General features: G+C 61.9%; 55 protein-coding genes and 1 riboswitch (2 of these 56 running past the window's edge). Of the genes, 26 read left to right on the plus strand and 29 right to left on the minus strand.

From position 1 onward, the window contains the following. The 6 genes from ACVWVP_RS00760 to yccS form a co-directional block, all read left to right on the plus strand. Positions 1 to 122, plus strand: the final stretch of a protein-coding gene (locus ACVWVP_RS00760) for a TldD/PmbA family protein (protein WP_457404188.1). It extends 1,195 nt beyond the left edge of the window; 122 of the gene's 1,317 nt are visible here — the last part of the coding sequence; its start codon lies off the left edge, out of view; the stop codon is at positions 120 to 122. A gap of 301 nt (positions 123 to 423) precedes the next feature. Further along, entirely contained in the window at positions 424 to 1,314 is an 891-nt protein-coding gene (locus ACVWVP_RS00765; RefSeq protein ID WP_259172123.1) for an alpha/beta fold hydrolase, read from the plus strand. Between the two features lie 36 nt (positions 1,315 to 1,350). Beyond that, complete coding sequence (gene mdtD, locus ACVWVP_RS00770; protein ID WP_178919853.1) at positions 1,351 to 2,778, plus strand: multidrug transporter subunit MdtD; 1,428 nt, start codon at positions 1,351 to 1,353, stop codon at positions 2,776 to 2,778. Positions 2,779 to 2,908: 130 nt separating this feature from the next. After that, positions 2,909 to 4,246 carry an ATP-dependent RNA helicase DbpA gene (dbpA, locus tag ACVWVP_RS00775; RefSeq protein WP_256349848.1) on the plus strand — a complete coding sequence of 446 codons (1,338 nt, stop codon included), beginning with the start codon at positions 2,909 to 2,911 and terminating at the stop codon, positions 4,244 to 4,246. Positions 4,247 to 4,393: 147 nt separating this feature from the next. Continuing rightward, complete coding sequence (locus ACVWVP_RS00780) at positions 4,394 to 5,572, plus strand: NAD(P)/FAD-dependent oxidoreductase (protein ID WP_457404191.1); 1,179 nt, start codon at positions 4,394 to 4,396, stop codon at positions 5,570 to 5,572. Positions 5,573 to 5,803: 231 nt separating this feature from the next. Then, complete coding sequence (gene yccS / locus ACVWVP_RS00785; RefSeq protein WP_457404192.1) at positions 5,804 to 7,987, plus strand: YccS family putative transporter; 2,184 nt, start codon at positions 5,804 to 5,806, stop codon at positions 7,985 to 7,987. Positions 7,988 to 8,090: 103 nt separating this feature from the next. Here the strand turns inward: yccS and ACVWVP_RS00790 are convergent, their stop codons facing one another. Beyond that, a complete protein-coding gene (locus ACVWVP_RS00790; RefSeq protein WP_457404194.1) occupies positions 8,091 to 8,828 on the minus strand; it encodes a substrate-binding periplasmic protein in 738 nt (245 codons plus the stop codon). A 220-nt stretch (positions 8,829 to 9,048) separates the two neighbouring features. Here ACVWVP_RS00790 and ACVWVP_RS00795 point away from each other — a divergent pair, with 220 nt between their 5' ends. Continuing rightward, a complete protein-coding gene (locus ACVWVP_RS00795; protein WP_457404196.1) occupies positions 9,049 to 9,501 on the plus strand; it encodes a GNAT family N-acetyltransferase in 453 nt (150 codons plus the stop codon). Positions 9,502 to 9,648: 147 nt separating this feature from the next. On the opposite strand, the gene ACVWVP_RS00800 is transcribed toward ACVWVP_RS00795, so the two are convergent. The 3 genes from ACVWVP_RS00800 to ACVWVP_RS00810 are packed head-to-tail and all read right to left on the minus strand — an operon-like array spanning position 9,649 to position 12,612. Further along, positions 9,649 to 9,945, minus strand: coding sequence for a winged helix-turn-helix domain-containing protein (locus ACVWVP_RS00800; RefSeq protein ID WP_178920092.1), 297 nt, complete (start codon positions 9,943 to 9,945; stop codon positions 9,649 to 9,651). 18 nt (positions 9,946 to 9,963) lie between these two features. Further along, entirely contained in the window at positions 9,964 to 10,464 is a 501-nt protein-coding gene (locus tag ACVWVP_RS00805; RefSeq protein WP_176996707.1) for a M48 metallopeptidase family protein, read from the minus strand. 42 nt (positions 10,465 to 10,506) lie between these two features. Further along, positions 10,507 to 12,612, minus strand: a complete 2,106-nt coding sequence (locus ACVWVP_RS00810; protein WP_457404199.1) for a putative bifunctional diguanylate cyclase/phosphodiesterase — start codon at positions 12,610 to 12,612, stop codon at positions 10,507 to 10,509. A gap of 307 nt (positions 12,613 to 12,919) precedes the next feature. Between ACVWVP_RS00810 and ACVWVP_RS00815 the strand changes: the two genes are divergently transcribed. Beyond that, a complete protein-coding gene (locus ACVWVP_RS00815; protein WP_259172134.1) occupies positions 12,920 to 13,585 on the plus strand; it encodes a polysaccharide lyase family 7 protein in 666 nt (221 codons plus the stop codon). 161 nt (positions 13,586 to 13,746) lie between these two features. Here ACVWVP_RS00815 and fba read toward each other — a convergent pair whose 3' ends face one another. The 6 genes from fba to tkt all read right to left on the minus strand — a co-directional run bounded on the left by fba (position 13,747) and on the right by tkt (position 20,043). After that, positions 13,747 to 14,811: a class II fructose-bisphosphate aldolase gene (gene fba / locus ACVWVP_RS00820; RefSeq protein ID WP_003177554.1), complete on the minus strand. Its 1,065-nt coding sequence runs from the start codon at positions 14,809 to 14,811 to the stop codon at positions 13,747 to 13,749. A gap of 212 nt (positions 14,812 to 15,023) precedes the next feature. After that, entirely contained in the window at positions 15,024 to 15,359 is a 336-nt protein-coding gene (locus ACVWVP_RS00825) for an MliC family protein (protein ID WP_178920088.1), read from the minus strand. A 47-nt stretch (positions 15,360 to 15,406) separates the two neighbouring features. After that, entirely contained in the window at positions 15,407 to 15,637 is a 231-nt protein-coding gene (locus tag ACVWVP_RS00830) for a hypothetical protein (protein WP_176996715.1), read from the minus strand. A 29-nt stretch (positions 15,638 to 15,666) separates the two neighbouring features. Continuing rightward, a complete protein-coding gene (locus ACVWVP_RS00835) occupies positions 15,667 to 16,830 on the minus strand; it encodes a phosphoglycerate kinase (protein WP_178920087.1) in 1,164 nt (387 codons plus the stop codon). A 17-nt stretch (positions 16,831 to 16,847) separates the two neighbouring features. Beyond that, on the minus strand, positions 16,848 to 17,903 hold the full coding sequence (gene epd, locus ACVWVP_RS00840) for an erythrose-4-phosphate dehydrogenase (protein WP_016977753.1): 1,056 nt from the start codon (positions 17,901 to 17,903) through the stop codon (positions 16,848 to 16,850). Positions 17,904 to 18,045: 142 nt separating this feature from the next. Next, positions 18,046 to 20,043: a transketolase gene (gene tkt / locus ACVWVP_RS00845; protein ID WP_178920086.1), complete on the minus strand. Its 1,998-nt coding sequence runs from the start codon at positions 20,041 to 20,043 to the stop codon at positions 18,046 to 18,048. 259 nt (positions 20,044 to 20,302) lie between these two features. Between tkt and ACVWVP_RS00850 the strand changes: the two genes are divergently transcribed. From ACVWVP_RS00850 to ACVWVP_RS00870, 5 genes are all read left to right on the plus strand, one after another. Beyond that, a complete protein-coding gene (locus ACVWVP_RS00850) occupies positions 20,303 to 21,298 on the plus strand; it encodes an ArsR/SmtB family transcription factor (RefSeq protein WP_259172148.1) in 996 nt (331 codons plus the stop codon). 19 nt (positions 21,299 to 21,317) lie between these two features. Continuing rightward, a complete protein-coding gene (gene metK / locus ACVWVP_RS00855) occupies positions 21,318 to 22,508 on the plus strand; it encodes a methionine adenosyltransferase (protein ID WP_178920084.1) in 1,191 nt (396 codons plus the stop codon). 219 nt (positions 22,509 to 22,727) lie between these two features. Next, positions 22,728 to 23,069, plus strand: coding sequence for a hypothetical protein (locus ACVWVP_RS00860; protein WP_178920083.1), 342 nt, complete (start codon positions 22,728 to 22,730; stop codon positions 23,067 to 23,069). A gap of 95 nt (positions 23,070 to 23,164) precedes the next feature. Then, positions 23,165 to 24,823 carry an NAD-dependent DNA ligase LigB gene (ligB, locus tag ACVWVP_RS00865; protein WP_457404204.1) on the plus strand — a complete coding sequence of 553 codons (1,659 nt, stop codon included), beginning with the start codon at positions 23,165 to 23,167 and terminating at the stop codon, positions 24,821 to 24,823. Between the two features lie 71 nt (positions 24,824 to 24,894). Further along, complete coding sequence (locus ACVWVP_RS00870; RefSeq protein WP_259172154.1) at positions 24,895 to 25,290, plus strand: DUF1090 domain-containing protein; 396 nt, start codon at positions 24,895 to 24,897, stop codon at positions 25,288 to 25,290. Positions 25,291 to 25,296: 6 nt separating this feature from the next. On the opposite strand, the gene ACVWVP_RS00875 is transcribed toward ACVWVP_RS00870, so the two are convergent. Continuing rightward, positions 25,297 to 25,746, minus strand: coding sequence for a c-type cytochrome (locus tag ACVWVP_RS00875; protein WP_259172156.1), 450 nt, complete (start codon positions 25,744 to 25,746; stop codon positions 25,297 to 25,299). Positions 25,747 to 25,875: 129 nt separating this feature from the next. On the opposite strand from ACVWVP_RS00875, the gene mltA reads away from it, so the two are divergent. Further along, entirely contained in the window at positions 25,876 to 27,060 is a 1,185-nt protein-coding gene (gene mltA / locus ACVWVP_RS00880) for a murein transglycosylase A (protein ID WP_259172158.1), read from the plus strand. A gap of 126 nt (positions 27,061 to 27,186) precedes the next feature. Here the strand turns inward: mltA and ACVWVP_RS00885 are convergent, their stop codons facing one another. Then, positions 27,187 to 27,573: an MAPEG family protein gene (locus tag ACVWVP_RS00885; RefSeq protein WP_176996725.1), complete on the minus strand. Its 387-nt coding sequence runs from the start codon at positions 27,571 to 27,573 to the stop codon at positions 27,187 to 27,189. A 196-nt stretch (positions 27,574 to 27,769) separates the two neighbouring features. Here ACVWVP_RS00885 and ACVWVP_RS00890 point away from each other — a divergent pair, with 196 nt between their 5' ends. Beyond that, positions 27,770 to 29,029, plus strand: a complete 1,260-nt coding sequence (locus ACVWVP_RS00890; RefSeq protein ID WP_178920078.1) for a cation:proton antiporter — start codon at positions 27,770 to 27,772, stop codon at positions 29,027 to 29,029. On the opposite strand, the gene ACVWVP_RS00895 is transcribed toward ACVWVP_RS00890, so the two are convergent. Continuing rightward, positions 29,023 to 29,910: a formate/nitrite transporter family protein gene (locus tag ACVWVP_RS00895; RefSeq protein ID WP_178920077.1), complete on the minus strand. Its 888-nt coding sequence runs from the start codon at positions 29,908 to 29,910 to the stop codon at positions 29,023 to 29,025. The two genes, ACVWVP_RS00890 and ACVWVP_RS00895, sit on opposite strands and share 7 nt — an antisense overlap. 253 nt (positions 29,911 to 30,163) lie before the next feature. Beyond that, a complete protein-coding gene (locus tag ACVWVP_RS00900; protein WP_178920076.1) occupies positions 30,164 to 30,568 on the minus strand; it encodes an acyl-CoA thioesterase in 405 nt (134 codons plus the stop codon). Between the two features lie 199 nt (positions 30,569 to 30,767). Further along, positions 30,768 to 30,874, plus strand: a riboswitch (S-adenosyl-L-homocysteine riboswitch). A gap of 21 nt (positions 30,875 to 30,895) precedes the next feature. Between ACVWVP_RS00900 and ahcY the strand changes: the two genes are divergently transcribed. From ahcY to ACVWVP_RS00925, 5 genes are all read left to right on the plus strand, one after another. Continuing rightward, positions 30,896 to 32,305 carry an adenosylhomocysteinase gene (gene ahcY / locus ACVWVP_RS00905; protein ID WP_178920075.1) on the plus strand — a complete coding sequence of 470 codons (1,410 nt, stop codon included), beginning with the start codon at positions 30,896 to 30,898 and terminating at the stop codon, positions 32,303 to 32,305. 171 nt (positions 32,306 to 32,476) lie between these two features. Further along, entirely contained in the window at positions 32,477 to 33,322 is an 846-nt protein-coding gene (gene metF, locus ACVWVP_RS00910) for a methylenetetrahydrofolate reductase [NAD(P)H] (RefSeq protein WP_178920074.1), read from the plus strand. Positions 33,323 to 33,400: 78 nt separating this feature from the next. Then, a complete protein-coding gene (locus tag ACVWVP_RS00915; RefSeq protein ID WP_457404208.1) occupies positions 33,401 to 34,483 on the plus strand; it encodes a hypothetical protein in 1,083 nt (360 codons plus the stop codon). Positions 34,484 to 34,546: 63 nt separating this feature from the next. After that, positions 34,547 to 35,350, plus strand: a complete 804-nt coding sequence (locus tag ACVWVP_RS00920) for a substrate-binding periplasmic protein (RefSeq protein ID WP_259172166.1) — start codon at positions 34,547 to 34,549, stop codon at positions 35,348 to 35,350. Between the two features lie 221 nt (positions 35,351 to 35,571). Beyond that, a complete protein-coding gene (locus ACVWVP_RS00925; protein ID WP_178920071.1) occupies positions 35,572 to 37,449 on the plus strand; it encodes a DEAD/DEAH box helicase in 1,878 nt (625 codons plus the stop codon). A gap of 267 nt (positions 37,450 to 37,716) precedes the next feature. On the opposite strand, the gene ACVWVP_RS00930 is transcribed toward ACVWVP_RS00925, so the two are convergent. After that, positions 37,717 to 38,295, minus strand: coding sequence for a YceI family protein (locus ACVWVP_RS00930; protein WP_178920070.1), 579 nt, complete (start codon positions 38,293 to 38,295; stop codon positions 37,717 to 37,719). Positions 38,296 to 38,327: 32 nt separating this feature from the next. Continuing rightward, complete coding sequence (locus ACVWVP_RS00935) at positions 38,328 to 38,879, minus strand: cytochrome b (protein ID WP_457404210.1); 552 nt, start codon at positions 38,877 to 38,879, stop codon at positions 38,328 to 38,330. Between the two features lie 272 nt (positions 38,880 to 39,151). Between ACVWVP_RS00935 and ACVWVP_RS00940 the strand changes: the two genes are divergently transcribed. Together ACVWVP_RS00940 and ACVWVP_RS00945 are read left to right on the plus strand one after the other, a co-directional pair. Further along, entirely contained in the window at positions 39,152 to 40,558 is a 1,407-nt protein-coding gene (locus tag ACVWVP_RS00940) for an adenosylmethionine--8-amino-7-oxononanoate transaminase (RefSeq protein WP_178920069.1), read from the plus strand. 162 nt (positions 40,559 to 40,720) lie between these two features. Beyond that, positions 40,721 to 41,440, plus strand: a complete 720-nt coding sequence (locus tag ACVWVP_RS00945) for a 16S rRNA (uracil(1498)-N(3))-methyltransferase (RefSeq protein WP_178920068.1) — start codon at positions 40,721 to 40,723, stop codon at positions 41,438 to 41,440. Positions 41,441 to 41,580: 140 nt separating this feature from the next. Here the strand turns inward: ACVWVP_RS00945 and ACVWVP_RS00950 are convergent, their stop codons facing one another. The 3 genes from ACVWVP_RS00950 to ACVWVP_RS00960 are packed head-to-tail and all read right to left on the minus strand — an operon-like array spanning position 41,581 to position 44,100. After that, positions 41,581 to 42,483, minus strand: a complete 903-nt coding sequence (locus ACVWVP_RS00950; protein ID WP_457404212.1) for a transporter substrate-binding domain-containing protein — start codon at positions 42,481 to 42,483, stop codon at positions 41,581 to 41,583. 24 nt (positions 42,484 to 42,507) lie between these two features. Next, positions 42,508 to 42,858: a RidA family protein gene (locus ACVWVP_RS00955; RefSeq protein ID WP_178920066.1), complete on the minus strand. Its 351-nt coding sequence runs from the start codon at positions 42,856 to 42,858 to the stop codon at positions 42,508 to 42,510. Positions 42,859 to 42,867: 9 nt separating this feature from the next. Further along, positions 42,868 to 44,100, minus strand: coding sequence for a D-amino acid dehydrogenase (locus ACVWVP_RS00960; RefSeq protein WP_457404214.1), 1,233 nt, complete (start codon positions 44,098 to 44,100; stop codon positions 42,868 to 42,870). 108 nt (positions 44,101 to 44,208) lie between these two features. Here ACVWVP_RS00960 and ACVWVP_RS00965 point away from each other — a divergent pair, with 108 nt between their 5' ends. After that, positions 44,209 to 45,111 (plus strand): LysR family transcriptional regulator, encoded by a 903-nt coding sequence (locus ACVWVP_RS00965; RefSeq protein ID WP_457404216.1) that lies wholly within the window; start codon positions 44,209 to 44,211, stop codon positions 45,109 to 45,111. Between the two features lie 51 nt (positions 45,112 to 45,162). Here ACVWVP_RS00965 and trhA read toward each other — a convergent pair whose 3' ends face one another. Continuing rightward, a complete protein-coding gene (trhA, locus tag ACVWVP_RS00970; protein WP_178920063.1) occupies positions 45,163 to 45,780 on the minus strand; it encodes a PAQR family membrane homeostasis protein TrhA in 618 nt (205 codons plus the stop codon). Positions 45,781 to 46,018: 238 nt separating this feature from the next. Here trhA and ACVWVP_RS00975 point away from each other — a divergent pair, with 238 nt between their 5' ends. From ACVWVP_RS00975 to ACVWVP_RS00985, 3 genes are read left to right on the plus strand one after another with little or no spacing between them, the layout of a single operon-like run. After that, on the plus strand, positions 46,019 to 46,585 hold the full coding sequence (locus tag ACVWVP_RS00975; protein ID WP_176996742.1) for a chromate transporter: 567 nt from the start codon (positions 46,019 to 46,021) through the stop codon (positions 46,583 to 46,585). After that, positions 46,585 to 47,127 (plus strand): chromate transporter, encoded by a 543-nt coding sequence (locus tag ACVWVP_RS00980; RefSeq protein ID WP_178920062.1) that lies wholly within the window; start codon positions 46,585 to 46,587, stop codon positions 47,125 to 47,127. Before ACVWVP_RS00975 ends, ACVWVP_RS00980 begins: the two co-directional genes overlap by 1 nt. Positions 47,128 to 47,164: 37 nt before the next feature. Beyond that, positions 47,165 to 48,085 carry a LysR family transcriptional regulator gene (locus ACVWVP_RS00985; protein ID WP_178920061.1) on the plus strand — a complete coding sequence of 307 codons (921 nt, stop codon included), beginning with the start codon at positions 47,165 to 47,167 and terminating at the stop codon, positions 48,083 to 48,085. A 122-nt stretch (positions 48,086 to 48,207) separates the two neighbouring features. Here ACVWVP_RS00985 and madM read toward each other — a convergent pair whose 3' ends face one another. The 9 genes from madM to mdcA form a co-directional block, all read right to left on the minus strand. Beyond that, the gene (gene madM / locus ACVWVP_RS00990) at positions 48,208 to 48,972 is read right to left on the minus strand and encodes a malonate transporter subunit MadM (protein ID WP_176996745.1); all 765 of its coding nucleotides are present in this window, start codon (positions 48,970 to 48,972) and stop codon (positions 48,208 to 48,210) included. Between the two features lies 1 nt (position 48,973). Continuing rightward, on the minus strand, positions 48,974 to 49,378 hold the full coding sequence (gene madL, locus ACVWVP_RS00995) for a malonate transporter subunit MadL (protein WP_429474993.1): 405 nt from the start codon (positions 49,376 to 49,378) through the stop codon (positions 48,974 to 48,976). A gap of 67 nt (positions 49,379 to 49,445) precedes the next feature. Beyond that, the gene (mdcH, locus tag ACVWVP_RS01000) at positions 49,446 to 50,345 is read right to left on the minus strand and encodes a malonate decarboxylase subunit epsilon (RefSeq protein WP_457404220.1); all 900 of its coding nucleotides are present in this window, start codon (positions 50,343 to 50,345) and stop codon (positions 49,446 to 49,448) included. Then, complete coding sequence (locus ACVWVP_RS01005) at positions 50,342 to 50,929, minus strand: malonate decarboxylase holo-ACP synthase (protein ID WP_457404222.1); 588 nt, start codon at positions 50,927 to 50,929, stop codon at positions 50,342 to 50,344. The genes mdcH and ACVWVP_RS01005 overlap by 4 nt, the downstream gene beginning before the upstream one ends. Next, positions 50,923 to 51,693 carry a biotin-independent malonate decarboxylase subunit gamma gene (gene mdcE / locus ACVWVP_RS01010; protein WP_259172177.1) on the minus strand — a complete coding sequence of 257 codons (771 nt, stop codon included), beginning with the start codon at positions 51,691 to 51,693 and terminating at the stop codon, positions 50,923 to 50,925. The genes ACVWVP_RS01005 and mdcE overlap by 7 nt, the downstream gene beginning before the upstream one ends. Further along, positions 51,690 to 52,532, minus strand: coding sequence for a biotin-independent malonate decarboxylase subunit beta (locus tag ACVWVP_RS01015; RefSeq protein WP_457404224.1), 843 nt, complete (start codon positions 52,530 to 52,532; stop codon positions 51,690 to 51,692). The genes mdcE and ACVWVP_RS01015 overlap by 4 nt, the downstream gene beginning before the upstream one ends. After that, complete coding sequence (locus ACVWVP_RS01020) at positions 52,525 to 52,824, minus strand: malonate decarboxylase subunit delta (RefSeq protein ID WP_017139433.1); 300 nt, start codon at positions 52,822 to 52,824, stop codon at positions 52,525 to 52,527. The genes ACVWVP_RS01015 and ACVWVP_RS01020 overlap by 8 nt, the downstream gene beginning before the upstream one ends. Then, the gene (locus tag ACVWVP_RS01025; RefSeq protein ID WP_457404226.1) at positions 52,824 to 53,657 is read right to left on the minus strand and encodes a triphosphoribosyl-dephospho-CoA synthase; all 834 of its coding nucleotides are present in this window, start codon (positions 53,655 to 53,657) and stop codon (positions 52,824 to 52,826) included. Before ACVWVP_RS01025 ends, ACVWVP_RS01020 begins: the two co-directional genes overlap by 1 nt. After that, positions 53,658 to 54,854, minus strand: partial view of a malonate decarboxylase subunit alpha gene (gene mdcA / locus ACVWVP_RS01030; protein ID WP_178920054.1) — the 3' portion only. It continues 474 nt past the right edge of the window; 1,197 of the gene's 1,671 nt are visible here — the last part of the coding sequence; its start codon lies beyond the right edge, outside the window — the gene reads right to left on this strand; the stop codon is at positions 53,658 to 53,660.

A 54,854-nucleotide genomic window follows, 5' to 3' on the forward strand; every position in this document is an offset into this window, starting at 1 on the left:
AACTCGAAGCCCTGACCGCTGATCGGGAACTGCTGTTGTCGGCCAGCACCTACGGCCAGCGCAACACCGCGTCCAATCTCCTACCGGGCGCCCTGGTCAAACGCCTGACCCTAACCCTGTAACCCACCCCTTGTAGGAGCCGGCTTGCCAGCGATAGGGCCCGTAAGCCAAGCACCACGCTTAAGGACGCCATCGCCGGCAAGCCGGCTCCTACAGGGGAATTACCGTCACGGCGACGACGCTTCCCTTCTCCATACTTTGGCCATTCGGCCTGTTGTTCCCCTCCAGATTCCCCGTTATAACGGTTAGTGGCACCTAGCCACGTCCGTGCGGTAACAATAATTCCAACCCCGCCGCCCTTAAACCACTTGAGACCAAGTGATGCACGACCTTGCCCGGGAAAGGGCAAGCTGGAGCGTTGACATGAACCATGGAAGTTTTGTCATTGAAAGGCTGTTCAAGCACTACAACGTTCACATAGAGCAACTGGGTAACGACCCGCAAAAGAAAACCGTGCTGATGGTCAACGGCGCGCTGTCCACCACCCGCTCGTTTGCGCGCACCAGCAAATGCCTGGCGGAACACTTCAACGTGTTGCTGTTCGACCTGCCCTTTTCGGGCTACTCGCGCGAATACAACACCGACCTCGACCTGGTGACCAAGGACGACGAGGTGCAAATGCTCCGCGCCCTGGTGGAGCGCTTTGAGGTCAACCACCTGGTGTCGGCCTCCTGGGGCGGCATCTCCACGCTGCTGACCCTGGCCCACAACCCGCCCTCCATCGAAAGCTCGGTGGTGATGGCCCTGGCGCCCAACCTCAATAAGGCCATGCTCGACTACGTGGAGCGTGTGCGCGTGCTGATCGAGGCCGATGACAAGTCGGCCGTGGGTCATTTGCTCAACGAGACCGTCGGCAAATACCTGTCACCCCGGCTCAAGCGCAACAACCATCGCCACCTGTCGAGCATGGCCACCACGGAGTACCGTCAGGCGCGCTTTCATATCCACCAGGTGCTGGCCTTGGGTGATGGCAACTACCTGCCGGCCCTCAAGCAGATTGAAACGCCGGTGCATTTCCTCAACGGCACGCTGGACGAATACACCCCGGCCGCCGAGGCGCAGTTGTTCAAGCAATACGTAGGGCGCAGCAGTTTTGCCGTGGCCGAGCACACCGGCCATTTGCTCGACCTGGAGTCCCGCGAGTCCGCCTTGGCGGTGCACCGTGCGCTGTTGGACTTCTTGGTAGGCAAGGACGCCGCGTTGTCAGATATAGACGAACCGCCAGTGGGAAAAGGAGCGACGGATGGCGCATAATCGCCGACACATAGCCTGCTAACAAAAGGGTTTTCCATGCCGAATCGCGTCCCGCTCGATGCCAAGACCGCCCGCTGGCTACCCTGGGTGGTCGCGATTGCCTTCTTCATGCAGTCGCTGGACGGGACGATCCTCAACACGGCACTGCCGGCCATGGCCCGGGACCTCGCGGAAAACCCGCTGCGCATGCAAGGCGTGGTGATCGCCTACATGCTCACCGTCGCCTTGCTGATCCCGGCCTCAGGCTGGGTCGCCGACCGTTTCGGCACCAAGAAGATCTTCTTTGGCGCCATCATGCTGTTCACCCTTGGCTCGCTGCTGTGCGCACTGTCCAGCAGCCTGACCATGCTGGTGGGTGCGCGGGTCATCCAGGGCTTGGGCGGTGCCTTGATGCTGCCGGTCGGCAGGCTCGTGGTGCTGCGTGCCTACCCCCGTTCCGAGCTCGTGCGGATCATGGGTTTCATTACCATCCCCGGCCTGCTCGGCCCATTGCTCGGCCCGACCATGGGCGGCTGGATGGTGCAATACCTGACCTGGCACTGGATCTTCCTGATCAACCTGCCGGTGGGCATGGTCGGTTGCTACGCCGTGTGGAAACTGATCCCCGACCTGCGCGGCAGCGAACGCACGCGTTTTGATAGCGTGGGTTTCCTGCTGTTCGGCGCGGCGATGGTGCTGATCACCATCGCCATGGAAGGCCTGGGCGAACTGCACCTGCCGCACCTGCGGGTGATGTTGCTGCTGTTCGGCGGGCTGGCGTGCCTGGCGGCCTATTGGTTGCGAGCCGGGCATATCGATAACCCGTTGTTCTCGCCGGTGCTGTTCAAGACCCGCACCTTTGCCGTGGGCATCCTCGGCAACCTGTTCGCGCGGCTGGGCAGCGGCGCCCTGCCGTTCCTGGTGCCGTTGCTGCTGCAAGTGGCGCTGGGCTACTCGCCGTCGGAAGCGGGCATGAGCATGTTGCCCCTGGCGGCAGCGGCCATGTTCGCCAAGTCCATCGCCCGCACCCTGATCGAGCGGCTCGGCTACCGCATCGTGCTGACCGGCAACACCTTGTTCCTCGGCATCATGCTGGCCAGCATGGGCCTGGTCAGCGAACACACGCCTTACCCGCTGCTGCTGTGCATGCTGGCGATCCTGGGGGCGATCAACTCCCTGCAATTCACGGCGATGAACACCGTCACCCTGATCGACCTGGACGATGCCCAGGCCAGCAGCGGCAACAGCTTGCTGTCGGTGGTGGCGCAATTGTCCCTGAGCCTCGGCGTGGCCTGCGCCGGTGCGCTGCTCGGCGGTTTTACTGCCGAGGCTGGCAACGATGGCGTGGAAAGCGTGCTCGGCGCGTTCCAATTGACCTTCCTCACCGTGGGCATCATGGCAATGCTGGCGGCGGCGATCTTCCTGCAACTGTCGCCCACCGATGGCAAACGCGTGGTCAGCCGCGAGCACGACATCGAGCATTAACAGGCTTCTCGTCTAGAACTTGCAGGGAAATTCCGTTGAGACTGGTACACTGCGCGACATTTTGTTTTGCAGAGCCAGTCCCGTGACTACCATCGCCACCGCTTTTAATACTTTGCCCCTGTCCGCCGCCATGCTGGCTAACCTCGACTCGCTGGGTTATGTCGAGATGACGCAGATCCAGGCGCAAAGCTTGCCGGTGATCCTCAAGGGGCTGGACCTGATCGCCCAGGCCAAGACCGGCAGCGGCAAGACCGCCGCCTTCGGCATCGGCCTGTTGAACCCGATCAACCCGCGCTACTTCGGCTGCCAGGCCCTGGTGATGTGCCCGACCCGTGAGCTGGCCGACCAGGTTGCCAAGGAAATCCGTCGCCTGGCCCGTGCCGAAGACAACATCAAGGTACTGACCTTGTGCGGCGGCGTGTCCCTGGGCCCACAGATCGCCTCCCTGGAACACGGCGCCCACGTCATCGTCGGCACCCCGGGCCGCATCCAGCAGCACCTGCGCAAGGGCTCGCTGGTACTGGACGGCTTGAACACGCTGATCCTCGACGAAGCCGACCGCATGCTCGACATGGGTTTCTACGACGCCATCGAAGACATCATCAGCAAGACCCCGCCACGCCGCCAGACCCTGCTGTTCTCGGCCACCTACCCGGTGAGCATCAAGCAGTTGGCCTCCAAGTTCATGCGCGCGCCGCAACAGGTGAAGGCCGAAGCGTTCCACTCCGATGACCAGATCGAGCAGCGTTTCTACGAGATCTCGCCGGAAGAGCGCATGGACGCCGTGACCAAGGTACTGGCGCACTTCCGTCCGGCCTCCTGCGTGGCGTTCTGCTTTACCAAGCAGCAAGTGCAGGAAACCGTGGATCACCTGACGGCCAAGGGTATTTCCGCCGTTGGCCTGCACGGCGACCTGGAACAGCGCGACCGCGACCAGGTGCTGGCGATGTTCGCCAACCGCAGCACCTCGGTATTGGTTGCTACCGACGTCGCCGCACGCGGCTTGGACATCGACTCGCTGGACATGGTGATCAACGTCGAACTGGCCCGCGACTCGGAAATCCACATCCACCGCGTGGGCCGTACGGGCCGCGCCGGTGAGACCGGCATCGCTATCAGCCTGGTGGCGCCGTCCGAAGCGCATCGCGCCCAGGCCATCGAGCAGTTGCAGAAAACCCCGCTGAACTGGGACCAACTGGACAACCTCAAACCGCAAAGCGGTGGTCCGTTGCTGCCACAGATGAGCACCCTGTGCATCGCGGCTGGCCGTAAAGACAAGGTTCGCCCGGGTGACATCCTGGGTGCACTGACCGGTGAAGCCGGGATTCCGGGTGCCCAGGTGGGCAAGATCGCGATCTTTGATTTCCAGGCGTTCGTGGCCGTGGAACGCGGGATCGCCAAGCAGGCGTTGCAGCGCTTGAACGACGGCAAGATCAAGGGCCGTTCGTTGCGCGTGCGGATCTTGTAAGAATCCCACCTATTTACTGTGGGAACCGAATCAATGTGGGAGCTGGCTTGCCTGCGATAGCGATGGTGAATTCACCGGCGCTATCGCAGGCAAGCCAGCTCCCACATTTGATTACATTTCATATTAAGTTTTTGTGAGGACATTGCTGTGCGCTCGACCGAAGTTGTGATCATTGGCGCCGGCGCCGCAGGCTTGATGTGCGCGCTGACCGCTGCCGGGCGTGGGCGCAAGGTGATGCTGATCGACCATGCGAACAAGGCCGGCAAGAAGATCCTGATGTCCGGCGGTGGCCGCTGCAACTTCACCAATATGTACACCGAGCCGGCCAACTTCCTGTCGCAGAACGCGCACTTCTGCAAATCCGCCCTGGCCCGCTATACCCAGTGGGACTTCATCGGGCTGGTGGCCAAGCACGGCGTGCCGTACCACGAGAAGAAGCTCGGCCAGCTGTTCTGTGACAACAAGTCCAGTGACATCCTCGGCATGCTGCTCGACGAGTGCATCCAGGTCGGCGTGGACCTGCACCTGGACACCTCGATCCAGGAAATTGCCAAGGTCGACGGCGGCTATCAGTTGCAGACCACCTTGGGCGAGTTGCGCTGCGAATCCCTGGTGATCGCCACCGGCGGCCTGTCGATTCCCACCCTGGGCGCCACCGGATTTGGTTATCAGGTGGCCAAACAGTTTGGCCATGAGCTGCTGCCGACCCGCGCCGGGTTGGTACCGTTCACCATCACCGACCAACTCAAGGAATTGTGCGGCGAGCTGTCTGGCACTTCGGTGGATTGCCTGGTGAGCTGCAACGGCCAGAGCTTTCGCGAGAACCTCCTGTTTACCCACCGCGGCCTGAGCGGGCCGGCAATTTTGCAGATTTCCTCGTATTGGGAAAGCGGCGATACGGTCGAGATCAACCTGCTGCCCGACCACGACGCCCACACCTGGCTGCAACAGCAACAGGCCGAGCGCCCAAACAGTGAGCTGAAAACCCTGCTGGGCGAGATCTTCACCAAGAAGATGGCCAACCTGCTGGCCGAAACCTGGTTTGCGTCCAAGCCGATGAAGCAATACACCCACGCCGAAATCGCGGACATCGCGCAAAAGCTCGGCAGCTGGCAGTTAGTGCCTGCGGGCACCGAGGGTTATCGCACGGCGGAAGTCACGCTAGGCGGCGTGGACACGCGGGAAGTGTCGTCCAAGACCATGGAATCGCTGAAAAGCCCGGGCCTGTATTTTATCGGCGAAGTGCTGGATGTGACCGGTCACCTGGGCGGGTTCAACTTCCAGTGGGCGTGGGCTTCGGGCTATGCAGCGGCGCAATTTGTCTGAATCAACACAGTAAAAATGTGGGAGCGGGCTTGCTCGCGAAGGCGGTGGATCAGTCATACATGTGCCGACTGACACGCCGCCTTCGCGAGCAAGCCCGCTCCCACATTGGCTGCATTCCACATTCAGGTGCAGGGGTGCAATAAATTTTGCTGTTAGATGTGATCGCCGCGCTTGCCGTGGCGTCATTACTGGCTCAATTTAGCGGCATCGTCCCGGAAGACTCCAGACTTCATGTCATCGACCTCGTTCAAGCAGTCCATGCGGCGCCTGTGGGCGCTGGATAAATTCAGTTACAGCGTTCGGGTATTCATCGCCCTCACCGGCAGCATGGCGCTGTGCTGGTATCAGGATGAAATGACACTGCTGATCCCGCTGTTCCTGGGGATTATCGCCAGCGCCCTGGCCGAGACCGACGACAGCTGGCAAGGCCGCCTCAACGCCCTGGCGGTGACGCTGGTGTGTTTCAGCATCGCCGCGCTGTCGGTGGAGCTGCTGTTTCCCTACCCCTGGATCTTCGCGATCGCCCTGGCCCTGGCCAGCTTCTGCCTGACCATGCTTGGCGCCTTGGGCGAACGCTACGGCGCGATTGCCTCGGCGACGCTGATCCTGTCGGTGTACACCATGATCGGTGTGGACCAGCGTGGCGGCGCGGTGACCGACTTCTGGCACGAGCCCTTGCTGCTGGTGGCCGGCGCCGCCTGGTACGGCGTGCTGTCGGTGTTGTGGCAGGCGCTGTTTTCCAACCAGCCGGTGCAACAGAGCCTGGCGCGGTTGTTCCGCGAGCTGGGGCGCTACCTCAAGCTCAAGTCGTCGTTGTTCGAGCCGATCCGCCAGTTGGACGTGGAAGCACGCCGCCTGGATCTGGCCCAGCAAAACGGCCGTGTGGTCGCAGCATTGAATGCGGCGAAGGAAATCATCCTGCACCGCGTGGGCAATGGTCGCCCAGGCTCGAAGGTCAGCCGCTACCTGAAGCTGTACTTCCTGGCCCAGGACATCCACGAGCGCGCCAGTTCCTCGCACTACCCCTACAACGCCCTGGCCGAAGCCTTCTTCCACAGCGATGTGCTGTTCCGCTGCCAGCGCCTGCTGCGCCAGCAAGGCAAGGCCTGCCAGACCCTGGCCGAGTCGATCCAGCTGCGCCAGCCGTTCATCTATGACGACAGTTTTGCCGAGGCCCTGGGCGACCTGAACGCCTCCCTGGAACACCTGCGCATCCAGAGCAACCCGGCCTGGCGCGGGCTGCTGCGTTCCTTGCGTGCCCTGGCCGCCAACCTGTCCACCCTCGACCGCCTGCTGGGCGACGCGAGCAACCCCGATTCCCTGGCCGACGCCACCGACAGCAGCCTGCTCGACCGTGCGCCGCGCAACCTCAAGGAAATGTGGACGCGCCTGCGCACCCAGCTCACGCCAACTTCGCTCCTGTTCCGCCATGCGCTGCGCCTGCCGCTGGCACTAAGTGTCGGCTACGGCATGGTGCATTTGATCCACCCGTCCCAAGGCTACTGGATCATCCTCACCACCCTGTTCGTGTGCCAGCCCAACTACGGCGCCACCCGGCGCAAGCTTGGCCAGCGGATCGTCGGCACCGCCATCGGCCTGACCGTGGCCTGGGCGCTGTTCGACCTGTTCCCAAGCCCGCTGGTGCAATCGCTGTTCGCCATCGCCGCAGGCCTGGTGTTCTTTATCAACCGTACCACCCGCTACACCCTGGCCACGGCGGCGATCACCTTGATGGTGCTGTTCTGCTTCAACCAGGTGGGTGATGGCTACGGGCTGTTCCTGCCACGGCTGTTCGATACCTTGCTGGGCAGCCTGATTGCCGGCCTGGCGGTGTTCCTGTTCCTGCCGGACTGGCAAGGCCGCCGCCTGAACAAGGTGCTGGCCAATACCCTGACGTGCAACAGCATCTACCTGCGGCAAATCATGCAGCAATATGCGGCCGGCAAGAGCGACGACCTGGCCTATCGCCTGGCCCGCCGTAACGCACACAACGCCGATGCCGCGCTGTCGACCACCCTGGCCAACATGCTGATGGAGCCGGGGCATTTCCGGAAGGAGGCCGACGTGGGCTTCCGCTTCCTGGTGTTGTCCCACACCTTGCTGAGCTATTTGTCTGGCCTGGGCGCACACCGGGAAACCCAATTGCCGGCCGAAGTGCGCGAGCATTTGATCGACGGCGCGGGCAACTCATTGGCGGCGAGTATTGATGAGATCGCCACGGGGCTGGCGAACAAACAGCCGATTGCGATTCAGAGTGATGCGGAGGAAGCCTTGGCGGCGGACCTTGAGCAGATGCCCGATGAGATCGATGAAGGGCAGCGGTTGGTGCAGACGCAGTTGGCGTTGATCTGTCGGCAGTTGGGGCCGTTGCGCACGTTGGCGGCGCATTTGATCAAGGATACCAGCGAGGCTTAGATCGCTTTCGCGAGCAAGCCCGCTCCCACATTCGACCGCATTCCAAATGATGTACGTGGTTCAATGTGGGAGCGGGCTTGCTCGCGAAGAGGCCCTAAGGGCCCTACATCCCATGTTCCTTCATCAACCGCTCATAGCTGCCATCGACCTTCATCTTGGCAATTTCCCGGTCGAAGCTGGCCACGATCTGCTCATGCTGCGGGTTCTTCAGGCTCACCAGGATATGCAGGCTGTTTTCAGTCAAGGGCTTGGGCACGAACTCCACCGCATTGCGCACGCGCGGTGACTCCCGCGCCAGATAGTAACGGGCCACGTACTCATCTTCCACCGTCAGCCGCACACGCTGCGCCGCCAGCATGCGCACGGCCATGGCGAAGTTATGCACCGGTACTTTTTGCAATTGGGTGTCCTGGTCGAACGCTGGCGAATAGGCATAGCCGCGCACCACGGCAATCGATTCGTCGTGCAGTTGCTCCAGATTCTGGTAGTCGATGGGGTCGTCGCGGCGCTTGATGAAACGCACGCGGTTGAGCAGGTATTCGCCGGAAAACTGCCCCAGCTGGGTGCGGGCATCGTCGTACCAGGCATTGACCAGCACGTCGTAGCGTCCGTCCCCCACGCCCATCAGCGCGCGGGCCCAGGGCACCTGTTCGAAGTCACTGGCATACCCGGCACGGGCCAGGGCCGTGGTCACGATGTCGGTGGCCAGGCCGCCATTGATCAAGGTGGCATCGGTAAAGGGAGGCCAGGCATCCGCTACCAGGCGCAGACGCTGTGCAAGCACCGGTGTTGCCAGCAGCAACATTCCAATCAAAGCAACGGCACGAGAAAATCGCGGCATGCTCAAAGTCCTTGGCGGGCAGGCGTTGGCCTGAGCTCAGGCTCAACCTGAGGTTCTAACAGTAGCTCATCAATGAGACTGCATTGCAGATTACACAAAGAAGTCAGCGGCGAATGCACAGAATGATGGCAAATTGACGCTATTCACAAAAAAGCCAGATTTAGACAGCGCCGCTCGCCACGCTTACTATCGATACAGACACTTCATAAGAGAGCACACCATGACAGTCGAATGGGTCTGCAAACACCACGATGACCTGGGCAAGGACCAGCTGTACGCCATCCTTCGCCTGCGCAATGAGGTTTTCGTCGTCGAGCAGAAATGCGTTTACCAGGACCTCGACGGGCAAGACCTCTCGGGCGACACCCATCACTTGATGGCGTGGCAGGACGACAAGCTGGTGGCTTACCTGCGCTTGCTGGACCCGGAGTCCCAAGGCGGTGACGTGGTGATAGGCCGGGTGATTGTGGCGCCCGTGGCGCGTGGCACAGGGCTGGGGCATCGGATGATGGAAGAAACACTCAAGCGCATTGAGGATATCTGGCCCGAGACGCCCATTTTTCTATCAGCCCAGGCGCATTTGCAGGGGTATTACGGGCGGTATGGATTTGTGGTGGCGGGTGAGGAATACCTTGAGGATGATATTCCACACATTGGTATGCGGCGCGACTGAGGGCCTCTTCGCAGGCAAGCCAGCTCCCACATTTGGATAGTGTTCACACATCAAAAGGTGGGGGCTTCCCCATCTGGACTGTGTTCACCCATCTAAAGGTGGGAGCTGGCTTGCCTGCGATGGCGGCGGTGCGATCACCGTCGGGCTTCAGGGATACCCCAACACCTGCTTCACCGACGCCAGATTCGCCTCAATCCACCCCCGGTCAATCGCCCCCCAGCTGCGAATCCGATAGTGCCCCGCATGGTTGCGGGCGCCGTCTTCCTGTTCGAACTCACACACGATATCCAGGTCGGCCAACGCCGCTATCGTGTCCTGCGCCGTACGCCGGGGCATGCCGGTCACGTCGGTCAGCGCAGGCACGCTGCTGGCCAGCCCGCTGTCGATCAGGTAGGCCACGTACAGGCGGCGGTAGAAGCTGCTCTTTGTCTTGCTCACATCCATGGTGGTCGCCTTGTGCGGTCAGGGTTTGCCCTGCAGGTCGCGATACGTGAGGTACACCCGCAGGTCGAATTCCACCTGATGGTAGCCCGGCATCATGTAGTCGCAGAGTTTGTAGAACGCCTTGTTGTGGTCCGATTCCTTGAAGTGCGCCAGTTCGTGCACCACGATCATGCGCAAAAACTCCGGCGCCGCCTCCTTGAACAACGAGGCGATGCGAATCTCTTTCTTGGCTTTGAGATTGCCGCCCTGTACCCGTGAAATCGTGGTGTGCAGGCCGAGGGCGCGGTGGGTCAGGTCCAGGCGGTTGTCGAACAGCACCTTGTCGATGGCCGGCGCGTTGCGCAGGTGTTCCTGCTTCAAGGCCAGGGCATAGGCGTACAGGGCCTTGTCGCTCTGCACAGCGTGGCGCTCGGGGTAGCGCTTTTCCAGGTAGTCGCCCAACTGGTCCTTGGCGATCAGCTGGCGCACCTGCTCCTGGAGCGCGGCGGGATAGGCCTGGAGGTATTTCAGGACGGTCATGGGCTCTGCAACAGAATTCGAATGGGCGCCAGTGTAGCGAATTCAGCGCAGGCGCGGGGACGACCAGCCCGCCACTTCCTCTGCCATCAGCGGCTGCGCCGCCAGTGGCCCCTGGATAAACGGGCAACCGTTGGCCTTGAGCCACTGGGATTGCTCCAGCGTCTCGACCCCCTCGGCCACCACCAGCACATCAAAATGCCCACACAGCTCAATAATGCTGCGCGCCAACGCCGCATCCCGCGCCGAGGCCGGCAGGCGCGCCACCAGGCGCGGGTCCAGCTTGAGGGTATCGAACTCCAGGTCGCGCAAATGGGCCAATGAACAATGGCCGCAACCGAAGTCATCCAGGGCGGTCCGCACGCCGATCTGGCGCAGCAGCCGCAGTTGCTTGGTCGACTCTTCAAGGTTGCTCATCAAGCTGTCTTCACTGATTTCCACCTCCAACTGCCGCCCCTGCAGCCCATGTCGTTCGAGCACCTGCTGCAGTTGGTTGGCCAGGTTGGGCATGTTGAACTGGCTGCTGCTCAGGCTCACGCTCAGCACCAGCTCGCTGTCGAAGCTGACTTGCCAGGCCTGGCGCTGGGCCGCGACTTGCTGGTAGATCCACGCACTGAGCTGGCTGATCAGCCGCGCTTCTTCCAGCAGGGGCAGAAACAGCCCGGGCGGCACATCGCCGACGCTGGGGTGCTGCCAGCGCAACAGCGCCTCGACGCCGCGCAACCGCCCATCGGCCAGGGCCACCTGAGGCTGGTAGACCAGGGTGAAGTCCTTGTTCTGGATGGCCGTGCGCACACTGTCTTCAAGCATCAGGCGCGAGCGGGCGCGGCCGTTCATTTCCTGATCGTAATAGCGATATTGCTGACGCCCCGCACGCTTGGCCTCGTACATGGCGATGTCAGCGGCCCGCAGCAAGCCGTTCAGGTCCGAGCCGCAGTCGGGGAACGTCGCGATGCCAATGCTGACCCCTAGCATCACATCCAGCCCCTCGACCTGCTGGCACACCGACACCCGTTCGATCAGTTTTTCCGCAATCTTGGCTGCCTGCTCGGGAAATTCCAGCTCCAGCAACGCAGTGAATTCATCACCGCCCATCCGCCCCAGCACATCATAGGAGCGCAGGCAGCTTTGCAACTGCTCCGACACCCAGCGCAGCACCCGGTCACCGGCGTCATGGCCCAGCGAATCATTGACCCGCTTGAAGCCATCCAGGTCCAGGTACAGCAAGACCAGGGACTGTTCGCTCCGTTCGTTGCGCAGCAAGGTGTTTTCCACCGCTTGGTAAAACCCGCGCCGGTTGAGCAGGCCAGTCAGCGGGTCGGTCACAGCCTGGAACTCCAGTTGCTGATGCAGGTGGCGCACCTCGGACATGTCCAGCACCGTCACCACCATCGCCTTGCGCTCGGCCGGCAGCGACGCACAGGACATGGCCACCGGTACCTGCTGGCCGCGATCGGTACGCAAGATGGCGTCGTGCAGGCGCCAGGTCTCGCCCTTGCGATACCCGGCCATCATCTGCGACTCCAGCCACACGGGCACATGGGGTTTTTGCAGGAAACCCAGGAACTCCCGACCTTGCAGCTCCTGGAGCGTCGCGTTGAGCAGGCGCGAAATGGCCGGGTTGGCGTACTCGATCACGCCCTCTTCACTCACCACCAGGATGCCTTCGGCAGCGTTGTCCAACACCGAGGCATTAAAGGCGCGGGCGGACTCCAGGTCATGGCTCAGGCGCTGCAACGCACGGCGGTTGCGCTGGTGCTCCAGCAACGCCTGGACCTTGGGCTTGAGAATATTGGGGTCGAAGGGTTTGAGCAGGTAGTCGATGGCGCCACTGGCATAACCTTCCAGCACCGCAGATGGGGATTGCGCATGGGCACTGAGGAAAATGATCGGCGTCATGCGGGTGCGTTGGCTGCCGCGCATCAACCGTGCGACTTCAAAGCCGTCCATGCCAGGCATCATCACATCGAGCAATACCAGGTCGACTTCGTGCGCCAGCAACAGCTCCAAGGCCTCCACACCGGAGCTGGCGGTGACGACCTGCCAGTCATCGCGGTGCAACAGCGCGCGCATGCTGACCAGGTTTTCCGGGTAGTCGTCGACCACCAGAAGAACCGAACTGCCATCGCCGTGGTGTGGGGCGCCATCCATGCTACGTCTCTTCCTTGGGGTGCTTCCGGTCATTTCTGAGAGAAAACCCGGACAAACGCTGAGGCCTCACTCTAGCCCCGGTTCCCGAAAATCAGAAGTGACGCGGGTGCCATCATTGACCCAAAGCTCAGGAAGCCGACTAACGGTCAACCCCTGCAGGCCCCGATTCACGGGAAACATGGCTTTTTGGCATTCCCTTGACGCCAATAAATCGCCATCAGCCGTTTAACAAGTGAGCCGCCAGCGCCTATAAAGAACCTGTGAGCCCCCGGGCTAAAGCTTTCACCCTCTGTAAAAGGCCAACGCCATGATCGACCTCTCTACCTGGAACCTGAGCATTCCGGTCGGCTCGCCACCCGCGACCATCGACACCCCGAAACTGCTCAGCGGCTTCAAGGACCAATATTTCCAGGCCGAAGGCAGCAACGTGCAATTCTGGACCCCGGTGACCGGCAGCCGCACCGAAAACGCCATCTACCCGCGCAGCGAACTGCGAGAGACCTACGCCGATGGGCGCCTGCGCAACTGGACCTACCCGGATGCCGACAACTTCCTGCGTGCGACCCTGACCGTCAACCAGGTGCCCTCCACGGGTAAGATCGTGATCGGACAGATTCACGCCTTTGACAGCCAGAAGCCGCTGATCAAGCTTGAATACCAATTCAAGGAGAAGACCCAGACCGGCAACATCGTCGCCAAAGTGCGCATGCGCCCGGATGAGGATGAAGGGCGGGTGATCATCGTGGCGTCGAATGTGCCGCTGGAGAAAAGCTTCACTTACGTCATCAACTTGAACAAAGCCGGACTGTTAAGCGTGTATGCCGCCGACGGGGAATGGAACGAACGCATCGGCGCGGCGTGGGGCGCGAAGCCGTTGTATTTCAAGGCGGGGGTGTATGTGCAGGACAACAGCGGGAACAGCAAGGAGGGGGCAAGGGTGACGTTTGCTAAGTTGGATATTGATCACGAGTGAAAGCGGCCTCAATACCTGTAGGAGCCGGCTTGCCGGCGATTGCGGCGTGTCAGTCACAGATATGTTGAGTGGTAGCCCACGATCGCCGGCAAGCCAGCTCCTACAAAGGCAGGCACAAAAAAGCCCGCATCACTGCGGGCTTCTTTTTAAACGTCTAAGGCTCAATTCACCTTAGCGTTCAACTCACCCTTCAAATACCGCTGGTACATCGCTTCCAACGAGATCGGCTTGATCTTCGAAGCATTACCGGCAGTACCAAACGCTTCATAACGTGCGATACACACATCACGCATCGCGGTTACGGTGGCGCCAAAGAACTTACGCGGGTCGAATTCGCTTGGGTTGGTGGCCATCAGGCGACGCATGGCGCCGGTGGATGCCAGGCGCAGGTCGGTGTCGATGTTGACCTTGCGCACGCCGTACTTGATGCCTTCGACGATTTCTTCAACCGGTACGCCGTAGGTTTCTTTGATGTCGCCGCCGTACTGGTTGATGATCGCCAGCCACTCTTGCGGGACCGAGGAAGAACCGTGCATCACCAGGTGGGTGTTAGGGATGCGCTTGTGGATTTCCTTGATACGGTCGATGGCCAGCACGTCGCCGGTCGGTGGCTTGGTGAACTTGTAGGCGCCGTGGCTGGTGCCGATGGCGATAGCCAGGGCGTCCACTTGGGTCTTCTTCACGAAGTCTGCAGCTTCTTCCGGGTCGGTCAGCATTTGGCTGTGATCCAGCACGCCTTCGGCGCCGATGCCGTCTTCTTCACCGGCCATACCGGTTTCCAGGGAACCCAGGCAGCCCAGCTCGCCTTCAACCGACACGCCGCAGGCGTGGGCCATGGCGACGGTTTGTTGGGTCACGCGTACGTTGTACTCGTAGTCGGTTGGGGTCTTGCCGTCTTCGCCAAGGGAGCCGTCCATCATGACCGAGCTGAAGCCCAGTTGGATGGAGCGCTGGCACACGTCAGGGCTGGTGCCGTGGTCCTGGTGCATGCACACCGGGATGTGCGGGAATTCTTCGATGGCCGCGAGGATCAGGTGACGCAGGAACGGCGCGCCGGCGTATTTGCGGGCACCGGCCGAAGCCTGGACGATCACGGGGGAGTCGGTCTTGTCAGCGGCTTCCATGATGGCGCGCATCTGCTCAAGGTTGTTGACGTTAAAGGCTGGGACGCCGTAGCCGAACTCGGCTGCGTGGTCCAGCATTTGACGCATGCTGATAAGTGCCATTGTGTTGTCTCTCCCGGTCGAGGGTCGTTAATCGTGCAAGCCTGCCGTAGCGGTGGCTGCTATTCAAGTTATTGCAGATCAAGGGGTTGAGCCTTGGCCTGCTGAATCGTTATTGCTAATAGGTTGACCCAAATTCCAATCTGGAACCGAATCATGTGGGAGCTGGCTTGCTGTGGCGAGGGAGCTCCCACATTTGATCTTCATTGATCCCACTACTGGGCTTTGCAACCACGGCCGATCAAATCGTCGGTGGCCACCCAGTAAACCAGGCCTTCCTCACCTTTTGTGTGAAACGCCAGTTGGTCGTTGGCATACAGCACGCCCGAAGCGGCAACGTCCTGTTTAAGGCGATAAACCTGGTCGGAACCACCGAGGCGTACGTCCACCTCGGATTTAGCCTGATTAGCAAAGCGCCAGTTGACCTCGGCCTTGCTGTCGCAGGTCCAGGTAGTCCACTTGTCGGCAGGCTCGGCCTTGCTGGTGAACATGTTCATGCTGCTGCAGCCGGCCAACAGGGCCACGGCTGCCAGGGCGAAAACGCCTTTCATTGCCAATCCTCGTAGGGCGGCCCACGGCCGCCAGTTGATCAGACCCGTCAAGGGCACCCCTGTTCCTGACCGTTGGGCGCGGCGTCGTATTTCTCCAAGCGTTCGTTGCCGATGCGCTTGTTGATCACCGGCATGGTCTCGGCCTGCCAGTCCGCCTGGTAGCAGCTTTTTTTCGGCTGCCCCGGCGCAGGGTTACCTGCCTCCGGGGCCGCGCTTGGCGTGCTGCCGCAGCCGGCCAACAGGCCCGCTGCGATCACCAGTGCCAACGACTTGATCATGGGAATACTCCTTTTCCGGATCACGAGCCTCAGCCTTTGGCTCGGGTTTCCAGCACTTCAACGGCCGGCAGTACTTTGCCTTCGACGAATTCGAGGAATGCGCCGCCACCGGTAGAAATGTAGGAGATCTGGTCAGCAACGCCATATTTATCGATGGCCGCCAGGGTGTCGCCACCGCCCGCGATGGAGAATGCCGAGCTTTCAGCGATGGCTTTGGCCAGCACTTTGGTGCCGTTACCGAACTGGTCGAATTCGAACACGCCGACTGGGCCGTTCCACAGGATGGTCTGGGAGGCTTTCAGCAGTTCGGCGAAGTTGGCCGCGGTTTGCGGGCCGATGTCCAGGATCATGTCGTCGGCGGCCACATCAGCGATCAGCTTGATGGTGGCTTCTGCGCTTTCGGCGAACTCCTTGGCGACGACCACGTCTACCGGCAATGGCACACTGACCTTGGCGGCGATGGCGCGGGCGGTATCCAGCAGGTCCGGCTCGTACAGGGATTTGCCCACCGGATGACCGGCTGCGGCCAGGAAGGTGTTGGCGATGCCGCCGCCGACGATCAACTGGTTGCAGATCTGGCTCAGGCTGTTGAGCACATCCAGCTTGGTGGACACCTTGGAGCCGGCCACGATGGCGGCCATCGGTTGCGCCGGAGCGCCCAAGGCCTTGCCCAGTGCGTCCAGTTCAGCAGCCAGCAACGGGCCAGCAGCTGCCACCTTGGCGAACTTGGCCACGCCGTGGGTCGAACCTTCAGCGCGGTGAGCGGTACCGAATGCGTCCATCACGAACACGTCGCACAGCGCCGCGTATTGCTGGGCCAGTTCGTCGCTGTTCTTTTTCTCGCCCTTGTTGAAGCGCACGTTCTCGAACAGCACGATGTCGCCGGCCTTGACGTCGACGCCACCCAGGTAGTCAGCCACCAACGGCACGTCGCGGCCCAGGGCTTTGCTCAGGTAGTCGGCGACAGGCTTGAGGCTGTTTTCAGCGGAGAACTCACCTTCGGTCGGACGACCCAGGTGGGAGCAGACCATGACGGCCGCGCCTTTTTCCAGGGCCAGCTTGATGGTCGGCAGCGAGGCCAGGATTCGCGCATCGCTGGCGACAACACCGTCCTTGACGGGGACGTTGAGGTCTTCGCGAATCAGTACGCGCTTACCTTGCAGATCGAGGTCGGTCATCTTCAACACGGTCATGGGTCGCAGTTCCTGAATTACTGTTGAGGTTGTTTAGAGGCGATGTGCAGATAATGTTCCGCAACATCCAACATGCGGTTGGCAAAACCCCATTCGTTATCGAACCAGGCCAGGATGTTCACCAGCCTCGGGCCGGAAACGCGGGTCTGGCTGGCATCGACAATCGCCGAATGCGGGTCATGGTTGAAATCACAACTGGCGTGGGGCAACTCGGTGTAGGCCAATAAGCCTTTGAGCGGGCCGCTGGTGGCGGCGTCGCGCAGGATCCGGTTGACCTCCGTCGCATCAGTGTCGCTGACGGTTTGCATGGTGATGTCCAGGCAGGACACATTCACCGTCGGCACCCGTACGGCTTTGGCCTGGATTCGCCCGGCAAGTTCCGGCAACAATCTTTCGATACCGCGAGCCAGGCCGGTGGACACCGGAATCACGGACTGGAACGCCGAACGCGTACGGCGCAAGTCTTCATGGTGATAGGCGTCGATCACCGGCTGGTCGTTCATCGCCGAGTGAATCGTGGTGATCGACACGTAGTCCAGGCCGATCGCCTGATCCAGCAAACGCAACAACGGCACGCTGCAGTTGGTAGTGCAGGAGGCGTTGGACACCAGCAGCTCATCACCGGTCAGGCAATCCTGATTGATGCCGTAGACGATGGTGGCGTCGACATCCGCCTCGCTGGCCATCGGCTGGGAAAACAGCACACGCGGCGCGCCGGCGTCGAGAAAACGCTGGCCGTCGGCGCGGGTGTGATAGACACCGGAACATTCCAGCACCAGGTCGACGCCCAGTGCTTTCCAGTCGATACCTTCGGGGGTGGCACTGCGCAAGACCTGCACGCAGTTGCCATTAATGTGCAGACAATCGCCCTCAACCCGCACTTCGCCTGGGAACCGGCCGTGGGTGGAGTCAAAGCGTGTCAGGTATTCGATGCTGGCCATGTCGGCCAGATCGTTGATCGCCACAATTTCAAACCCGGCCGCCGCCCCTCGCTCGAACAGAGCACGCAAGACGCAACGACCAATGCGGCCGTAGCCGTTGAGTGCAACTTTGTAGGGACGCGGTTGAGGCATGAGGTTCTCGATTACCGTGGGTAAAGAGGTGAATGTGCCGCCGCCTTCGCGAGCAAGCCCGCTCCCACAGTTGAAATGCATTCCAAATGTGGGAGCGGGCTTGCTCACGAAGGGGCCAGCACAGCCACCCCAATTTACAGCCTTAGTCTTCCAGCAGCTCTTCAGCCTGACCCAGGATGTTTTCCAGGGTGAAGCCGAACTCTTCGAACAACGCTGGCGCCGGCGCCGACTCACCGTAGGTGGTCATGCCGATCACGCGGCCTTCCAGGCCCACGTACTTGTACCAGTAGTCGGCGTGAGCCGCTTCGATGGCGATACGCGCGCCGACTTGCAGCGGCAGAACCGATTGCTTATAGCCGGCGTCCTGGGCTTCGAACACGCTGGTGCAGGGCATCGAAACAACACGCACCTTGCGGCCTTGCTCGGTCAGCTTGTCGTAGGCCTGAACGGTCAGGCCCACTTCGGAACCGGTGGAGATCAGGATCAGTTCCGGCTCGCCCGCGCAGTCTTTCAGCACATAACCGCCACGGGCGATGTCGGCAATCTGCGCGTCGGTACGCACTTGGTGTTGCAGGTTCTGACGCGAGAAGATCAGCGCCGAAGGGCCGTCTTTACGCTCGATGGCGTGCTTCCAGGCCACGGCGGACTCCACCGCGTCGGCTGGGCGCCAGGTGTCCAGGTTCGGCGTGGTGCGCAGGCTGGTCAATTGCTCGACCGGCTGGTGCGTCGGGCCGTCTTCGCCCAGGCCAATGGAGTCGTGGGTGTACACATGGATCACACGCTTCTTCATCAGCGCAGCCATGCGTACGGCGTTGCGGGCGTATTCCATGAACATCAGGAAGGTCGCGCCGTAAGGCACCAGGCCACCGTGCAGGGAAACGCCGTTCATGATGGCGCTCATGCCGAACTCACGTACGCCGTAGTACATGTAGTTGCCGCTGGCGTCTTCAGCCGACACACCTTTGCAGCCTTTCCACAGGGTCAGGTTGGAACCGGCCAGGTCAGCCGAACCGCCGAGGATTTCCGGCAACAGCGGGCCGAAAGCGTTCAGGGTGTTCTGGCTGGCTTTACGGCTGGCGATGGTCTCGCCCTTGGCCGCGACTTCGGCGATGTAGGCCGAGGCTTTTTCCGAGAAGTCGGCAGGCAGGTCACCGGCAAGACGGCGAACCAGCTCGTTGGCCAACTCTGGGAATTCGGCAGAGTAGGCCGCGAAACGCTGGTCCCACTCGGCTTCGGTCGCCAGGCCTTTTTCCTTGGCGCTCCACTCGGCGTAGATATCAGCCGGGATTTCGAACGGGCCGTGGTTCCACTTCAGGGCTTCACGGGTCAGGGCGATTTCCGCGTCACCCAGTGGGGCGCCGTGGCAGTCCTCTTTACCTTGCTTGTTCGGCGAACCGAAACCGATGGTGGTCTTGCAGCAGATCAGGGTCGGCTGCTCGCTCTTGCGGGCGGTGTCGATGGCGGTCTTGATCTCTTCCGGATCGTGGCCGTCGACGTTGCGGATCACTTGCCAGTTGTAGGCTTCGAAACGCTTAGGGGTGTCATCGGTGAACCAGCCTTCGACTTCGCCGTCGATGGAGATGCCGTTGTCATCGTAGAACGCGATCAGCTTGCCCAGGCCCAGGGTGCCGGCCAGGGAAGCGACTTCGTGGGAAATACCTTCCATCATGCAGCCATCACCCAGGAACACGTAGGTGTGGTGGTCGACGATGTCGTGGCCAGGGCGGTTGAACTGTGCGCCCAGGACTTTTTCAGCCAGCGCGAAACCCACGGCGTTGGCCAGGCCTTGGCCCAGGGGACCGGTGGTGGTCTCGACGCCTGGGGTGTAGCCGAATTCCGGGTGACCCGGGGTGCGGCTGTGCAGCTGGCGGAAGCTTTTCAGGTCGTCGATGGTGACGTCGTAGCCGGTCAGGTGCAGCAGCGAGTAGATCAGCATCGAGCCGTGGCCGTTGGACAGCACGAAGCGGTCACGGTCGGCGAACGATGGGTTGCTCGGGTTGTGTTTCAGGTAGTCACGCCAAAGCACCTCGGCGATATCCGCCATGCCCATTGGGGCACCTGGATGGCCGCTGTTGGCTTTTTGCACGGCATCCATGCTGAGGGCACGAATGGCGTTGGCACGCTCACGACGGCTGGGCATCGCTGATCTCCTGGGGTTTGCTGAAAAGAAACGGAAAAAAGGACCGGCATTTTCCCTCAGCCACCGCCTGCGGGCAATCACAGATAGTCACTTGAGGGCGTTTTTCCTGTGCTTTGGGCGCCATTCGCTTGCAGAAACCGGTCACCCGTTCGTCTAAAGGCTATAGCGGCTGCTTATAACCGCCACTTATCGATCAATATCAAAACTTTTTGATATTGGCCTTGCAGGGTTTTCCACCCGTCACTAGACTGCTGGCCTTATGAACCTACCTGTGCCCTCCCTGCGTCCCGACGACGGCGAAGAGCTGGCAGCCTTATGCAAGGCCGCTGGTGATCCGCTGCGCCTGAACGTCTTGCGCGCACTGGCCAACGACTCCTTTGGCGTACTGGAACTGGCGCAGATCTTCGCCATCGGCCAGTCCGGAATGAGCCACCATTTGAAGGTGCTCGCCCAGGCCGACCTGGTGGCCACTCGCCGTGAAGGCAATGCGATTTTCTACCGCCGCGCCCTGCCCCACACCGATCTGCTGGGCGGCAAGCTGCACGCTGCCCTGCTCGAAGAAGTGGATAACGTGAGCCTGCCCAGCGACGTACAGTCGCGCATCGGCCAGGTCCACGGGCAACGGGCTGCCGCCAGCCAGGACTTTTTCTCACGGGTCGCCGAGAAGTTTCGCGCCCAGCAGGACCTGATTGCCGGCCTGCCCCAGTACCGAGAAAGCGTATTAGCACTGCTGGACAAGCTGAGCTTCAGTGATGAGGCGACGGCGCTGGAAGTCGGCCCCGGGGACGGTGGCTTTCTGCCCGAACTGGCGCGGCGCTTCCAACAGGTCACGGCGCTCGACAACAGCCCGGCGATGCTCGAACTGGCGCGCCAGCTGTGCGAGCGCGAAGCACTGGGCAACGTCAGCCTGCAGTTGGCCGATGCCCTGAATCACACCAGCCTGCGGGCCGACTGCGTGGTGCTGAACATGGTCTTGCACCATTTCGCCGCCCCCGCCGACGCCCTCAAGCAAATGGCCGGGTTGCTGCATCCCGGCGGTAGCCTGTTGGTTACGGACTTATGCAGCCACAACCAGAATTGGGCCAGGGAGGCCTGCGGTGATCTCTGGTTAGGCTTTGAACAGGACGATCTGGCCCGTTGGGCCTCCGCTGCGGGACTCGTTCCCGGGGAAAGCCTCTATGTAGGTTTACGTAATGGTTTCCAGATCCAGGTCCGCCACTTTCAGCGACCGGCTGGCGACACTCACCATCGGTAAATATCAGGAAAACATCGAGATGAGCGAATACTCCCTTTTCACCTCCGAGTCCGTGTCTGAAGGGCATCCGGACAAAATCGCCGACCAGATTTCTGATGCGGTGCTGGACGCCATCATTGCTGAAGACAAGCACGCCCGTGTGGCCTGCGAGACTCTGGTGAAAACCGGTGTAGCGATCATCGCCGGCGAAGTGACCACCACTGCCTGGGTTGACCTGGAGCAGATCGTTCGTGACGTGATCACCGACATCGGCTACACCAGTTCCGACGTTGGCTTCGACGGCGCGACCTGCGGCGTGATGAACATCATCGGCAAGCAGTCCCCCGACATCAACCAGGGTGTGGACCGCGCCAAGCCTGAAGATCAGGGTGCCGGCGACCAGGGCTTGATGTTTGGCTACGCCAGCAACGAAACCGACGTGCTGATGCCAGCACCGATCACCTTCTCGCACCAACTTGTGCAACGGCAAGCCGAAGCTCGTAAATCCGGCCTGCTGCCATGGCTGCGCCCGGACGCCAAGTCCCAGGTGACCTGCCGTTACGAAGGCGGCAAGGTTGTCGGTATCGACGCCGTTGTACTGTCGACCCAGCACAACCCGGACGTTTCCTACGCCGATCTGCGTGAAGGCGTGATGGAGCTGATCGTCAAGCACGTGCTGCCTGCCGAGTTGCTGACCAAGGACACCCAGTTCCACATCAACCCGACCGGCCAGTTCATCATCGGTGGCCCGGTGGGCGACTGCGGCCTGACCGGTCGCAAGATCATCGTCGACAGCTACGGCGGCATGGCCCGCCACGGCGGTGGCGCGTTCTCCGGCAAAGATCCATCCAAGGTTGACCGTTCCGCTGCCTACGCCGGTCGTTACGTGGCCAAGAACATCGTGGCAGCCGGCCTGGCCGAGCGTTGCGAGATCCAGGTTTCCTACGCCATCGGTGTGGCCCAGCCTACGTCGATCTCGCTGAACACCTTCGGCACCGGCAAGATCAGCGATGACAAGATCGTGAAGCTGGTGCGTGAGATCTTCGACCTGCGCCCTTACGCCATCACCACCATGCTCGACCTGCTGCACCCGATGTATCAGGAAACCGCAGCCTACGGCCACTTCGGTCGTACCCCTGCGCAGAAGACGGTCGGCGACGACACCTTCACCACCTTCACGTGGGAAAAAACTGACCGCGCCAACGACCTGCGCACGGCTGCCGGTCTGTAATCGCTCGCGGTGCACAGAGCCCTGCCGGGTTACTCCGGCAGGGCTTTTTTATGGCTGGCGTTTACGGGACGACCTTCACGTTTTTTGGATCCAATACTTGCAGGCCAAATAATGGCCCTCTAGAATCCGCGCCCTCTCGGGCCCTTCACCTTTTTTGGATATTGCCCTGCGCCAGCCCGGGATAGACACGCGCGCAGGCAATCGAACATTGAGGTTTTCATGCGCATTTCCACACTCGCCCCTGCCGCCCTTCTGCTCAGCCTGTTCGCCCTGCCGGCCCATGCTGCCGACCTGAGCGCCCTGGGTGGTGCCCTGACGTCCAAACTGGGCGTGAGCAATTCCGGCGATTGCCAGCAACAAGCCAACGACCTGCAAGCCAAGATCGATGCTGCCAAGGCCGCCAAAGACGATCTCAAAGAGAAAGCCTTCAAAGCCGCTCAAGACCAGATCAACAAAGGTTGCAACAAACTCGCTGAGACCCAGGCCAAAGCCGACGCCAAGCCGCAAACACAGGAAGCCAAGGCCGACCCGGTGAAAGCCTTGGGCGGTCTGTTCAAGTAAGTAGAAACACCCGGTAAAAAGCCCCGCGCTGTCGGGGCTTTTTTGTGACCGTGAGGATCACTTAGGCTGTGCGTCCTTTTCGGGCAAGGATGCTCATGATGCGTTTTCTGATTGCTCTTTTATTGAGTGCGGTGCCGTTCCTGGCGTGGGCCGAAGCGTGCCCGGATGACGCCCAATCTCAACTCGACAGTCTGGCCAGGCAGATCAGCCAATGGGATGACAGCTACCACCGCCTTGGCCAGTCGCCTGTCAGCGATGAGTTGTACGATCAGGCCCGGGGTCGCCTGGCCCAATGGCGCCAGTGTTTTCCTCAAACCCAGCCTGACAACCCGCTGGCGAGTTCGCGAGGCACAGTGCGTCACCCAGTCGCTCACACAGGCCTGGACAAACTGCTGGATGAAGCAGCAGTAGCCGACTGGCTCAGTGCGCGGCAAAACGTCTGGATCCAGCCCAAGGTCGACGGTGTGGCGGTGACACTGGTGTATCGCCAGGGTCGCTTGAGCCAGCTCATCAGTCGCGGCGACGGGCTGCTCGGCCAGGACTGGTCAGCCGCCGCACGCAAGATCCCAGGCATCGTCCAGCAACTCCCGGAACCTGTTGACCTGGTGCTGCAAGGCGAACTCTATTGGCGCCTCACCGATCATGTGCAGTCGGCCACCGGCGGGCTAAGCGCCCGCAGCAAGGTGGCCGGCCTGATGAACCGACGACAGCTGAGCGACACTGAGGCCAACGGTATCGGCCTGTTCGTCTGGGCCTGGCCCGATGGCCCGCGCGACTTCACCGAACGTCTCGCCACACTCGCACGCTGGGGTTTCCCAGACAGCCAGCGCTACAGCCAGCCCCTCCAGAACATCACCGACGCCGCACACTGGCGCAGCTATTGGTTCAACCACCCGTTGCCGTTCGCCAGCGATGGGGTGGTGCTGCATCAAGCGGTGCACGCACCCGCCGAACGCTGGCAGGCCAGCACACCCTACTGGGCGGTTGCCTGGAAGTACCCGGCGGCCAAGGCCCTGGCGCTGGTACGCAAGGTGCAATTCAAGATCGGGCGAACCGGGCGCATCACGCCGATCCTTGAACTGGAACCCGTGCGGATGGACGACAGGCAGATCAGCCGGGTCAGCGTCGGCTCCCTCAAGCGCTGGCAGGCGCTGGACATCCGCCCCGGCGACCATGTGTCCATCAGCTTGGCCGGCCAGGTGATTCCTCGGCTGGACCAGGTGATTCTGCGCAACGAGACCCGAGTGCCCATCGCTGTCCCTGACGCCCGCGACTTTCACCCCTTGAGCTGCTGGCAACTGGACCCGGGCTGCGAGGAGCAATTGCTGGCACGCTTGACCTGGATGAGCGGCGACCAGGGCCTGGCTTTGCCCCATATGGGCCGTGAAACCTGGAACGTATTGCTCCAGGCCGGTCTAATCGCAGGCTTTCTCGATTGGTTAACCCTGGATGAGGCAGAGCTTGCTAACATTGATGGCTTCGGCGACCGCAGCCGTGCGCGAGTGCTCGACAGCATTCACAGCGCCCGGCAACGGCCCTTTGCACAATGGCTCAAAGCCCTGGGTGTACCCCCTTCGGCACGCAACAACCTGGACGGTGGCTGGCAAAGCCTGGCCGCCAGAGATACCCAGACCTGGATGGCCACAGACGGCATCGGCCCGGGGCGCGCGGCGCAACTCAGCGCTTTTTTTCGCGACCCGCACGTTCAGGCACTGGCTGAAACATTACGCGTCGCCGGGATAGACGGGTTTTGAGCCCGGCCCGGCCACCTTTAAACCAACGGCAGAATTCACCCTGCCACCTGTTTGCGACCTTGGAGCCCTACATGAAATTTCTCGCCCCACTTGCCTTGCTGACCGTCGCAAGTTTCATGGCCACGCCGTTACTGGCCGCAGAAGAAGCCCCTCAACTCACCGGCTGCGCCGCCAAGCGCCAAGCCATCAGCACCCAGATCGATCAAGCCAAGGCCCACGGCAACAGCGAACAGCAAGCCGGCCTGGAGAAAGCCCTGAGCGAAGTCACCGCCAATTGCACTGATGCGTCCTTGAAGAAAGAGCGTGAGAACAAGGTGCTCGACGCCAAGCACGAAGTCAGCCGCCGTCAGGCCGACCTCGACAAGGCGATGAAAAAGGGCGACGCCGACAAGATCAACAAACGCAAAGACAAGCTCGCCCAGTCCCGCAAAGAACTGCAGGACGCAGTCGAAGAACTCGACAAGTAAAACCGGTCAGTGGTCGCGGAACTGTTTATGGCAGGCCGTGCAGGCGTCTTCGACCTTCTGCACCACTGGCCCAAGGTTGCTGGCCTTGTAAGGCTGCACTTGGCTCGCGATCACCAGCTCACCGGTGGCGGCTTCAAGGTTGCGCGCCAGTTCCTGGAAACGTGCCTGCTGTTGCCACACGTTGTCCTTGGCACTCGTGTGGTCTTCCTCGCGCACGCTCGGGAAGTGCTTCCACGGTTCATGGGACAACGCATCGAGCTTGACCGCGCCTTCAGCGAACTTCGCACCGTCGAACGGGATACGCCCACGCAACATGCCACCCAGGTCTTCGCCGGTCTTGAGCATCTGCTTGAAGATCGCTTTGCGCTGGCCCAACGGCGAATTCGGGTCGACACCGCCGCAGGCGGACAGCATCAGGCAGGCCAGCAATACAACGGTCAGTCTTTTAAAAGTCATGATGGCTTCGAGGTCACGGGAAACGGCGGCCAGTATCCTCGCCCCGCCCGTAAAGACCAATAGCCCTATTAATAATAAGGGTTGCCCGAGTGCGTGAAATCACGGGCAATCGCTTCAGGAAGTGTTTGTATGAATGTCACCCAAAAAGCCTGGAGCCGCCGCCTGGCGTGGGCTCTGCCAATGATCGCGCTGCTGGCCGGCTGCGATGGCGGCAAGGACGCGGGCAAAGATGAAATCGTAAAACCCCATGCTGTCGCCACCTACGTGAGCGCACCCTGGGAAGCTTTGCCCACGGTATCCGACACTGACTTGCTGGCCGGTTTTGAATCCTGGCGCAGTGCCTGCCAACGTCTCAAGGCCGACCCGGTCTGGGGCGCGACCTGTGCCGCTGCAGCCAGCGTGCCGGGCAATGCCGCAGCGGTTCGCGGCTTTCTCAAGGAGCGCCTGGATGTCTTCGGCCTGCGCTCGGCAGACAACACGCCTAACGGCTTGATCACCGGCTATTACGAACCGGTCTACCCCGGCAGCCTGACCAAAACCGCCACCGCCAACGTGCCGGTGTATGGCGTGCCGGATGACCTGATTATCGTCAACCTCGAAAGCATCTACCCGGAACTCAAGGGCAAGCGTCTGCGTGGTCGCTTGGAAGGTCGTGTGCTCAAGCCTTATGACGACGCCAGCACCATCAATGGCCAAGGTTCCAGTGCCAAGCCGATCGCTTGGCTAACAAACCCAATGGACCTGCAATTCCTCCAGATCCAGGGCTCAGGCCGCATTCAGCTGGCAGGCGGGCGGCAACTGCGCGTCGGCTATGGCGACCAGAACGGCTACCCGTACCGTCCTATCGGCCGCTGGCTGGTGGAACAAGGCGAGTTGAAAAAGGATGACGTGACCATGGGCGCCATCAGCGCCTGGGCCAAGGCACACCCGCAACGTATTCCCGAGCTGCTGGCGAGCAACCCCAGCTACGTGTTTTTCAGTGCCCGCCCCGACAGCAACGAAGGCCCACGCGGTTCGCTAAACGTGCCGCTGACTGCTGGCTACAGCGTGGCGGTAGACCGTAAGGTGATTCCGCTGGGCAGCTTGCTGTGGCTGTCGACGACTAAACCGGATGGTTCGCCTATCGCAAGGCCCGTCGCGGCGCAGGACACAGGTGGTGCGATCACGGGTGAAGTGCGGGCCGACCTGTTCTGGGGAACCGGCGACGCGGCGGGTGAACTGGCCGGCAACATGAAGCAGCAGGGGCAGATCTGGATGCTATGGCCCAAGGGGGCTGCATTGCCGCACGTACCCGATGCCCCTGCCGGAACCTAAGAGACGCTAGAGATCAAAATGTGGGAGCGGGCTTGCTCGCGAATGCGGTGCGCCAGTCAGCACATCCGGTACTGACACACCGCATTCGCGAGCAAGCCCGCTCCCACAGGAGATCGTCGTCAATCTTTAGATCGAGACAAAGAAGAAACTCGCAATCAACGCCATGCCCACGAACCACACCAGCGAACGCAACATCGCCCAGTCCGCCAGGTAGCAAATGATGTACAGGAGGCGACTGGTGATAAACAGCACCGCCAGCACATTGATCGTCACCAGTGACGCCGTACCGGCCAGGTGCGCGATGATCACCGCCGCGGCAAACGCCGGAGTGACTTCAAAACTGTTGAGCTGGGCGTTGTGGGCGCGCTTGGCAAACCCGTCAAGGGTTTCCAGGAAGGCGCGAGGGTCGTGATTCTGCCGTGGCCCGAACTTGCCGCCGCTGAACTTGGCCACGCCCGTGCACAGATAAGGCAGGAAAATTGCGATCAACACACACCAGAAAGCGACCGTCATCACTGATTCCTTTTTGTCGTTTTAGTCAGAAGTTAGAGTTTTAGCACTAATAAAGCCAGGCCGCACCCTTCCGCTATGAGCCCCGGTGCGCTTAAAGGTTCTGTCCGGCATTTGCCCGGACGCTTGCAACCACCCGCCGCAGTTGCGGTCCATCCACCATCAACAATCCTCTCCCCCCAACTTCCAAGGACCCCGGATGCTTGAACTTGTCGCCGCCTTCATTTGCCTCACCACCCTGCTCACCTATGTGAACTTCCGTTTTATCGGCCTGCCGCCCACCATTGGCGTGATGGTCACGGCCTTGCTGTTTTCCCTGATCCTGCAAGGCTTGAGCTTTCTCGGCTACCCCGGCCTGGAAGAACGTATCCAGCAGTTGATCGGCCAGATCGACTTCGGCGACCTGTTGATGAACTGGATGCTCTCCTTCCTGCTGTTTGCCGGCGCCTTGCACGTCAACCTGAACGACCTGCGCAGCTACCGTTGGCCCATCGGCCTGCTGGCGACCTTTGGTGTGTTGATCGCCACCGTGGTGATTGGCAGCCTGGCGTACTACATCTTTGCCCTGTTCGGCTGGCAGGTGAGCTTCCTGTACTGCCTGTTGTTCGGCGCACTGATCTCCCCCACCGACCCGATTGCAGTACTCGGCGTGCTACGAACCGCCAATGCATCCAAACCGCTTAAAACCACCATCGTCGGCGAGTCGCTATTCAACGACGGCACGGCGGTGGTGGTGTTTACTGTCTTGCTGGGTATCGCGCAGCTGGGCGAAACACCTACAGTGGGCGCCACTGCCATGCTATTTGCCCACGAGGCCATCGGCGGCGTGGTGTTTGGTGGCCTGATCGGCTACCTGGTGTACCTGATGATCAAGAGCATCGAGCAGCACCAGATCGAAGTGATGCTGACCCTCGCCTTGGTAATCGGCGGCTCGGCGATGGCCACGGAACTGCACGTCTCCGCCCCGATCGCGATGGTGGTGGCCGGCCTGATCATCGGCAACCTGGGCCGCAAGCTGGCGATGAACGACATGACCCGCCGCTACCTGGACGGCTTCTGGGAATTGCTCGACGACATGCTCAACGCCCTGCTGTTCGCCCTGATCGGCATGGAGCTGCTGCTGTTGCCGTTCAACTGGCTGCATGTGTTCGCTGCCAGCCTGCTGGCAGTGGCAATCCTGCTCTCGCGCCTGTTGACCGTCGCCCCAGCGATCCTGTTGCTGCGCCGCTGGCGCACGGTGCCACGGGGCACCATCCGCATTCTCACCTGGGGCGGTTTGCGCGGCGGTGTGTCGGTAGCACTGGCGCTAGCCCTGCCGCTAGGTCCGGAACGTGACCTGCTGCTGAGCATCACCTATATCGTGGTGCTGTCGTCGATCCTGTTGCAGGGTTTGAGCATCGGCAAGCTGGTCAAGCGCGTGACCCGGGACGAGCCCCAGGCCACGCCTGACGTTCACTGATCCTTGCTGATCGGCTGCGGATGCCTCGGGTCCGCAGCCTTTTTGCCCGGCAGGCTGTTTTCACTGCGGATTTGTGCGTGGCTGATCAGCGCAAAGATAAAGCTGCCGCCAATGATGTTGCCCGCCAGCGTCGGCCCGGCAAACACCAGCCAGAAGTCCTTCCAGGCCAATTCGCCAGCAAATACCAGGTAAGACACCTCCGCCGAGCCCACCACGATGTGGGTAAAGTCCCCCAGCGCCATCAAGTAAGTGATCAGGATAATGATCCACAGCTTGGCGCTTTCCATCGACGGGATCATCCACACCATGGTGGCAATCATCCAACCGGAGACAATGCCCTTGGCGAACATCTGCCCGGGATCGTTCTCCATGACCTTGCGCCCGATGTCGAGGAAGGCCATGTCGGTCTTGGTGTCGAAAATCGGCAGATGCAGCATCACGTAGGCCACCAGCAAGGTGCCGCACAGGTTGCCCACCAGCACCACGGTCCACAGTCGCAGCAACCGGCCAGCATTGGCCAATGTCGGCTTGCTCATCACCGGCAGCACGGCGGTGAGGGTGTTTTCGGTGAACAACTGCTGACGCGCAAGAATCACCGCGAGGAAACCCGCGCAATAACCGAAGCTGGCGATCACCTTGAACCCTTCGCCGTCCGGCAAGCGTGAATTGAGCAGGCCCATCCCCATCAGGGACAGCCCCATGGTCAGGCCGGCCGCCAGCGCCGACCACCACAGCGCCGCGACATTGCGCTCCAGTTCCTGGTCGCCCTGGGTGCGGATGATTTCATGCAGAACCGCCGCGCGAGGCGGCTGGTTCTTGTCCACGTCCTGCTGCTCTTCCTGTGACAGGTTGGGGGTCTTGCCGTCTTCTTCAGTAGCCATGATCGCTCAGCGCTCGAGGGGTGCCTGTAGCTACGACACGCCGCGACGACAGCTGTTCAGTGGCCCGGTATGTGCCAGGCCTTGGCCTCGCGCGACTCGATGCGCATCATCTCGTCCAGGGGGCGCATTTGGACAGGGGAACAGGGCACTTTCATACACAGGCCCTCGCTACAGGAGGGTGTCCTGAGCGATGAGGCGCCGGAGAAAGATCCAGGCGGAATGATTTGGCAATGCAAATCACACCACGATGGTGTTACTCGGTGACGTTGTCGTCCTGAAACTGATCCTTCACGTACTTGATCTCGGTACGGCCGTGGGGCGCAGGCAAGCCATCTTCGCCAAGGTTGACGAAAACCATTTTTTCCACGGTCAGGATGCTTTTGCGGGTGATCTTGTTGCGCACTTCGCAGGTCAGGGTGATGGAGGTGCGACCGAACTCGGTGGCGGTGATGCCCAGTTCGATGATGTCGCCCTGGCGCGAAGCGCTGACAAAGTTGATTTCGGAGATGTACTTGGTGACGACGCGCTGGTTGCCCAACTGGACAATCGCGTAAATGGCCGCTTCTTCGTCGATCCAGCGCAGCAGGCTGCCACCGAACAGGGTGCCGTTGGGGTTGAGGTCTTCGGGTTTTACCCATTTGCGGGTGTGGAAGTTCATGGTCACTCCAAAGCGTCTGGCGAAATGATGGGCATCATCATGGCAGAGCCTGGGCCCAAGCTCTATGAGCCATCGCCTATCAACCCCATCAGCGATCTTCATATGGCCGACGGAAAGGCTTTTAGAACGCGTAACCAGACGGCTATAATCGCCCCCGCTTCAAAACGGTCATCTTCGATTGATACCGTTCTCCCGCCACCTGTCCGAGGGGCGCTGCAGCAGGTTCAACCTGTCAGGCTCGGATGGGGCGTTGTCCGGCCTGGTACTTCCGGCCTGATACTAAACGCACAACGGCGCCCATTCGCACACTACGAATGGAGGCTCTTCATGAGCGCAGTAAACACGCCTGCAGATTTCAACGACTACAAGGTCGCCGACATGTCCCTCGCTGCCTGGGGCCGTCGCGAAACCTTCATCGCCGAATCCGAAATGCCAGCCCTGATGGGCCTGCGTCGCAAGTACGCCGCCGAGCAGCCACTCAAAGGCGCCAAGATCCTCGGCTGCATCCACATGACCATCCAGACTGCCGTGCTGATCGAAACCCTGGTTGCCCTGGGTGCCGAAGTGCGTTGGTCGTCCTGCAACATCTTCTCGACTCAAGACCAGGCCGCTGCCGCCATCGCGGCTGCCGGTATCCCGGTCTTCGCCTGGAAAGGCGAGACTGAAGAAGAGTACGAGTGGTGCCTGGAGCAAACCATCCTCAAAGATGGCGCGCCTTGGGATGCCAACATGATCCTCGACGACGGCGGCGACCTGACCGAGCTGCTGCACAAGAAATACCCGGCCATCCTGGACCGCGTCCACGGCGTGACCGAAGAGACCACCACTGGCGTTCACCGCCTGCTGGACATGCTGGCCAAGGGCGAGCTGAAAATCCCGGCCATCAACGTCAACGACTCGGTGACCAAGAGCAAGAACGACAACAAGTACGGCTGCCGTCACAGCCTGAACGACGCCATCAAGCGCGGCACCGACCACCTGCTGTCGGGCAAGCAAGCCCTGGTGATCGGCTACGGCGACGTGGGCAAGGGTTCGTCCCAGTCCCTGCGTCAGGAAGGCATGATCGTTAAAGTCTCCGAAGTTGACCCGATCTGCGCCATGCAAGCCTGCATGGACGGTTTCGAAGTGGTTTCGCCGTTCATCAACGGCCAGAACGACGGCACCGAAGCGAGCATCGACAAAGCACTGCTGGGCAAGATCGACCTGATCGTGACCACTACCGGTAACGTGAATGTTTGCGACGCAAACATGCTCAAGGCCCTGAAGAAGCGCGCTGTTGTCTGCAACATCGGCCACTTCGACAACGAGATCGACACCGCTTTCATGCGCAAGAACTGGGCATGGGAAGAAGTGAAGCCTCAGGTACACAAGGTTCACCGTACCGGCGCTGGCGATTTCGACCCACAGAACGACGACTACCTGATCCTGCTGGCTGAAGGCCGTCTGGTTAACCTGGGCAACGCCACTGGCCACCCAAGCCGCATCATGGACGGCTCGTTTGCCAACCAGGTGCTGGCCCAGATCTTCCTGTTCGGCCAGAAGTACGCCGACCTGTCGCCCGCCCAGAAAGCCGAGCGCCTGACCGTGGAAGTACTGCCGAAGAAACTCGACGAAGAAGTGGCCCTGGAAATGGTCCGCGGCTTCGGCGGCGTGGTCACCCAACTGACCAAGACCCAGGCCGACTACATCGGCGTGACCGTCGAAGGTCCGTTCAAGCCGCACGCTTACCGCTACTGATTTGCCTGCTGCCCGCCTCCTTCTGGGGGCGGGCCCTTGTAGGAGCTGGCTTGCCGGCGATGCAGGCGCCTCGGTGGCTCACTAAAACCGAGGTGATGCCATCGCCGGCAAGCCAGCGCCTACAGGGATTGCGCACGTCTTACAGGCCTTTGAGTTTCCAAGGATACGACCATGTCCCAAGACCGTCGCTACAGCTTCGAGTTCTTCCCGACCAAGACCGATGCTGGGCATGAAAAACTGATGGCGACTGCTACTCAGTTGGCCAGCTACAACCCCGACTTCTTTTCCTGCACCTACGGCGCCGGCGGCTCGACCCGTGACCGCACGATCAACACCGTGCTGCAGCTGGAAAGCCAGGTCAAAGTTCCCGCCGCTCCGCACTTGTCGTGCGTGGGCGACAGCAAGGCCGACCTGCGCGGCCTGCTGACCCAATACAAGCAAGCCGGCATCAAGCGCATCGTCGCCCTGCGCGGCGACCTGCCATCCGGCATGGGCATGGCCAGCGGCGAGCTGCGCTACGCCAATGACCTGGTGAGTTTCATCCGCGAAGAAAGCGGCGATCACTTCCACATCGAAGTGGCCGCCTACCCGGAGATGCACCCCCAGGCGCGCAATTTCGAAGACGATCTTCACAATTTCGTGCGCAAGGCCAACGCCGGCGCCGACAGCGCCATCACCCAGTACTTCTTCAACGCCGACAGCTACTTCTATTTCGTCGAGCGTGTACGGGCCATGGGCGTCAACATCCCGATCGTGCCGGGCATCATGCCGATCACCAACTACAGCAAGCTGGCGCGCTTCTCCGACGCCTGCGGCGCTGAAATCCCACGCTGGGTGCGCAAGCAACTGGAAGCCTACGGCGACGACGTCAAGAGCATCCAGGCGTTCGGCGAGCAGGTCATCACCGAAATGTGTGAACGTTTGTTACAAGGTGGCGCGCCAGGGTTGCACTTCTATACCCTGAACCAGGCTGAACCCAGCCTTGCCATCTGGAACAATCTCAAGCTGCCACGCTAAAGGTTGTCTGGCTGTACCAAGGCCCTCGCTCCGACGAGGGCCTTTGTCGTTTTAAATGCCCACGGAATCCAGCAGTCCATGAATACAGCCTCTCCGACGTCCCGCCCGCAACTGGTCTACCTGGTCTTCGGTTCCGAGACCTACCACCAGGAAGCGGTATTCAGCATCGCCAGCGCATTGGCCTTTCTGCAGGAAACCCCGGACGCGGCCCTTGATATCCAGGTATTCAGCGACAACCCAGAGCCCTATCGCCTGCTGCCCGTACGTGTGCGCCCGCTGGACGAGGCCACGCGCAAACGCTGGAGCGAGCCCCATGGTTACCACTTCCGCACCAAGCACGTGGTGCTGCGCCAGGTGCTGGAGGAGTCGCCGGTCGCGCTGTTGATCGACACCGACACCTTCTTCCATCACTCGCCCATGGCGCTGTTCGAGCGCGTGCAGCCCGGCACTTTGCTGTGCAACGCCTTCTACACCAAGTACGGCGACAACCACGAAAGCATCCTCTACACCGCCCTGCACCAGCGTTTACTGGACATGGGCGTGGCCGACGATGACATGATGACCCTCAACTCGGGCGTCATGGGCCTGACGCAACAGGACGCACACATCCTCGACCGCTCGATCGAGTTGATGGATGAGCTGTTCCCCCATGCCCAGGGCGCCTACACCCTGGAAGAGTTCTGCTTGTCCATCGCCGCCTACCGTACCGTCAACGTGCGCGAGTGCCCGGACCTGATCCACCACTACTGGAGCCGCAAGCAGCTGTTCCGGGCCAAGGTCAAGGCGTGGATCGCCAAGCACGCGGCAAACCCTACCAGCGAACTGGCGATGGCCGACACCCGCCAGGTGTCCTCACACCTGCCGCGCCCACCGCGCCTGCAACGCCTGATGTACAAGCTGATCACGCTGCTGCTGCCCAAGCACCAGCAGCAGTTCATCCGTGAAATCCTCTACGGTTGCTACGAGCACGAGAATGAATTCGACCAGGCGTGCGGCCCGGTTTGGTGGGACAAGGCGCGACAAAATCAGGAAGAGCGCCAGCAGCGGCCGATTGACGCACACCAACTGGAGCACTGGTTCGCCAACCCGGTGGTGCGTCTGATTCTGGGCGAGCGGCGCAATGCGATCCACGAGCATCTGATGGACACACCGGCCAAATAGGACCGCCCGCAAATGCGTGTGCCAGAGCTTCTCTTTAGGGCAGGAGCGTCGTAACCTCAGGGCATGCCCGTTCTTCTCAAGCTGTTGACCGCTGCGCTTTTCACTTGCCTGAGCTTCGCCGCTCATGGCGAGAAATTGCGCATTGTCACCGAGCCCTGGGCGCCTTACGTCTACGACGACAACGGCACCATGCGCGGGCTGGACTACGAAACCACGGTGATCGTGTTCCAGCGCCTGGGGGTCGATGTGCAGTGGCAGTTCCTGCCCTGGAAACGCTGCCTGGCGATGCTTGACCAGGGCCACGCCGATGGCGCGCTGGACATCTTCCACAGCCACGACCGCGACGCCCTGCTGCTCTACCCCAGCGAGCCGTTGTCGGAAGTCGAGTTCGCGCTGTACTACGCCAACGAGCGCCCCCACCCCGTCGAAACCCTCGACGACCTGCGCGGCCTCACGGTCGGCACCTCACCGGGCTATCTCTATAGCGAGGCGTTCAGGGAGTCCACCCTGTTCAACCACGAGCCGGCTCCCAGCCACGAGGCCAACTTCGGCAAGCTGTCCCTGGGCCGCATTGACCTGGTGATCACCGACCGCCGCGTGGGCCAGCATGTGATCAAGGCCCTGGGCCTGGAAGGCAAGGTCAGCCAGGCGCCCATGGTGGTCAGCCGCCAACAGCAGTTCCTGGCAGTGCGCCGTGGCGCAGGCATGGACCTGCTGGTGCAACGCTTTGCCGCCGAGCTCAAACGCTTCAAACAAGAGCCCGCCTACGCCGCCTTGAGCGAAAAATACGGCGGTGGCCCTGCCCCAACGGCCTCGATACCCGCCCCCGAACACACCGTTGAGCAGCAGGAAAGCAGCGCGCCGTGATTGCTCTGTTATACTCCGGCCTTTCCGCCAGGCTTACGCCCGGCCGCTGAGGTCTTGAAAAAGGCACCCAACCCCGCTACAGCGCAGCTTTCAGCCCGCGCGAGCCGGTGGAGTGCCCGCCAGACGCAGCAGGACCGGACGGGATAACGCTCCCCTAAGCGTCATTCACGCCCGGCAAGATTATCCCTCTGGGCCAAGCCCTAACTAAAACAGGATTACTCATGTCCTTTGCTTCCCTCGGTCTCTCCGAGGCTTTAGTCCGCGCCATCGAGGCAGCGGGCTATACCGAGCCTACTCCGGTGCAACAGCGGGCCATTCCCGCCGTGTTGCAAGGTCGCGACCTGATGGTTGCGGCTCAGACAGGTACTGGTAAAACCGGCGGCTTCGCCCTCCCGATCCTGGAGCGGTTGTTTCCCAACGGTCATCCGGACAAATCCCAGCGTCACGGCCCGCGCCAACCGCGTGTACTGGTCCTGACCCCTACCCGCGAACTCGCCGCCCAAGTGCACGACAGCTTCAAGCTGTATGCCCGCGACCTGAAGTTCGTCAGCGCCTGCATCTTCGGCGGCGTCGGCATGAACCCACAGGTTCAGGCCATGTCCCGTGGTGTTGACGTGCTGGTGGCCTGCCCTGGCCGCCTGCTCGACCTGTGCGGCCAAGGCAGCGTCGACCTGTCCCACGTGGAAATCCTCGTGCTGGACGAAGCCGACCGCATGCTCGACATGGGCTTTGTCCATGACGTGAAAAAGGTCCTCGCGCGCCTGCCAGCCAAACGCCAGAACCTGCTGTTCTCGGCCACGTTCTCCCAGGACATCACTGCCCTGGCCGGCAAGCTGCTGCACAACCCGGAACGCATCGAAGTCACGCCGCCGAACACCACGGTCGAGCGCATCGAGCAACGCGTGTTCCGCCTGGCCGCCAGCCACAAGCGTGCGCTGCTGGCTCACCTGATCACCGCAGGCGCCTGGGAACAGGTGCTGGTGTTCACCCGCACCAAGCACGGCGCCAACCGCCTGGCCGAGTACCTGGACAAGCACGGCCTCACCGCCGTCGCCATCCACGGCAACAAGAGCCAGAACGCACGCACCAAGGCCCTGGCTGACTTCAAGGCCGGCACCGTGCGCATCCTGGTCGCCACCGATATCGCCGCACGCGGCCTGGACATCGACCAATTGCCACACGTGGTCAACTTCGAGCTGCCAAACGTCGATGAAGACTACGTGCACCGTATCGGCCGTACCGGCCGTGCCGGTCGTTCGGGTGAAGCCATCTCCCTGGTTGCACCGGACGAAGAAAAACTGCTGAAAAGCATCGAGCGCATGACCAAGCAGAAAATCGCCGACGGCGACCTGATGGGCTTCGATGCCAGCGCCGTGGAGGCCGAGAAGCCAGAAGCGCGCGAACGTCCGGACGTGCGCAACCCGCGCAACCCACGCGGTCCGAAGGGCGATGGCCCGAACGGCGGCGGTGGTGGCGGTGGTCGTCGCGACAAGGGCAAAGACAAAGGCAAGGAAAAATCCGCCTCCAGCAGCCGTGGCGAACGCCCGGCCCGCGAGCAGAAGCCACGTGAAGGCACCCCGGCCCGCGAACAGCGCCAGCCGAGCCAGCCGCCTCGCGCTGCAGCCGACCGCGCCCCGGACGAGTTCCTGGACGACGACGTGGACAACTTCGGTAACCGCGTCGACTACGTGCCCCAGGCCAAACCGGCCCAGGGCCGTGGCCGCCGCCCGGGTGCCCCGGCACAAGGTGCGGGTGCAGGTGCGCCACGTGGCGGTCAGCCACAAGGTGGCCGTCAGAACGGTCCACGCAACAGCAGCGGCGGCACCACCGGTACCCCACCCGGCAAGCGCAACGGCCCACGCAATGGCGCGCCACGTGACGGCCAGGCCCGTCGCGAAGACTCGCGCAACCGGCGCCCGTCCCGTGACGACCAAGCCCGTTCGTCCGAGCCAGCCGTGCAGAACCCGCGCGGCGGCCCGGCGCCGAAGATCATCCACAAGGAGTCGAAGGCAGACCGCTTCCCGACACCTGAGCAGTTGGATCAACTGCCGGGCCGTCCTCGTGGTGAGAAGCCAGCGCTGCTGACCCGTAACCGCTGATTTTCAAAGCCCTATAAAAAATGCCCCGCCTCTTTCGAGACGGGGCATTTTTTTTGACTCAACACAGATCAACAGTGGATGGGCTTGTGTGGGAGCGGGCTTGCTCGCGAATGCGGTGCGTCATCCAACGCCTATGCAAACTGACCCACTGCATTCGCGAGCAAGCCCGCTCCCACAGGGGATCCCATGTCAGATCAATTGTTGTGTTGAACGGCTAGGCATAAAAAAACCGGATCGCGAGATCCGGTTTTTTTGTGCGGGCAGAAATTATTTCTGTTTCACACCTTCCAGCGAGATGTCCAGGTCTACAGTCTGCGAGGACGGGCCTGGGCCTTTGATGCCGAAGTCGTTCAGGTTAAGCGTGGTGGTGGCGTTGAAGCCAGCACGTTCGCCGCCCCATGGGTCCTTGCCTTCACCGTTGAAGGTCGCCTTGAAGGTCACCGGCTTGGTCACGCCGTGGAACGTCAGGTCGCCGGTCACGTCAGCGGTTTTTTCGCCGGTGGATTTAACGGCGGTGGACACGAACTTGGCGTCGGCAAACTTGGCGACGTCCAGGAAGTCCTTGCTCGCAACGTGCTTGTCACGTTCTGCGTGGTTGGACCACAGGCTGGCGGTTTTCACGTCGACAGCGATTTTGCTGGCTTCAGGCTTGGCGGCATCCCAGCTGAAGGTGCCATCCCAGTCCTTGAAGGTACCGTGGATGTAGCTGTAGCCCAGGTGGCTGATTTTCCAGTCGATGAAGGCGTGCTGGCCTTCCTTGTCGATCTTGTAGTCAGCAGCCATCACCTGGCCTGCGGACAGCAGGGCAGTACCGATTGCCAGAGCAGCGAGGGTCTTTTTCAACATGCGTTCTATTCCTTGTGAGTCGAGGTTGAACATCAGGCTTTGCGCCCCAGCATTCGCGTGAGGGTCGCATCACGATCGATAAAGTGGTGTTTCAAGGCAGCCACGCCGTGCAAGCCGGCGAAGACCACCAATACCCAGGCGAGGTACAGGTGCACCACGCCGGCGTTGTCTGCCTGGTCCGGTAGCCCGGAAACCACGGCAGGAATCTCAAACAGGCCAAACACCGGGATACCGACACCGTCTGCGGTGGAAATCAGGTAACCGGCAATCATCACGGCAAACAGCCCGAGATAAAGGAGCGCGTGGCCAAATGCGGCACCGATACGGGTCAAGCGGCTGTAGCTGGCAAGCGGTGGTGGCGGCGGGCTGACCAGACGCCAGACGATACGCACCAGCATGATGGCGAACAGCGTGATGCCAATACTCTTGTGCAAGTCCGGCGCGTCTTTGCGCCAGGCGCTGTAGTAATCGAGCCCGACCATCCACAAGCCCAGGGCGAACAGACCAAACACCACCAAGGCTACGCCCCAGTGCAAAACCATGCTGACCCAACCGTAGCGGGCCGGAGAATTGCGTAACTGCATGTACTTAATCCCGTAAGAGCTGCGCCCAAGACTAGCGATTTACCTATCGAATTAAAGCGGAAATTTTCGCTTTGAAATATCGAGAAATACGATCTTGAGGGTATGAAGCGTAAATTAACAACGGATTAAGGACTATCCAGAAGAAACGTGACAGACCGTCCTGTGTTTACTGCCTATTCGCAGGTTATGGGTTGTGACACGGCCATCCATTGCATAGGCTTGCGCGATTGTTACGCCCGCGTGCCACGCGGGCCGCTTCGAGGAGACCCCAGATGGGCTTGAATAACCAGTGGATGCAACGCGACCTCGCCGTGCTGTGGCATCCCTGCACCCAAATGAAAGACCACCAGCAACTGCCCCTGATCCCGATCAAGCGGGGTGAAGGCGTCTGGCTGGAAGACTTCGAAGGCAAACGCTACCTCGACGCCGTCAGCTCTTGGTGGGTCAACGTGTTCGGCCACGCCAACCCGCGCATCAACCAGCGCATCAAGGACCAGGTGGACCAATTGGAACATGTGATCCTCGCCGGTTTCAGCCACCAGCCGGTGATCGAACTGTCCGAGCGCCTGGTGCAAATGACGCCCGAAGGCCTGACGCGATGCTTCTACGCCGATAACGGCTCGTCGTGCATCGAAGTTGCGCTGAAAATGAGCTTTCACTACTGGCTCAACCGTGGCCTGCCGAACAAAAAGCGCTTCGTCACCCTGACCAACAGCTACCACGGCGAAACCATCGCTGCGATGTCGGTGGGCGACGTGCCGCTGTTTACCGAAACCTACAAGGCGTTGCTGCTCGACACGATCAAAGTGCCGAGCCCCGATTGCTACCTGCGCCCCGAAGGCGTGAGCTGGGAAGACCACTCGCGCACGATGGCCCAGGTGATGGAGCAGACCCTCGCCGAGCACCACGATAGCGTCGCCGCCGTGATCATCGAACCGTTGATCCAGGGTGCGGGCGGCATGCGCATGTACCACCCGGTGTACCTCAAACTGCTGCGCGAAGCCTGCGACCGCTACGGTGTGCACCTGATCCACGATGAAATCGCCGTCGGTTTCGGCCGCACCGGCAGCCTGTTCGCCTGTGAACAGGCCGGCATCCGCCCGGACTTCCTGTGCCTGTCCAAGGCCCTTACGGGCGGTTATCTGCCGCTGGCGGCCGTGGTCACCACCGATGACGTGTACGACGCGTTCTACGACGACTACCCGACCCTGCGTGCCTTCCTGCATTCCCACAGCTACACCGGCAACCCGCTGGCGTGTGCGGCGGCCCTGGCGACCCTGGATATTTTCGAAGAAGACAACGTCATCGAAAACAACAAGGCCCTGGCCCAGCGCATGGCCACTGCTACCGCGCACCTGGTGGACCACCCCCACGTGTCGGAAGTGCGCCAGACCGGCATGGTGCTGGCCATCGAGATGGTCCAGGACAAAGCCACCAAGACCGCCTACCCGTGGCAGGAACGCCGTGGCCTGAAGGTGTTCGAGCACGCCCTGGAGCGTGGTGCGCTGTTGCGGCCGCTGGGCAGCGTGGTGTATTTCCTGCCGCCTTACGTGATCACGCCCGAGCAGATCGACTTTTTGGCCGAGGTTGCCAGCGAAGGCATCGACATCGCCACCAACAGCAAGGTCAGCGTTGCCGTACCAAAGGACTTCCATCCAGGCTTCCGCGACCCCGGCTGATCACCCACACCCTTGTAGGAGCCGGCTTCTGTGGCGAGGGAGCTTGCTCCCGTTGGGGTGCGAAGCGCCCCCAAAATCTGGCGACTGCTCCGCAGTCGAACGGGAGCAAGCTCCCTCGCCACAGCAAGCTCGCGCCTACATAAATATTTCCAGAGAACAGAAATGAGACTGTCCCGCTTTTTCACCGACACCCCGCTGAGCCTAGGCGAGCACGAATTGCCCGAAGCCCAGGCGCACTACATCAGCCGCGTGCTGCGCATGGGCGAAGGCGACGCCGTGCAATTGTTCGATGGTTCCGGCCAGGAGTTCCTGGGCAGCCTGCTGGAAGTCGGCAAGAAGCGCGTCACCGTGCAACTCACCCAACACTTCGATGGCCAGGCCGAGTCACCACTGCACATTCATCTCGGCCAGGGCCTGTCCCGGGGCGAGCGTATGGATTGGGCGATTCAGAAAGCCACCGAATTGGGTGTGAATGAAATCACGCCGATTTTCAGTGACCGCTGCGAAGTGCGCCTCAAGGACGAACGCGCCGACAAACGCCTGCTGCACTGGCGCCAAGTGGCGATCAGCGCATGCGAGCAGTGTGGGCGTTCAACCGTGCCGGTCATCCACCCGCCACTGTTGCTGGCGGACTGGTTGAAGCAGACCGAGGCCGATTTGAAGCTGGTGCTGCACCCGGTGGCCGAGCCGATGGTCAGCCACGCCAAGCCAGCGAGCCTGGCCTTCCTGATTGGGCCTGAGGGTGGGTTGACGGACAACGAAGTGCAAACTGCACAAGCGGCTGGCTACCACGCCGCTCGCCTGGGCCCGCGAGTGCTGCGCACCGAAACGGCACCGGTGGTGGCGTTGGCTGTGGCCCAACAACTGTGGGGTGATTTCTAACCCTGTCCCTTTGCAAACCCAATCAAAACTGTGGGAGCGGGCTTGCTCGCGAATGCGGTGTGTCAGTGACGTAGGTATTGGCTGATCCACCGTATTCGCGAGCAAGCCCGCTCCCACATTTAGATTGGATTACCAGGTAGCTATTCCACCGGGTCACTCACCGGCGTGGCAATGATCGCCTTCAACTCGCTGGTCATCGGGAACTCCAGGTTCAGCCCCTTGGGCGGAATCGGCTGTTCAAACCAGCGCTGGTAAATCCCGTTGATCGCCCCCGAGCGGTACAGGTCGCCCAGCGCGTCGTTGACCACCGCCAGGAACTGCGGGTCGTCCTTGCGCACCATGCAGCTGTAGATTTCCCGCGACTGTTCTTTACCCACCACCACCCAGTTGTGCGGGTCCTTGGCCTTGGCGCGCTCGCCGTAGAGCAAGGCGTCATCCATGTAGAACGCGGCCGCACGCCCCGTCTCAAGCATCTTGAACGCTTCGCCGTGGTCCTTGGCGCTGATCACGAACATATTGGCCTTGTGCTCGGCGTTGTAGCTTTTGAGGAACCGCTCATTGGTCGTGCCCGCCGTGGTCACCACGTTCTTGCCCGTCAGGTCCGCAAAGCCCGTGATGCCGCTGTCCTTGGCCGTCAGCAACTGGCCTTTCACGTAGATAAACCCGTAGGAAAACGCCACCTGTTTCTGCCGCTCGGCCGTCACCCCGGTGGAGCCGCATTCCAGGTCCACGGTGCCGTTCTGCACCAGCGGGATGCGCGTCTGGGACGTCACCAGGTTGTATTTCACCGCGAGGCTGGCCCCCCCGATTTTCTGCTGGATGCGTTCGACAATCTTGTTCGCCAGGTCCACTGAATAGCCCATCGGCTTGCCGCTGTGGTCGCCCACGTAGGAAAACGGCACCGACGCATCGCGATAACCCAAGGTGATGGATCGGGCGCTGGCGATCTTGCCCAGCGTGCCTTCCAGAGGCGCTTCATTGGCCTGTGCCTGTGCGCCAAACAAGAGCCCCAGGGTGCAGCCGGTCAACAGGATTTTTTTCATTGTTATGCTCCGTTGGTTTTTGAGTTATTTACGTACCGCGATCACGCTGATTTCCACCAGCACTGCCGGCCGCGCCAGTTCGGCTTGCAGGGTGGTGCGCGTCGGCGCGCAGCCCGGCGACAGCCAGGCCGACCACACGTCGTTCATCGGCGCAAAACCGCTGCCGATGTCTTTCAGGTAGATCGTCGCGTTGAGCAAGTGGTCCTTGTCGCTGCCGGCCTGGGCCAACAAGCCGTCGATCTTGGCCAGCACTTCTCGAGTCTGGGTCGCCACGTCCTGGCCATCGCCGGGCACCTGGCCCGAGAGAAACACCAGGTCCTTGAAGGTCACGGCGCCAGAGAGCCGGTCGTTGCTGCTGATACGGTGGATACTCATGGGTACACCTCAAGCGGCGCGGGGCACCAGGCCCTGCAGGTCAATGGAAGGCGTGCGTTGGTCGATCAGTTCGGCCAGCAATTGGCCGCTGCCGCTGGCCAAGGTAAAGCCAAGGGCGCCATGGCCCAGGTTGAGCCACAGGTTGCGGTAGACACTGGCGCCAATCAGCGGCACGCCGGTCGGCGTGGCCGGGCGCATGCCGGCCCATTCCACCGCCTGGGTGTAGTCGCCCGCCATAGGAAATGTCTCCAGCGCCTGGCGTTTCATCAGCGCCAGGCGCTTGGGCTCCAGGCGGGCGTCGAAGCCGACGATGTCCACCATGGCCGCCACCCGCAGTTGCTCGCCTATACGTGCGTAGACGATCTTGCGGTCGTAATCGGTGATGCTCACGCTTGGCGCCCGGTGCTGTGCGCCAATCGGCACGCTGAGGCTGTAACCCTTGAGCGGGTACAACGGCAGCGAAACACCCAACTCCGCGCTGCGATACCCCGCCGCCAGCACCAGGTTTTGTACCGGCATCACCTCATCGCCCATCTCGACCGCCTGCACTGCGCCGTGAGCATGACGAAGGCCAGTGACCTTGCGTCCGAGCAGGAAACGGCAGCGACCCGAAGCTTCAAGCCGCACGGCCATGCGTTGGCAGAAGGCATGACAATCGGCCACTTCTTCGTTTGGCGTATAGATCCCGCCGACAAAACCACCGCCCACCAAGGCCGGTTCCAGCCGCGCGCAGTCGTCAGCCGACAACACCTGCTGCTGCAGGATATCGGTGACTTTGCTGCGGGCATGCTCGAAGCTGCTGGCATTGCGGAAGGTCACCAGCTTGCCGTTGCGCCGCCAGTGGAAACCGTCCAGGTGATCGTCCTCGCGCCATTGCTGCAACGTGGCCTGGCTCAGGGACGCCAGGCGCAGCAGGTGCCCGGCATTGCGCGCGTTCACCGAGCCCCGGCAGGCGCCGAGAAACGCGGCCATCCAGCGCCATTGCTGCGAGTCCAGGCGCGGGCGCAGCTTGAGCGGCGAGTCCCCGCGCAATAGCCAGCCGATGGCTTGCAATGGCACGCCAGCATCCGCCAGCGGCGCGACATAGCGGTACGACAACTGCCCGCCGTTGGCGAAACTGGTTTCGCTGCCCAACGTGTCGCGGGCTTCGATCAGCGTGACCTCGTGACCGGCACGAACCAACGCATAGGCGCTGGCCAGCCCGACAACCCCACCGCCGATGATGCAAACCTGCTTGGCCATCCCAGCCCCCAGCCATTGAATGAAGAGGCCTCAAGCGTAGGGGCAGGTGACAGGCCATCGACAATGAATAAAGATGGGTCACCTATAAACAAAGGTTATGGACTTGCCATGCGCTTGCGTCATATCGAAATCTTCCAAGCCATCCGCCAGACCGGCTCCGTCAGCGCCGCCGCGCAGTTGCTGCACGTGTCGCAGCCGGCGGTGACCAAGGTGTTGCAACACGCCGAATTGCAGCTGGGCTTCCCCCTGTTCCTGCGGGTACGCGGCAAATTGCAGCCCACCCCGGAAGCCCTGGCGCTGGAAAGCGAAGTGGAGAAAGTCACCGAAAGCCTGCAAGGCGTGCGGCGCCTGGCCAAGAGCTTGCGGCGCGAACCCGGGCACAGCGTGCGCATTGGCGCAATCCCGGCGCTGGCCTTGTCGCTGCTGCCACCGGCCATCCTGGAATGGAAACGCGACTACCCGGACATGGCCTGCGAGCTGTCCAGCGACCATAGCCGCGAGCTGGTGCAGAAGCTGTTGATGCGTGAGATCGACCTGGCGCTGACCCTCAACTTTTCCGGGCATCCGGGGTTGACCACGCAAGTGCTGGCCAACGGTGTGCTGGTGGCGTTGGCGTCCAAAGGTTATTGGTCTGAAGCCGCTTTGAGCAGACCGTTGCCCTTGGCGGATCTGGCCGGTGCGCCGTTGATTGGCCTGTCCAGCGCCGACCCCTTGGCGGCCAAGCTCGACAGCTACCTGGAAAACGTCGACCCCGCGCCTCGGGTGACGATCTCGGTGCAGACCTATTCCCTGGCGCGTGCCATGGTGGAGTCCGGCGCCGGGCTTACCGTCATCGACCCCTTTACGGCACTCGGCGCCTCCACGGCCACCACCTGCATCCGTACCCTCACCCCGCCGCTGCCAATCACCCTGTACGCCCTGACCCGCGCCGACGAACCGCCGCCGCATATGCTGGCCAAGCTGCTCAAGATCTTCGGCCACCGAGCCCAGGAACTGCTGAAACGCTTATAAGAACACCACGCTTAATACCGATGAAGATCCAATGTGGGAGCGGGCCGCCTATCAGAGCACGTAGTGCATGATTGCCACAAAGTGCAGCAGGCTGCCGCCAATGACAAACAGGTGCCAGATGCCGTGGGAGTGCCGCAGGCGATCTTCCAGGGCAAAGAAGATGATGCCCACGGTGTACAGCACCCCTCCGGCCGCCAGCCAGGTAAACCCCGCCGTGCCCAGCGCGGCGATCAGTGGCTTGACCGCCACCAGCACGATCCAGCCCATCACCGCGTAGATCACGATGGACAGCACCCGTGCTTCGGAGCGCGGCTTGATCTCCTGCAGGATGCCAATCACCGCCAGCCCCCAGACGATGCCGAACAACGTCCAGCCCCATGGACCACGCAGGGTGACCAGGCAAAACGGCGTGTAGCTGCCGGCGATCAGCAGGTAGATCGAAAAGTGATCGACCTTCTGCATGATCTCTTTTCGCCGCCCGCGCACGCTGTGGTACACGGTGGACGCGCTGTACAGCACCAACAGCGTAAAGCCATAGATCGCCACGCTGACGATCTTCCAGGGGCTGCCATCCAGGCTCGCTACCACCAGCATCCACACTGCGCCGGCAAAGGCTGCGACCGCCCCGAGCAAATGGCTCCAGGCGTTGAATCGTTCCCCGTGATACATGTGTCACTCACCTCGAATAACCGTTATCACCCTGAGCATTCTGACGCCAGACACTCACTTTCAGGTAACACCCTTTCTTCATTTGCCCAACGACCACTGCCCATCGGATGATTCGCACAATCCTGTGGGAGCTGGCTTGCCTGCGATGAGGGCCTGAGACTCAACATCTCTATCAACTGATAGACCGCTATCGCAGGCAAGCCAGCTCCCACATAAAAGCGCCCTATTGGTAATCGCCATGCCCGAGCTTGAACCCGACGCACCGCCCCCCAGCCTATGGCAGCTTTTTTACAACTTCGCCATGGTCGGCCTGTTCGGCTTTGGCGGCGTGATGCCCTGGGCGCGGCAGATGATGGTCGACCGCAGGCGCTGGGTCAGCGAGCAGGGCTTCAATGAACTGCTCACCACCGGCCAATTCTTCCCCGGCCCCAACATTGCCAACGTCGGCATCATCTTCGGCCGTCGCCTGCACGGTTTGCCGGGTGCGGTTGTGACCGTCTGCGGGCTGTACCTGTTCCCCTCGCTGATCACCGTGCTGGCCGGGTTCGCCTACGCCAAGTGGTGGAGCCATGAAGTGGTGCAGCAGATCTTCGGCGCAGTGATGCCGATTGCCACCGGGCTGATGTTGGGTACAACACTGCGCCTGCTCAAGGCCATGCCCCGCAACTTGGCCAACTACAGCGCCTTCGTGCTGACCTTCGTGTTGATGGCCGTGCTGGTGCTGCCGCTGTGGCTGGTGTTGCTGATCAGCATCCCCAGCTCCCTGGCCTTGAGTTTCATCGACACAAAAAAGGTGGCCGGCTGATGCAGACCGTCCTCCTGCACCTGATGATCCAATGCGCGCTGTGGTCGCTGATGGCGATTGGCGGCAACACCGTGGCCATTGGCGACATCCACCGCTACACCGTGGTGGACATGCATTGGATCACCGACGCGCAATTCGTCGCGTTCTTCGCCCTGTCCCAGGCGCTGCCGGGGCCCAACGGCATGTTCCTGGTGTTCATCGGCCAACAGGCGGCGGGGCTGCCGGGTGCGCTGGTGGCTTTGCTGGCCAAATTGGTGCCTTGCTCAGTATTGGCCTACGTCGGCGCTGGCTGGCTGGAAAAACACACCCAGACGCCCTGGGTGCAACGGGTCAAGCGCAGCCTGCTGCCGATCTCCATCGGCCTGATCCTCGCCTCCACCTACATCCTGATGAACAGCCTGGAAAACAACACGACCAGCCTGGTCCTGACCCTGGCCAGCGCCGCCGTGGTCTATTACACGCGGCTCAACGCGATCTGGCTGATCATCGTCGGTGTATTGCTGGGCCTGGGCAGTGCATGGCTGGGAGTGAATTGGTTTTAGGGGCACAATCGACGGCATTCGAACAAGAGTGACCGCCATGCTGATCGACGAAGAGTTCACCCTCAAGAAGCTGGAAATCTTCCTGGCGTTCATGCGCACCGGCAACCTGGCCCGTGCCGCCGCCGAGCTGCAAACCAGCAACGTCAGCGTGCACCGCGCCATCCACTCCCTGGAAAATGCCCTGCGCTGCCCGCTGTTCAAGCACGAAGGGCGCAACCTCACGCCGCTGGAGAGCGCCTACGTGTTGGAGGAGCGCGCACAGAAACTGGTGGCCGACGTCGTCGACAGCGTACGCCTCACTCGCGAAGCGGCGGGCTATTCGGCGGAGCGTTTCAAGTTGGGGTCACTCTATTCGCTCACGGTGAAGACCGTGCCGCAATTGATCATGGGCCTGAAGATCCGCCGCAGCGAACTCAACATCGACCTGATCCTGGGCTCCAACTTCGACCTGCTCTACAAGCTCAAGAACATGGAAGTGGACGCCATCCTCATCTCCCTGGATGAGCATGCCAATGACCCCGATTGCGAGCAGATCGCGCTGTTTTCCGATGACATCTTCCTGGCCACCCCGGCCGACTCGCCCTTCGACCGCGAACAGCAGATCGACCTGGCGGATGTGCGCGACGCCACCTTCATCACCCTCACCCAGGGCTTCGCCACCCACCAGGATGGCAACCGCGTGTTCCAGCAGGCGGGGTTCGAGCCGAAGGTGGCGATGCAGGTCAATGACATCTTTACGCTGCTGAGCATGGTCAGCTCGGGCGTGGGTTACGCGCTGCTGCCCGGGCGGATTGCGGCGGTGTATGAGAACCGGGTGAAGCTGATCCCGCTGCAACCCCGGTACCGGCTGCAGCAGCAGATAGGGGTGGTGTTCCTGAAGGCCAAGGAGCGCGACCCGAACCTGTTGGCGTTGTTGGCAGAGTGCCGGATGTACGCCAATCGCCAGGTGGCAACCTGATACACCGCATTCGCGAGCAAGCCCGCTCCCACATTCGACCGCATTTTCATGCTGGAACCCGATCAACTGTGGGAGCGGGCTTGCTCGCGAAGAGGCCCGACCAGACACCATAAATTCCGAAACTAGCCAACCAACCCACGAACAATGAAGTACAACACCGAAGGCCCCAGCAAACACCCAAGCCCGGTATGGAACGTCGCCGTCAGCGCGCCATAGGGCACCAACCGCCGATCCGTCGCCGCCAGCCCCGCGGTCACACCGCTGACCGTGCCGGCCAAGCCACCAAACACCATCGCCGAACGCGGGTTGTCCAGGCCCATCCAGCGCGCCGCCACCGGCGTGCCGACCATCACCAGAATGGCCTTGATCAAGCCCGTGGCAATCGACAGCGCCATCACGTCCGAGGTCGCACCAATGGCCGCTCCGGTCACCGGGCCAACGATGTACGTCACCGCGCCGGCACCGATAGTCGTCATGCTGATCGCATCACGATAACCAAATGCCCAGGCCATGCTCGCACCAACAATGAACGGCAACACCGTGCCCAACAGCAGCGCAATCACCCCGATCAATCCGGCCTTGCGCGCCTCGGTGGCTTGCACTTCAAACGCCGTGGCAACGATGGCGAAGTCACGCAGCATCGCGCCGCCCATCAGGCCAATGCCGGAGAACAGTGCCATGTCGGCCAAGCCTTTTTGCCCACCCGTGACCGTGCCACCGACCCACGCCAGAACCAGGCCGATGACGATGGCAATCGCCGAACCATGAATGCGCCCAAACGTGAGGCGCTTGGACAGCACCACGGAAATCCACATCACCACGCCGACGAAGGCAAAGGCGGTGATCAGGCCGTTATGTTCCAACCCTTTTTCGATGAGATCCCACATATCAGCGACCTCCCGCAGCAGCGATCAGCGGCTCTTCGGCGGGCAAGGGTTCGCCCTTGTGGGTACGACTGATGAGCGCGATGGTGCAACCACAGACCACCACGGAACCAATCGCCGCCAGGACCGCGACAGGACCGCCGTGCAAGGCCGTGACCACGTTCTGTTGCGCCGCCATCGCCACCACCACCGGGATGTACATGGCGCCCCAGAAGCCCACGCCCATCTCGCAATCCTTGGTCATGCCGCCACGTTTTTGCATCCACAAACGGGCGCAGATCAGCAGGATCATTGCGATACCCACCCCGCCCACGTTGGATTTGACACCCAGCAACACGCCGAGCATGTCGCCCATGATCACGCCCGCCAGCGTGCAGATCGCCAGCAATGCCACACCGTAGATAATCATCGTTGTTGTCCTCAAAGTGCTCGATCGAAATTGTTGTTGTTGTGCTTCGAAAGCCTTGGGTGGTGCTTTATCGGTGGCGGCGCTCCTCCTCTTGCAGCAGGGCCTGCAAGGTGTCCAGGCGTGCGCCCTCGCAGGCGATCACCGTGCCTTGCTCGAACACCCGGCGTGACAAGCCGGTGAGCACGGCGCCGGGGGGCAGCTCGATCTGCAGGCGCACGCCGCGCTCGTAGGCGCTTTGCACGGTGCCGCGCCAGTCGACGACGCGGCACATGTTGAAGGCGAGGTCGTCGCGCAGTTGTTCGGGGTTGTGCACAGGCCGCGCACGGGTGCTGCTCAGGTAGGTGATGCGCGGCGGCTTGAGCGCAACGAACGCCTGGGCCAACGCCTGGGCCGGTTGCTCCAGCAGCGCGCAGTGAGACGGCACACTCACGGCCAGGCGCTTGGCCACGCCGTTGCCTTTGATACGTTGGGCGATGCGCGTCATGGCGGCGTCGCTGCCGGCAATCACGGTCTGGTTGTCGGCGTTGATATTGGCCAGGTACACCGGGGTTTCCGGGCTATTCACTTCAGCCAGCAGCGCTTCGACTGTGGATAACGGCGGGCCGATGATGGCCGTCATCCCGTAGCCGTGTGGATAAGCGTTTTGCATCAGTTCGCCGCGCAGGCTGACCAGTTTCACCGCATCGGCAAACGCCAGGGAACCGGCGATCACGGCGGCCGGGTATGCGCCGATGGAAAGGCCCGCGACGTAATCCGGGGTGTGTTGCAACAGGCGGGCGTGGGCCACGCCGGCGATCAGCAGGCACAGCTGGACGGCGCGGGTATTGGCCAAGGCGTGCGCTGAATCCAGGGTGCGGACGTCCTCACCCAAGGCTTGGCTGGCTTCATCCAGCACATCGGCGGGCAGCGCCTGGAGCATGCCCGGCCGTTGGGCGCCTTGCCCAGGGAACACCAGAAGACTGCTCATGCCACGGCCTGCCAAGGGTCGAGCACCAGATGGGCACCGCTGGCGGTTTTCAACAGCACCCGCCGTGAAGGGCCGGCCCATTCGCGCAAGGCCACTGCGCCGAAGGGCGTTTGCAATTGCAGGTCCACGGCGCACACGGCCTGGTCCAAGGTTGCCAACAGGTCGCGCGCCTCGCTGCGGTCCAGCGGCTCCGGCGTGCGCAGAATCAGATCCAGGTCGCTCTGGGCATGCAGCGCTTCAATGCCCGTGGCCAACTCAAATCCGGCGCTGCCGGTGACACCCCAATTTAAGGTCGCCAGCACCGGCCGTAATTGATCCAGAGCCTGCAATGCGGGCAAGTCTCGTCGAGAGACAACATCACGCAATGCTTCCGGCGCTACCCGCCGTTGCACGGCAGCCAGCGGCATCAGCGCGGCAAACCGTTGCTCACGCGAACGGCCACGCACGCCCACCGGGACATAACCTGCGGCAACCGTCGCGCGGCGCACCACCACCGTGCCCACCGCCTGCACCGCCCACGCCGGGGCGTCAGCGGGCAGGTGCGCCGGGGTCATGCCCCAGAGCAAGTCGTGCGCGTTCACCATTGCTCCCGCAGCAGTTGGCGCACGTGGCTGGAGGCGGCGCGATGGGCAGCACCCAGGCGGTTGCTCAAATCAGTGCCGTCGATGTCCTTGATTGCACTCACCAGGCAATCGCCCACCCGCGCCACATCCTGCGCCGTGGGCTGTTCGATCTGCTCAACCGACAAGGTCTCCCACAGCAAACCCAGGCTGGCATAGCTGTCGATGTCATAGGCCATGGGTGGCACGCTGGCGGCCAACGCTTCCAGCTCCTCGACACTGCGCAAAGTCACCCGCGCCGCCGAGGCCTTGCCCATGGCGTGTACCATCACGCCCGGGTCGCGCAGGGCGATCAGGCGGTTGGCCTGGTAGCCGTGGGCGAGGAACGCGCCCGACATCGCCTTGCCCACCAGCAGCGCAATCACCGGGTGCCCGGCCAGCCGGGCGCGGGCATAACTGTCAGCGGCGGCGGCCAGGGCCTGATGGATACCGAGGGCTTCTTCGCGACGGCCGTAGGCTTGGCTCGGCACGTCGACGATAGCGATCAGCGGGCGCTTGTCGCCACGGGCGATGGCTTCATCCACCGCCTTGGCCAGGCCCCAGCCTTCGAGCAACCCGACCTCGCCGTTGCGTGCGCGGGGAAAGCGGTTGTGCGGGTCGGTGACCACGGCGATAAAGCGCACAGGTTGCCCGCCCAACAGGCCGTCAGCCACTTTCAGCGAAGCCGGCAAACCCTCGACGGGCGTTGCCCCCACGCTCAATGCGTTGAACCACTGCAAACCTCTCATGAGCGATCTCCTTGATACAGCGCACGCACCGTCGCTGGGTCAATTTGTGGCGTGGTGTCCAGTTCGGCCAGGCGCGCCAGGTAGTGCTCGGCCTGGCGACTGCGCTGTTGAGGGGGCAGGCCCTGCTCCAGCAAGGCGTTGACGGTCTGCTGAATCTCGGCCACATCGTCGGCCACGTAACGGTCAGCCAACCCGCTGTTGAAGCGTTGCTCGCCACCGGTAAGGCTCCAGATGAATGGCCGGTCGCGGGAGTCGTATTCGTCCAGGCCGGCTTCCTGCTCGATCACCTGCGGGCCGTTCAGGCCCACCCGTGCTTCGCGGGTGACCACCAGGTAACTGCACAGCCCGGCCGCGATGGACATGCCGCCAAAGCAACCGACGCTGCCCGCCACCACACCGATCACCGGCTGGTACTGGCGCAGGTCGACAATCGCCGCGTGGATGTCGGCAATCGCCGCCAGCCCCAGGTTGGCTTCCTGCAGGCGCACGCCACCGGTTTCCAGCAACAGCACGGCACGCGTGGGAATGCCCTTGCGGTTGTCTTCGGCCGCCAGCTCAAGCGCACCGGCGATTTTTGCCCCGCCGACTTCACCGAGGCTACCGCCCTGGAAATTACCTTCGATGGCCGCGATCACTACCGGTTTGCCGGCGAGGCTGCCCTTGGCGATCACCACGCCGTCATCGGCTTGCGGCACCACGCCCTGGCGGCTGAGCCAAGGGGACATGACGCGCTGGAACGGGTCGATCAATTCACGGTAGGTGCCGGCGTCCAGCAAGGCCTTGGCACGTTGACGTGCGCCGAGTTCGACGAAGCTGTGTTTGGCGAGTAAGTCAGTCATGGCCGATCTCCTCGAAACCTTGCTCCAGGCGCAAACGCACCACACCGGGTGTCGCGCCGAAGTCGTGGATATCGATCTTCAACGCCGGTGGCGTTTGCTCTTGAAAGATGCGTTCGAACAGGTGCTGCCAGCGCTGCTCGGCGCCGTTGACCGAGGTCTGCACCTGGATGGTCAGGGTGCCCGGCGTGCCCGGCTCCAGCAGCACTTCCAAGTCGCCGGAGCCGACACACCCCACCAGCGCACGGCCTTTGGGCGGCTGTCCGGCGGGGAATTCAAAGGATAAGGTTTCCATCACAACGCTCCGTCGAGGCGGTCGATAAACAGGCAGGCGGCCAACAGGTCGGCGGCGCCGCCCGGGGAGGCATTCAGGGCCAGCAGGTGTTGGTCCAGCGCATGCAGTTGGCGGCGACCGGCCAGGGTCGCGCTGCCGCCCGCGTCCAGCACGGCTTGGGCGCCGTGTTGCATGGCGCTGATGCCTTCAGGGCCTGCGCGGTAGAGCACACAGGTGTCGGCCAGCTCGGTCATGATCGCAAGCAAGGCGTCGAGGCGGGCGTTCTGCTCGCCGGCGTCTTGCAGACGACTTTTGCGCAGTTGCGGCAGGCCGCGCTGCATCACCGAAGGGAAGCCCAGTTGCGCTTCTTCACGGGCGCCGCGTGCGCCGTAGCGTTGGGCGACCTGGGCACCGTGGCTCATCGGTTGTGGGGCATAGCGGTCGTTGAGCAGGGCCAGCCGGGCGGCGGTCAGCGTCACGGCACGGGGCGCCAGGGCTGCCGCAGCGGTGAGCAAACCGAGGGCCCAGATCGCGCCGCGATGGGTATTCACGCCGTCGGTGGTGGCGAGCATGGCTTGCTCGCCTTCGCGGCCGATCCGTCCCAAAGCTTCACGCAGGGGCAAGCCGACTTCGCCAAACTCGATAGCCGCTTCGGCCATTTCCTTGAACATCGGCCACAGCGACAACGCGGAGGCGTGCATCAGGCCCAGGTGCAAATCGCTGTGGGCGCCGTTGCCGCGACGGTCGACCAGGGCCGGCTTGGGCGATAGGTCCGCCTCATCAATCAAGGCGTCGACCGCCATGTCCGCCAGGCGATCAGCAAGGGTCAATTCATGCAGTTTGAGGGCGCGCATTTACCAGCTCCTGAACTTGGCGGGCGGGTTGTACAGGCCACCGGACCAGTCCACCAGGTCGGCCACGCTCTTGGCGGCCAACAGCTCGCGAGTGGCGTCGGTGCGGCGAATGCCCAAGTCTTCGGGCAAGGCGATCAGGCCTTCGCGGCGCATGCGCGCAGTGTCCTTGGGGTTGTGGCGCAGGCCGATGGCGGTGACGCCGGCGACAGCCGCGATCATCGCCTGGCGCTCTTCCAGGGAACGCGCCTTGTACAGGTAGGCGATGCCTTCTTCGGTGAGCAGGTGGGTGACGTCGTCGCCGTAGATCATGATCGGCGCCAGGGGCATGCCGCTTTTGCGCGCGACTTCCACCGCGTCGAGGGTGTCGACGAAGGTGGGTTTGCCGCCTTCCTGGAAGGTCTCGACCATTTGCACCACCAGTTTTTTGCCGCGCTCCAACAGCGCTTCGGGCGCGTCGTCGTGGCGCATGTCCAGCCATGCCGGGGTGCCATGGCGGCGACCGCGTGGGTCGTGGCCCATGTTCGGCGCACCGCCGAAACCGGCGAGACGGCCCCGGGTCACGGTGGAAGAATGGCCATCGCCGTCGACTTGCAGGGTGGCGCCAATAAACAGGTCCACCGCGTATTGGCCGGCCAGTTGGCAGAACATGCGGTTGGAACGCATCGAGCCATCGCGGCCGGTGAAGAACACATCCGGCCGTGCGGCGATGTAGTTCTCCATGCCCAGTTCGGTGCCGAAGCAATGCACGCTTTCTACCCAGCCACTTTCGATGGCAGGGATCAGCGTCGGGTGCGGGTTGAGGGTCCAGTTGCGGCAGATCTTACCCTTGAGGCCGAGGGATTCGCCGTAGGTGGGCAGGATCAACTCAATGGCCGCGGTGTTGAACCCGATGCCGTGGTTGAGGGACTGCACATTGTGTTTTTCGTAGATGCCACGGATCGCCATCATCGCCATCAACACATGCACCGGCTTGATGTGGCGCGGGTCGCGGGTGAACAGCGGCTCGATGTAGAAGGGTTTGTCGGCCACCACCACGAAGTCCACCCAACTGGCCGGAATGTCGACGCGGGGTAAGTCGGTGACGTCGTCCACCAACTGGTTGACCTGCACGATCACGATGCCATCGCTGAAGGCAGCCGGCTCGATCAACGCGGGAGTGTCTTCGGTGCTGGCGCCGGTGTAGATGTTGCCGGCGCG

Source organism: Pseudomonas sp. TE24901 (genome assembly GCF_054058375.1).

Excerpts from the sequence above, each read along its gene's own strand:
- ACVWVP_RS00960 (WP_457404214.1), bottom strand. The coding sequence starts at position 44,100 with ATGGCCAAGCAGGTTTGCATCATCGGCGGTGGGGTTGTCGGGCTGGCC.
- ACVWVP_RS00835 (WP_178920087.1), bottom strand. The coding sequence starts at position 16,830 with ATGACCGTGTTGAAGATGACCGACCTCGATCTGCAAGGTAAGCGCGTA.
- ACVWVP_RS00805 (WP_176996707.1), bottom strand. The coding sequence starts at position 10,464 with ATGACCGTCCTGAAATACCTCCAGGCCTATCCCGCCGCGCTCCAGGAG.
- ACVWVP_RS00930 (WP_178920070.1), bottom strand. The coding sequence starts at position 38,295 with ATGTTGAAAAAGACCCTCGCTGCTCTGGCAATCGGTACTGCCCTGCTG.
- metK (WP_178920084.1), top strand. The coding sequence starts at position 21,318 with ATGAGCGAATACTCCCTTTTCACCTCCGAGTCCGTGTCTGAAGGGCAT.
- ACVWVP_RS00945 (WP_178920068.1), top strand. The coding sequence starts at position 40,721 with ATGAGACTGTCCCGCTTTTTCACCGACACCCCGCTGAGCCTAGGCGAG.
- ACVWVP_RS00940 (WP_178920069.1), top strand. The coding sequence starts at position 39,152 with ATGGGCTTGAATAACCAGTGGATGCAACGCGACCTCGCCGTGCTGTGG.
- ACVWVP_RS00985 (WP_178920061.1), top strand. The coding sequence starts at position 47,165 with ATGCTGATCGACGAAGAGTTCACCCTCAAGAAGCTGGAAATCTTCCTG.
- dbpA (WP_256349848.1), top strand. The coding sequence starts at position 2,909 with ATGCTGGCTAACCTCGACTCGCTGGGTTATGTCGAGATGACGCAGATC.
- madM (WP_176996745.1), bottom strand. The coding sequence starts at position 48,972 with ATGTGGGATCTCATCGAAAAAGGGTTGGAACATAACGGCCTGATCACC.
- mltA (WP_259172158.1), top strand. The coding sequence starts at position 25,876 with ATGAATGTCACCCAAAAAGCCTGGAGCCGCCGCCTGGCGTGGGCTCTG.
- mdcE (WP_259172177.1), bottom strand. The coding sequence starts at position 51,693 with ATGAGAGGTTTGCAGTGGTTCAACGCATTGAGCGTGGGGGCAACGCCC.
- ACVWVP_RS01005 (WP_457404222.1), bottom strand. The coding sequence starts at position 50,929 with ATGGTGAACGCGCACGACTTGCTCTGGGGCATGACCCCGGCGCACCTG.
- ACVWVP_RS00790 (WP_457404194.1), bottom strand. The coding sequence starts at position 8,828 with ATGCCGCGATTTTCTCGTGCCGTTGCTTTGATTGGAATGTTGCTGCTG.
- ACVWVP_RS00965 (WP_457404216.1), top strand. The coding sequence starts at position 44,209 with ATGCGCTTGCGTCATATCGAAATCTTCCAAGCCATCCGCCAGACCGGC.
- ACVWVP_RS01015 (WP_457404224.1), bottom strand. The coding sequence starts at position 52,532 with ATGACTGACTTACTCGCCAAACACAGCTTCGTCGAACTCGGCGCACGT.
- ACVWVP_RS00850 (WP_259172148.1), top strand. The coding sequence starts at position 20,303 with ATGAACCTACCTGTGCCCTCCCTGCGTCCCGACGACGGCGAAGAGCTG.
- ahcY (WP_178920075.1), top strand. The coding sequence starts at position 30,896 with ATGAGCGCAGTAAACACGCCTGCAGATTTCAACGACTACAAGGTCGCC.
- trhA (WP_178920063.1), bottom strand. The coding sequence starts at position 45,780 with ATGTATCACGGGGAACGATTCAACGCCTGGAGCCATTTGCTCGGGGCG.
- ACVWVP_RS00925 (WP_178920071.1), top strand. The coding sequence starts at position 35,572 with ATGTCCTTTGCTTCCCTCGGTCTCTCCGAGGCTTTAGTCCGCGCCATC.
- ACVWVP_RS00890 (WP_178920078.1), top strand. The coding sequence starts at position 27,770 with ATGCTTGAACTTGTCGCCGCCTTCATTTGCCTCACCACCCTGCTCACC.
- ACVWVP_RS00875 (WP_259172156.1), bottom strand. The coding sequence starts at position 25,746 with ATGACTTTTAAAAGACTGACCGTTGTATTGCTGGCCTGCCTGATGCTG.
- ACVWVP_RS00810 (WP_457404199.1), bottom strand. The coding sequence starts at position 12,612 with ATGGATGGCGCCCCACACCACGGCGATGGCAGTTCGGTTCTTCTGGTG.
- ACVWVP_RS01025 (WP_457404226.1), bottom strand. The coding sequence starts at position 53,657 with ATGCGCGCCCTCAAACTGCATGAATTGACCCTTGCTGATCGCCTGGCG.
- metF (WP_178920074.1), top strand. The coding sequence starts at position 32,477 with ATGTCCCAAGACCGTCGCTACAGCTTCGAGTTCTTCCCGACCAAGACC.
- ACVWVP_RS00900 (WP_178920076.1), bottom strand. The coding sequence starts at position 30,568 with ATGAACTTCCACACCCGCAAATGGGTAAAACCCGAAGACCTCAACCCC.
- ACVWVP_RS00915 (WP_457404208.1), top strand. The coding sequence starts at position 33,401 with ATGAATACAGCCTCTCCGACGTCCCGCCCGCAACTGGTCTACCTGGTC.
- ACVWVP_RS00800 (WP_178920092.1), bottom strand. The coding sequence starts at position 9,945 with ATGGATGTGAGCAAGACAAAGAGCAGCTTCTACCGCCGCCTGTACGTG.
- ACVWVP_RS00955 (WP_178920066.1), bottom strand. The coding sequence starts at position 42,858 with ATGAGTATCCACCGTATCAGCAGCAACGACCGGCTCTCTGGCGCCGTG.
- ACVWVP_RS00980 (WP_178920062.1), top strand. The coding sequence starts at position 46,585 with ATGCAGACCGTCCTCCTGCACCTGATGATCCAATGCGCGCTGTGGTCG.
- fba (WP_003177554.1), bottom strand. The coding sequence starts at position 14,811 with ATGGCACTTATCAGCATGCGTCAAATGCTGGACCACGCAGCCGAGTTC.
- mdcH (WP_457404220.1), bottom strand. The coding sequence starts at position 50,345 with ATGAGCAGTCTTCTGGTGTTCCCTGGGCAAGGCGCCCAACGGCCGGGC.
- ACVWVP_RS00895 (WP_178920077.1), bottom strand. The coding sequence starts at position 29,910 with ATGGCTACTGAAGAAGACGGCAAGACCCCCAACCTGTCACAGGAAGAG.
- ACVWVP_RS00765 (WP_259172123.1), top strand. The coding sequence starts at position 424 with ATGAACCATGGAAGTTTTGTCATTGAAAGGCTGTTCAAGCACTACAAC.
- madL (WP_429474993.1), bottom strand. The coding sequence starts at position 49,378 with ATGATTATCTACGGTGTGGCATTGCTGGCGATCTGCACGCTGGCGGGC.
- tkt (WP_178920086.1), bottom strand. The coding sequence starts at position 20,043 with ATGCCCAGCCGTCGTGAGCGTGCCAACGCCATTCGTGCCCTCAGCATG.
- ACVWVP_RS00815 (WP_259172134.1), top strand. The coding sequence starts at position 12,920 with ATGATCGACCTCTCTACCTGGAACCTGAGCATTCCGGTCGGCTCGCCA.
- ACVWVP_RS00825 (WP_178920088.1), bottom strand. The coding sequence starts at position 15,359 with ATGAAAGGCGTTTTCGCCCTGGCAGCCGTGGCCCTGTTGGCCGGCTGC.
- ACVWVP_RS00795 (WP_457404196.1), top strand. The coding sequence starts at position 9,049 with ATGACAGTCGAATGGGTCTGCAAACACCACGATGACCTGGGCAAGGAC.
- ACVWVP_RS00950 (WP_457404212.1), bottom strand. The coding sequence starts at position 42,483 with ATGAAAAAAATCCTGTTGACCGGCTGCACCCTGGGGCTCTTGTTTGGC.
- ACVWVP_RS00920 (WP_259172166.1), top strand. The coding sequence starts at position 34,547 with ATGCCCGTTCTTCTCAAGCTGTTGACCGCTGCGCTTTTCACTTGCCTG.
- epd (WP_016977753.1), bottom strand. The coding sequence starts at position 17,903 with ATGCCTCAACCGCGTCCCTACAAAGTTGCACTCAACGGCTACGGCCGC.
- ACVWVP_RS00830 (WP_176996715.1), bottom strand. The coding sequence starts at position 15,637 with ATGATCAAGTCGTTGGCACTGGTGATCGCAGCGGGCCTGTTGGCCGGC.
- ACVWVP_RS01020 (WP_017139433.1), bottom strand. The coding sequence starts at position 52,824 with ATGGAAACCTTATCCTTTGAATTCCCCGCCGGACAGCCGCCCAAAGGC.
- ACVWVP_RS00870 (WP_259172154.1), top strand. The coding sequence starts at position 24,895 with ATGAAATTTCTCGCCCCACTTGCCTTGCTGACCGTCGCAAGTTTCATG.
- ACVWVP_RS00885 (WP_176996725.1), bottom strand. The coding sequence starts at position 27,573 with ATGACGGTCGCTTTCTGGTGTGTGTTGATCGCAATTTTCCTGCCTTAT.
- mdtD (WP_178919853.1), top strand. The coding sequence starts at position 1,351 with ATGCCGAATCGCGTCCCGCTCGATGCCAAGACCGCCCGCTGGCTACCC.
- ACVWVP_RS00935 (WP_457404210.1), bottom strand. The coding sequence starts at position 38,879 with ATGCAGTTACGCAATTCTCCGGCCCGCTACGGTTGGGTCAGCATGGTT.
- yccS (WP_457404192.1), top strand. The coding sequence starts at position 5,804 with ATGTCATCGACCTCGTTCAAGCAGTCCATGCGGCGCCTGTGGGCGCTG.
- ligB (WP_457404204.1), top strand. The coding sequence starts at position 23,165 with ATGATGCGTTTTCTGATTGCTCTTTTATTGAGTGCGGTGCCGTTCCTG.
- ACVWVP_RS00860 (WP_178920083.1), top strand. The coding sequence starts at position 22,728 with ATGCGCATTTCCACACTCGCCCCTGCCGCCCTTCTGCTCAGCCTGTTC.
- ACVWVP_RS00975 (WP_176996742.1), top strand. The coding sequence starts at position 46,019 with ATGCCCGAGCTTGAACCCGACGCACCGCCCCCCAGCCTATGGCAGCTT.